Genomic DNA, 57340 nt, shown 5'->3' with positions numbered 1-57340 from the left:
GCGCACGCGGTTCGCGTGGCCTGGAGCCGGTGCAGTGCGAATGCTCTTTCTGGCCCCGCTGCTGTTCGCCGCATCGCAGGTACGGGTGATCTGTCGATTTCCGGTGCGGACGGAATTCGAAACGGGATCGGTCTCGGGGGCTGGTGTTCGGGATCGTCTTGTGCTTCCCTATGATACGCCGATCTGGTTCGTGTATCACCGTATCAATCAGCTGTTCCCGGGCTCAAGGATCAGGACATGAATGAATTCACCAGACGCAAGGTGTTGGCTTCCGGCGGAGCCCTGGGCGCGTTGGGCGCGCTGGGCATGGCATCGCCCGCGATGGCGTGGACGTGGTCGCCGAGCGGTTCGATCGCGGGCACCGGGGCGGGCGCCGACCCGAGCTGGGTCTGGGACCAGGAGGCCGACCCGCTGCTCGCGTCGCTGCTCGATCGGGACGACGTGCCCGAGGTCAACCGCCTGTTGTGGGACTGGACGCGCAACGACCAGGAGCTGCCGCGCGAGCTCCCGCAGGACCTGCGGGCGTTCATGGAACGGGCGCGCCAGCTGCCGCCATGGGCGGACCAGCGGAAGCTGGAGCTCGCGGCGGAGTTCAACAAGTCCAGGGGGATCTACCTCAACCTGCTCAACGGGGTCGGCGGCGGCATGTTGAGCACCGCCATCCCGAAGGAAGCCCGCGCGGTCTACTACTCCAAGGGCGGCGCGGACATGGAGGACCGCGTCGCCAAGACGAGCATCCTGGGATTCGCCGTCGGCGACCCGAACGCCTACCGGCCCGACGGGTCCGTCGTGGTGGAAGCGGTCAAGACCCGGCTGGTGCACGCGGCCGTGCGGCACCTGCTGCAGCAGTCCCCCGGCTGGAAGCAGACCAGCGGCGGCCAGCGGATCCCGATCAGCCAGGAGGACATGCTCGTCACCTGGCACACGCTGCCGACCTTCGCGATGCGCCGGATGCTCGACTGGGGCGTGCCGATCACCCGGGCCGAGTCCGACGCGTACCTGCACGTCTGGCAGGTGACCGCCTATCTGCTCGGCATCCGCGAGGAGTACATCCCCGCCACCTGGAATGCCGCCTACGCCCAATCCGACCAGGTCCTCGGCCGGAACATGGGTCCGACGCCGGAAGGCGTCGAGCTGACCGACGTCCTGCTGGGCCAGCTCGCCGAGCAGACCAGCCCGCCGCTCGGGGTCACCCGGCCGCTGTGCAACGCCCTGGCCAGGTACCTGGTGGGCGATCAGGTCGCCGATTGGGACGCGATCCCGCGGGAGCCGGTCTGGGAACCGCTGATCAACGAGGCGTGGCCGCTGCTGGTGAAGTTCCGGGAGAACCTCGTTCCGCTGCCCGCGGTGCCCGAAGTCGCCTGGACCATCGACGAAGCCGCGCGCCAGTACATCCTCTTCTACCTCACCAAGGGCAAGGAAACGAAGATCGATATCCCCACGATCAACCGTCCCAGGTGAGCGCGTAGGTCCGTTCGAGCGCGCCGCAGCGGGCCCTTCCGGCGATTCGCCGGACCTTTTCGCCCGCACGACGCCGTGCGCACTGGTCATTCCGCTGGTTCTCGCGCGATGAGGACCTTCGATTTCCGCAAATTTCGCAATCCGTGGAACTCAAGGAGGAGTTCAGGAAATGAGCGAACTCAGCAGGCGCAAATTATTGGCTTCCGGTGGTGCCTTGGGCGCGCTCGGCGCACTGGGCATGGCCAGCCCCGCGGCGGCGTGGACGTGGTCGCCGAGCGGTTCGGTCGTGGGCACCGGCACCGGTGCCGACCCGAGGTGGGTCTGGGACGAGGTGGCCGACCCGCTGGTCGGCTCGCTGCTCGACCGCGGTGCAGTGCCCCGGGTCAACGAGCTGCTGGCGCAGTGGACCAAGAACGGCCAGGAGCTGCCGAAGGGGCTTCCCGCCGAGCTGCGCGACTTCATCGAGAACGCCCGGCAGCGCCCGGAGTGGGTCGACGACCGCAAGCTCGACCTCGCGTACCAGTTCAACGAGAAGCGCGGGCTCTACCTCGGCGTCCTGTACGGGATGGCCAGCGGCATGATGAGCACGGTCATCCCGAAGGAGGCGCGGGCGGTCTACCACTCCTACGGCGGGGCCAACATGAAGGACCGCATCACCAAGACCGCCAAGCTCGGATACGACATCGGCACCCCGAACGCCTACGCCGACGACGGCGAGATGATCGTCACCTGCGTCAAGACCCGGCTCACCCACGCCGGCGTGCGCAACCTGCTGCCGAAGTCGCCGCACTGGAGCCAGGTCGCGCCCGAGGACATCCCGATCAGCCAAGCGGACATGATGGTCACCTGGCACAGCCTGGCCACGACGGTCAACCGGAAGATGGTCGAGTGGCAGGTGCCGATCCCGGTCGAGGAGTCCGAAGCGTACCTGCACTCGTGGCAGATGTGCGCGCACATGCTCGGCATCGACGACGAGTACATCCCGGCTTCCTGGGACGAGGCGAACTCGCAGGCCGATCAGGTGCTCACGCCGGTGCTGGCGCCGACGGCCGAAGGTGTCAACCTGGCCGACATCCTGATGGACTTCGGCAAGGAGATCGACGGCACCATCCTGAGCAGGCCGGTCATCGGCGCGCTGACCCGGTTCATGCTCGGCGATCAGGTCGCCGAGTGGCTGATGATCCCGCCGGAGCCGGTCTGGGACCCGTTGCTGAAAACGTTCTGGGGCCCGTTCATCGCCGTCCGCGAAGGCCTGCTCGACGTCTTCCCCGGCACCGACCAGGTCTACTGGGCGTTCGACGAGATCATCCGGCAGGCGGTCCTGCTGTTCCTGTCCAAAGGGGACTACCCGATCAGCATCTCGATCCCCACCGGAAACCGGCCTTCCTGAGTCCACAACGGACGACTCGCGCGATCGCAGGTCGCAGCGGGAGGAGAGCGGAACCGACAGCGGCGAGATCGATGCCGATGGACCGCAACCCGGCATCGATCGTCGTCGCGGTGCGACGCCTGCGAGCTGCCTCGCCGGCGAAGGGAGTCCCCGATGAGCAACGATCTTCCGCCCGAGCCGGAGCCCGGCGGGCACGTCGTCGGCAGGCGGCGGTTCCTCGGATACCTGCTGGCGGCGCCGACGCTGGTCGCGGCCGCCGAACTCGGCGGCGCGGGCACCGCCGACGCGCAGCTGCCGTCACCGGCGCTCGCGGAGATCTTCGACGCGAACGACCTGATGACCGTGGCGGCGGCGCCGACCTCGCACCTGATCACGGTCGAGGTCGGCGAGGACGGCACGGTCTCGTTCGCGCTGCCGCGGGCGGAAGTCGGCCAGGGCATCACCACTTCGACGAGCATGCTGATCGCCGAAGAGCTGCGCGTGCCGGTCGAGCGGGTTCGCGTCACGCTCGCCGATGCGCGCCCTGAGCTGGTGTTCAACCAGCTCACCGGCGGTTCCAACACGACAATCGCGACCTATCGGCCGATCCGGGTCGCCGCCGCGCTGGCCCGCGAGCGGCTGCTGGCGGTCGCGGCGGCCGAATTCGGTGCCGCAGCGCAAGATCTGACGTTGCGCGACGGAATGATCACGGCCGCCTCGGGCGCCGCCGCGGACATCGGCGCCTTCGCGGAAAAGGCCGCGAGCACCCGGGACCGGCAGGTCGCGGTGGAACTCGGCCCGCGCGAGCAGCACACCGTCATCGGCACCCCGCACAACCGCGTCGACGGGCTCGCGGCTGTGACCGGGCGCAAGAAGTTCGCCATGGACCTCGACGTCCCGGGGGCCATGCCCGCGATGGTCTGCCGGCCGCCCACGATCAACGGGTCGGTCGCGGCCGCGTCCAACCTGGCCGAAGTCCGCACCATGCCCGGAGTGACCGATGTCGCGGTCATCTCCACCGGAGTCGCGGTGCGGGCGGAGACCTTCGGGCAGTGCATCGACGCCGTGCGCGCGCTCGAAGTGGCCTGGAAACCCGGTACCGCGGAAGGGAAATCCGACGACAGCGTGCTGGCGGAGCTGCGAGCCGCCGAGGCACCGCTCGGCCCACCACCGCTGTCGTCCACAGTGGAGGCGGAATTCACGTTCCAGTTCCGCAGCAACAGCGCGCTGGAACCGAACTGCGCGGTCGCCGACGTGCGCCGGGACCGGGCCGAGATCTGGTCCTGCCTGAAATCCCCGATCGTGGCCCAGCAGACCATCGCCGCCGACCTCGGCATGCCCGTCGGCGCGGTGCGGGTGCACGTCACCGAGGGCGGCGGTTCCTTCGGGCGCAAGCTGTTCTTCGACGCCGCGCGGGAGGCCGCCGAGATCTCCCGGGCGGTGGGCAAACCGGTCAAGCTGATGTGGCACCGCGCCGACGACTCCCGGCAGGGCCGCACCCACCCGATGGCGATCTCGCGGGTGCGCCTGGCCCACTCCGGGCGCAGCGTGCTCGGGTACGAGCAGCGGCACACCAGCGTTTCGACCGACTGGAGTCACGGGTTGGGCGAGATCATCTCCGCGATGGTGGGCAAGCTCCCGGTCGGAGACATCGGCTTCTCCGAAACGATGTTCCAGCTCAGCGTCTCGATGCCCTACGAGTTCGGGTCGAGCAGCCAGTTGCTGTGCGAGACCGACAAGGGCTTCAACACCGGCAGCATGCGCAACGTCTACTCACCGGACGTCACCTGCGCCCGCGAGCTCGTCGTCGACCGGCTCGCGGCGAAACTGGGCGAAGATCCTTACCGGTTCCGGCACGACTTCGTCCAGGACGACCGTTCCCGCGCGGTGCTGGCCAAGGCCGCCGAACTCGGGGACTGGGGTCGGCCGATGCCCGCGGGCACCGCGCAGGGGATCGCCTTCCACGCCGAGTACCGCGGGGTCACCGCGGCGCTGGTGGAGATCGATTGCCGTCCCGGCACCGTCGACCGGCCGATCCGCGACGGCGTGGCCGGACCGCGCGTCACCCGGGTCGTCTTCGCCGTCGACGCGGGCCTGGTGATCAATCCGCGCGGGCTCGAGGCGCAGATGATGGGCGGCATCATGGACGGCATCGCGCTGGCGCTGACTTCCAGCCTGCACCTGCGCGATGGCCACTTCCTCGAAGCCAGCTGGGACAACTACTTCTACACCCGGCAGTGGAACGTGCCGTTCGACCTGCACGTCGAGATCATGCCGGACACCACCGGAGAACCGGGCGGGGCGGGCGAACTCGGCGTGGCAGCGGCGATGTCCGCGGTCGCCTGCGCCTACGGCCGCGCCACCGGCACGCAGCCCACCCGCTTCCCGATCAACCACGACACGCTTTCGTTCACCCCCAAACCCGCGGTGCCACCCGTTCCCGAGTCGCCGACGGACGGGCTGGAGCACGCACGCTGAGGAGCGTCCTTGCCTGAACACACTTTTCGCCTCAACGGCGAGCAGGTCACCGTCACCACCGCAGATGACGTGCGATTGCTCTGGGTGCTGCGCGATCTGCTCGGCGTGCACGGGCCGAAGTACGGCTGCGGCATCAACGTCTGCAAGGCGTGCACGAGCCACGTCAACGGCAAGGCCGTGAACCCCTGCGCGATCCCCGTCGGCGAGCTCTCGCCCACCGACGAGGTCACCACCATCGAAGGACTTCCGGCCACAGTGGACGCCGAGTTGCACCCGATGCAGGAAGCCTGGCTGGAGCAGGACGTCGTGCAGTGCGGCTACTGCCAGCCCGGCCAGATCATGGCCGCCGTGGCCCTGGTGCGCCGGGTCGCCGCGGAGGGCCGTGAGATCACCGACTCGGACATCGACGGCATCCGCAACATCTGCCGCTGCGGCACCTACTTCCGGATCCGGCAGGCGATCAAAGCGGGTGCCAGCGAGATGTGAACGCATGTCTTGGAACCGAGCTCGGGGTTTTCCAAGCGGCGCAAGCCGCTTCCGGCGGCTACGCAACCCGCACCGCCGCGGGTGCTCATCGGCGATTCTTGGTGCGGCCCGTCGGGGCGGCGGTCGTGGGGTCGTCCGGCCACGGGTGCTTCGGGTAGCGGCCGCGCAACTCGGCGCGGACCTGCGGGTAGCCGTTGGCCCAGAACGATTCGAGGTCGGAGGTGACCGCGGCGGGCCGCCCGGCCGGGGAAAGCAGCTGCAGCACCAGCGCAACGCGCCCGTCGGCGAGTTCCGGCACCCGGCGCCAGCCGAAGACCTCCTGCAACTTCACCGGCAGCGCAGGTGCGTCGCCGGAGTAGTCGATGCGGACCTGCGAACCGGACGGCACTTCGACGGTGTCCGGAGCCAGTTCGTCGAACCGCGCGGCCTGCGACCACGGGACGAGCCTGCGCAGCCCGGCGGCCGCGGAGATGCGTTCGAGGTCCGCGCGCTTGCCCGCACGGGACAGTTCGGGCTCCAGCCAGTGGTCCACTTCGGACAGCAGTGCCGCATCGTCGACCGCGGGCCAAGGGTCGCCGATCGCGATGTGCAGGAAAGCCAGCCGGTCGCGCAACCGCTCGGCGTCCTTGGTCCAGTGCAGCAGTCCGAGACCGGCCGTGCGCAACCCGTCGAGCAGGGCCGACCGCACCTGCGCGGGGTCGGGATCGCGCAGTGGACGGCTCTGCAGCGTGATCGCACCGAGCGTTTCCTCTTGCACCGCGCGAACATCGCCGTCTGCCCACTCGACGGTCCGCCGATCCTTCAGCAGCGGTGCGCCGACCCGCCGGGCCAGTTCTTCATCGGCCGGAGCCGCCAAGCGGACCGTGCCGTGCGCGTGGCCGGGCGTGCGATCGGCGACCGCGACCGCGAGCCATTCGCAGTGCCGCAGTGCCGCGGGCGCTTCGACGGCGGTTCCGGAGGCCATCAGGTACACCGGCGAGTCCGCGGACCTGCGGCGGGCGAGCCGTTCCGGATGCGCGAGCGCGACCACCTCGGCGAGGTCCTGCCCGCCCGGCTCCCCGTGCACCAGCCGGCTGAGCCTGCGGGCTTCCCGCCGCCACCGCTCGGACCCCGGACCACCGCGCCGCAATCGCGCCAGCGCACTGTCCACATCGGTCTCCGTGGTGACCGAGTCGTCATCGAGCAGCGCGACGACCTCACCGGCGGCGACGGCACCGACGCGTTCGCTGCCGTCGAGCAGGGCGCGCGCAAGCCTCGGGTGCAGCCCGAGGCCGGCCATCCGGTTCCCCCGCGCGGTCACCGCGCCGGATTCGTCCAGCACCCCGAGTTCGCGCAGCACTTCGCGCCCGGCCGCGAGCGCTCCTGCGGGCGGCTCGTCCCACCAGCTCAGCGCGGCACCGTCGGGCGTTCCCCAGCACGCCAGTTCCAGCGCGAGCCTGCTCAGCTCCGCGGTGCGGATCTCCGGTTCGCCGAAGGCGGGCAGCGTGCTGTGCTCGTGCTCCGGCCAGCAGCGGTAAGCGACGCCGGGCCCTTGCCGTCCGGCCCGTCCGGCGCGCTGCTCGGCACCCGCGGCCGACACCCGCACGGTGACCAATCCGGACAGTCCGCGGCGCGGGTCGGCCCGGGATTGCCGGGACAGCCCGGAATCCACCACGGCGCGCACACCCGGCACGGTCAAGCTCGACTCCGCGACCGCGGTCGCCAGCACGACACGCCGCCGCTGCCCTTCCCGCAACGCGGCGTCCTGCGCATCGCGCGCGAGCCGCCCGTGCAGCGGCATGACGTCCACATCGGACAAGTTTGCCAACGCAGTGCGCACCCGGCGGATCTCCCCGGCGCCGGGCAGAAAAGCCAGCACGTCGCCGTCCTGCTCGTCCAGCGCCTTGCGCACCGCGCGCGCAACGCACGTCTCGATCCGCTCACCGCGGTTCGGCGGAACGTGCCGGTGCTCGACCGGGTAGATCCGCCCCTGCGCACGCAGCATCGGGGCGCCGCCGAGCAGTTCGGCCACCTGGTTCGCCGCGAGGGTCGCCGAGGTCGCCAGCACCCGCAGGTCCGGCCGCAGCCCCTCCCGCGCGTCCAGCAGCAACGCCAGCAGCAGGTCCGCGTCCAGCTGCCGCTCGTGGCACTCGTCCAGCACCACAACGTCCACTGCGGACAGTTCCGGGTCCGCCTGCAACCGCCGTACCAGCAGTCCGGAGGTCACGACTTCGACCACGGTGTCCGCACCCGCTTTGCGCTCCCCGCGCACCGAATACCCGACGCGGCCGCCCACTTCCTCGTCCAGCAGCGCGGCCATCCGCCCGGCCGCGGCCCTGGCCGCCAGCCGCCGCGGCTCGGCCACCACCACGCGCAGCCCGCGCTCGGCCAGCGCCAACGGGACCAGCGTGGTCTTCCCGGTGCCGGGCGGAGCCACCAGCACGGCCGTGCCGTGCTCGTCCAGCGCACCGGTGAGGTCGCCGAGCACGTCCAGCACCGGCAGCCCGGTGGACGCGGCGGCGGTGTGGAAGTCGGTCATCGCACCACATCCTGCCACCGCGCGTCCCCGGCTCGGCGCTCAGCTCAGCCGCCGCCGGATGTGCTCCAGCGCATCGGACAACGTGGACGGACACCTGCGCCCGGCACCGCGGGCGAGCGCGTGCCGCAGCCGATGCTCGGTGCGGGCCGAGTTCATCCGCTCCAGCATCGGCACGATCGCGACGGCGACCCGCTCGGCCTCGGCGATGTCGCCCGCCGCCAACGCCGCATCCAGCAACGCGGCCCGGTGGATGTACAGCGCCCACCGGTAGCCGTCGTCGCGGGCCGCCTCGACCGCCGCGCCCAGCAGCGGCAACGCCTCGGCGTGCCGGCCCAGCGAGACGCGCAGGCTGCCCGCGTGCCCGACGAGTTCGCGCTCGTCGAACCACCAGGACCACGCCGGATCCCGGCTGCTCAGGCCGTCCGAGAACATCGCCCCGGCACGCTCGAAAGCTCGCAGCGCACCGGGTTCGTTGCCCGCATGGCCCAGCACGCGCGCTTGCCGCAACCGGAACAACGCCCGCACCCGCCTCGGCACGCGCGGGTCCTCGGCGAAGTGGCGGGAGATCCGCAGCGCTTCGCCGTAATGACCGGAACCGGTGCGGACCAGTGCCTCGTTGGACAGCACGAACCACGTCATCGCGGTGTCCCCGGCCGCCCGCGCGAGCAGCAGCGCCTCGGCGTTGATCCGCCGCGCCTGCGTCAGCCGCAGACCGTCGAAGAGCATCCAACCGGCCAGTTCGCCCATTTCCGCGGTCACCGCTTGCAGATCCCGACGCACCGCGCGCACATACCGCCCGGTGCGCAGAACCTGTTGTGCGGCGCGGAAACTCCGCAACACCGACGGCGCGACCGCACCCGAGCCCAACTGCGCGTCCAACCGCGCGAACCGGCCGATCGCGGCGTGCAGCGCCTCGACGGAATCGGCATCCGCCGACGCTGCCGCACCAGGTTCCCGCACGGGTCCGATGATGACCGGCGCGCACCGGCGCGTCCACGCTCCGCAGGGCGTTCGTACCCGGGGTTCGCCCGCCCGGGTGCCGAGTCGCGCGGCCAAGTGATGGAATGCGGGCATGGCTGACAATCCGCTGCAGAACGTGACCTTTCCCAGCAACGGCAACACCGCGCACGGCTACCTGACGTTGCCGGAGTCCGGTAGCGGTCCCGGTGTCGTGGTGATCCAGGAGTGGTGGGGGCTGACCGACCACATCGCCGACGTGTGCAACCGGCTCGCCAACGAGGGCTTCGTCGCCCTCGCGCCGGACCTCTACGGCGGCAGCACCACGCACGACGCCGACGAGGCCGGCCGGCTGATGCAGGAGCTGCCGGTGGATCGCGCGGCCCGCGACCTCGGCGGCGCGGTGGACTACCTGCTCGGGCACGAGGCCGTCACCAGCAAGCAGGTCGGCGCCGTCGGCTTCTGCATGGGCGGTGGGTTCGTGCTGGTGCTCGCCGCGCAGCAGGGCGACAAGGTCGGCGCCGCGGTGCCGTTCTACGGCGTGCTCGGCGAGGAATACCCGGGCTTCGAGAACCTCACCGCTCCCCTGCTGGGCCACTTCGGCGAGCAGGACTCGATGGCGCCGCCGGAGTCCGTCGAGCAGCTGGCGGACCGGATCGAGCGCGAAGCGGGCGAACGCCCGGACTTCCGCATCTACCCGGCCGGGCACGCCTTCTTCAACGACTCGAACGCGCTCGGCACCTACGACGCGACGCAGGCGGCCAAGGCGTGGGGCTCCACGCTGGAATTCCTCCGGGCGAAGCTGGAGCGCTGAGCCCTCGGCGGCGTTCGCCCTCGGCGGCGTCGCTGTGGACGGATCGCTCACCAGCGGCGATCCGTCCACAGCGCGTCAGCTTTCGAAGATCTCGGCCAGGAACTCGCTCGTCGCGGGCTCGTACGGCAGGAGTTGTCCAGCCTCGTCGACCCCGCAGCGGCCGAGGTGCGCCTGCCTGCTCGTCTCGGTGTCGGGCACCACGTCCAGCGCGACGGTGTCGCCGAGGACCGCATCCGGAGACTCGAGGCCGGCTTCCCCGCCGGTTCTGACGATCTTGGAATCCGCCGCTACGTCGGGGTCCTCGAGCGCACTGCGGGCCATCTCGTCGTGGAAGTAGGCCGCGCGAAGCCAGGCGTACTGACGCGCCGCGTCGAGCTGTCGTTGCGTGATCACAGGCAATTCCAGACGAAGAGGAGTTCCGCGTTGTCGACCGCTTCCCTGCACAGCGGCTGCAACTCGGCGAGCCAGTCCCGCACGGATTCCGGCGAGGCGCCCGCGAGCTCCGGCAGCCCAGCCCAGTCCTGCGCGAGCGGCGTGAGCTGGTCGGCGCCGACCGCGGGCAGCAGCGTGACGATCCGGCTGCTCACCGGCGTGACGACCGGCGCGGCGTAGAGATCGGGTTCCTGATCGGGGGTCTGGGCGGCGTGCCCGATGGCTTCGCCGAGGTCGGTTTCGGACAGCAGCGCGTCGAGCGCCGCGAGCGCGACCGGATCCAGGCCACGGGCCCGCAGCGTCCTGAACCCGTATCGCTGCGGGTCCGGGAACCCGGCTTGCCGATATGCGGGAATCGCGTCCGGATCCGCCGCGAAAACGTCTGTGATCATCACAATCCAGCTGGTTCGTGCCTGGTCGCGCCGAACCGTACCGGGCGCGCTCACGACTTCACCCGCGCCCTGCCGGGCCAGGAGCGCCGGGCGGGAACCCCGTAGGCTGAGCCGATGAGCCCCTTCAGGTTGAGCCGATGAGCCCCCTTAGGTTGATCTGATGAGCGCAGACGCCACGCCGCGGCCCGAGCGGCCGCGCCTGGAACCGGCCGCGGTGGTCACCGAAGCCGTCCGGCTGCTCGACGAGCAGGGGTTCGACGCGGTGTCCATGCGCGCGGTCGCCGACCGGCTCGGGGTGCGGATGAACACCGTGCTCTGGCACATCAAGAGCAAGGCGCGGCTGCGCGAGCTGATGGCCGACGCGCTGATCGGCGAGGTCTCGCTGACCGACCTGCCGCAGGACTGGGAACCGCGGGTCCGCGAGCTGTTCCACCGCTACCGGCGCGCCCTGCTGGCCCACCGGGACGGTGCCGCCGTGGTCACCGGTACCTACGCGCCGGACCCGCACACGCTGCGGTTCGCCGACGAGCTCAGCGGCACGCTGCTGGGCGCCGGGCTCGGGCGGCGGGAGACCTCGTGGGCGGTGTGGACGCTGGTGTACTACACGCTCGGGCTGGTGCAGGAGGAGCAGGCGCTGCCGGGCGCGCACCGGAGCGGGCTGCACGAGGCGGTCACCGAACGCGACCTGCCGGGCCTGCACCGGATCTTGGACGAGCTGGACGTGCTGGACTTCGACGAGCGTTTCGACTTCGGCCTCACACTGCTGCTGACCTCGCTGCGGCAGCGCGCGGAGGTTTGAGCCGCCCCGGCCGTCGGCAAGCCTGCGGACGGAGTCCCGGACCGACCGGCAGGCCACCCGGCCGTCGGCAGGCCCGCGGATGAAGTCCCGGATTGGTCGGAACCACGATGTCCGCACGATATGAACAGTCCGCACGGCATGAACAGCCCGAACCGCAGGAGCGAGCCGACCCGCCGATCGGCCACGGCAACGAGGACGAGGGCTACGACGAAGGCTCGGGCGACCGGATCACCCCGGACACGCCCATCGGCGACGAAGACGACCGGTGGCGCCCGGAGCCCGGCGAGCAGCCGCACCCCCGCCACCTGCCCGCCGACATCCCCCCGGACGCCCCGGAGGAATGATCGGGGAACGTGGTACTAACACGTCTTCGCCTCGCTGTTCGCCAGGAGCGGTGCGGCGGTTCGCGACACCGCCGCACCGCGGTCGTCTCAGGCGGTTTCTTCGGTGCGGTCGGCGTCCCAACGGGTGTGGTAGGTGCCGTCGGCGTCGACGCGGCGGTAGGTGTGCGCGCCGAAGTAGTCGCGCTGCGCCTGCGTCAGCGCAGCGGGCAGCCGTGCGGCGCGCAGCGAGTCGTAGTACGCCAGCGCGGCGGAGAAACCGGGTGTCGGGATGCCGAGGTCGGCCGCGGTCCGCACCACGCGCCGCCAAGCGTCCTGGGCGTCGGCCAGCTCGCGGGAGAACTCCGCGTCCGCCAGCAGCGTCGGCAGCGCCGGGTCCGCGCTGTAGGCGTTGCGGATCCGGTCCAGGAACGCCGCGCGGATGATGCAGCCGCCGCGCCAGATCGTGGCCATCGCACCGAGGTCGATGTCCCAGCCGTACTCCCGGCTGCCCACCGAGATCATGTTCCAGCCCTGCGCGTAGGAGACGACCTTGGAGGCGTACAGCGCCTGCTCCACGTCCGCGGCCAGCCGCTCGGCGTCCTCAGTGGACAGCGCGGAGGCCGTTGGCCCGGCCAGTCCTTGCGCCGCCTCGCGCAGGTCCGCGTGCCCGGACAGGCTGCGCGCGAACACCGCCTCGGCGATCCCGGAGACCGGCACGCCCAGCTCCAGCGCGGTCTGCACGGTCCAGCGGCCGGTGCCCTTCTGCTCGGCCTGGTCCAGGATCACGTCGACGAACGGCTCGCCGGTGGTGCCGTCGGTGTGCGTGAGCACCTCGGCGGTGATCTCCACCAGGTAGGACGCCAGGCGGCCCTGGTTCCAGCCGCGGAACACCTCGGCGATCTGCGCCGGTTCCAGCCCGCCCGCGCGGCGCAGCAGGTCGTAGGACTCGCCGATCAGCTGCATGTCGGCGTACTCGATGCCGTTGTGCACCATCTTCACGAAGTGCCCGGCACCACCCGGCCCGACGTGCGTGCAACAGGGCGTGCCGTCCACGTGCGCGCTGATGCGCTCCAGCATCGGCCCGAGCGATTCGTACGCCTCCGCGGAGCCGCCGGGCATGATCGACGGACCGTGCAGCGCGCCTTCCTCGCCGCCGGAGATGCCGGTGCCGACGTAGTGCAGCCCGCGGGCGCGCAGCGCCTCGTCGCGGCGGCGGGTGTCCTCGAAGTGCGCGTTGCCGCCGTCGATGAGCACGTCGCCTTCTTCCAGCAGCGGCGCGAGCTCGTCGATCACGGCGTCGGTGGGGTCGCCCGCCTTGACCATGACGACCACCCGGCGCGGGCGTTCCAGCGCGGCGACGAGCTCCGCGGCGGACTCGGCGGGGGCGAACTCGCCCTCCTCGCCGAACCGGTCCATGAACTCGCGGGTGCGGCTGGGCGTGCGGTTGTGCACCGCCACGGTGTAGCCGTTGCGCGCGAAGTTGCGGGCCAGGTTGCGGCCCATCACCGCCAGGCCGGTGACGCCCACTTGCGCCAGCTTCGACATGAAAACCTCTTTCGGCGTCCGGTTGACTCACCCTGCCCAACCAGGCCGTCCACGGCGGTGTTCCCGAGTTAGGGCATCCAGGCGGGCGGGGTGCTCAAGTCCACAGGACCGCAAGTCCACAGTGCCGCGGCCGCGGCGGCAAACGCGGGATCAGCCGTCCAGCGACTCGATCGTGGCGACCGAAGGCGGCTGCGCACGCAGCTCGGCAGCGGTCCGCTCCGCCGCGTCGAGCACGCGGATCACGTTGCGGTGCGCCAACTTCGCCAGGTCGTCGTCCGACCACCCGCGGTCCAGGAGTTCGGCGAACAGCCGCGGGTAACCCGCCACGTCCGGCATGTCGTCCGGGGTGGTCTGCACCCCGTCGTAATCGCCGCCGATGCCGAGGTGGTCGATCCCCGCGACCTCCCGCATGTGGTCGAGGTGGTCGGCCACGGTGGCGGCGGTGACTTCCGGGCGCGGGTGCGCTGCCTCGTAGTCGGCGCGGAACCGCCGCTGGGCATCCGGGTCACCGGCGGGCCCGCGTGCTGCGAGTTCGGCCTCGTAGCGCTGGAACCACTCCCTGGTCGGCTGCGAGATGAACGACGGCACGAACGTCGCCATCGCGACCCCGCCGTTGGCGGGCAGCTCGGCCAGCACATCGTCCGGGATGTTGCGCGGGTGGTCGCAGACCGCGCGGGACGACGAGTGCGAGAACAGCACCGGCGCGCGGGTCGTGCGCAGCGCGTGGCGCATCGTGTCGGCCGAGACGTGCGAGAGGTCGACCAGCATCCCGAGCCGGTTCATCTCCCGCACCACCTCTTCGCCGAAGCGGGTCAGCCCGTGCGCGGCCGGTTCGTCGGTGGCCGAGTCCGCCCAGGGCACGTTGTCGTTGTGGGTCAGCGTCAGGTAGCGCACGCCCAGCGCGTGCAAGGACCGCAGCGTCGCCAGCGAAGAGGCGATGCAGTGGCCGCCTTCGGCACCCATGAGCGAGGCGATGCGGCCGCGGGCCATCGCGGCGCGCACTTCTTCCGCGGTGCCTGCCAGCTCCAGCTGCTCCGGATGGCGCGCGGCAAGGCGCAGCACGCAGTCGATCTGCTCCAGGGTGGCCGCGACCGCCCGGTCGCCTTGCAGGGCGGTTTGCACGTAGACGGACCAGAACTGGCCGCCGACGCCGCCCGCGCGCAGCCGCGCCAGGTCGGTGTGCAGGTGCTGCGACTGGTCTTGATCGATGTCCAGCCGAGCGAGGTCGTAGGCGTCGTGTTCGCGCAGCGCCCACGGCAGGTCGTTGTGCCCGTCGAGTACCGGGTGCCGATCGAGCAGCACACGGGCGCGCGCTGCTGATCCTCGCTCGTCGGGCATCGCTACCTCACGCTTCCTTCGCCACGATCACGACGTCGTGCTGTCTACCCCGCGGGCCGCCGGGGTTCAACAGGTCGTGCGCAGTGCGGCCGCCACAGCTCGCCGTCCCGTGCGGCTTTTCGGGCGACTCGAACCCCCTCGATGCATTGCGGCAACGGCATGTGATCACGCTCAGCGATCAGCCGAGCGGACCAAGATCACCGCAAAGTTGATCTTTTCCAGCGCAACGACTGTCGCCCACCACGGCGCACCGTCGCCGTACGAGTTCGGCGCGCAGCGGCCGAGCCGCTGGTCGGAATTGCGCCACCCGCCGAACGTGAAAGTTTTTCCTCGGAATCAAGAATGGATATTCGTTCCTGGCGAATTCAAAAAGTTGCACCGTCGGCCGGATTAATCACGCAGTGTGCTTCGCCATCGAGTACCGAGCTGCACCCGACTGTGGGTTTGTAGGCGTCCGGTTTGTGGCATAAAGTCGTGGTCGAGCCAGGACGGAAACTCGCCTGCCGGCACCCCGCCTTCCGAAACCCGCCTTCCGGGACCAGCCTTCCGACACCCCGCAAGGCGAACCTCGCACGGCACCGGCGCCGCGTTCGCCGGTTCCATTCGACCGCCGGGTTCCGGACCTCGTTCCGAGACCGCGGCCGCGAAGACCGGAAGGCGCGCATCGCGTTTCCGGCCGGGCTCGGCCAAATCCGCACACCGATCGCGAAATCTTGCCGCGCGCACCGGAAAACTCCCGAGGAGGAACACACGTGCATTACGGAACCGCACTCCGCGACGAGGTCGCCGGTTCGGAGATAACACCCCTGATCGGCGTTTACGACATGTTCTCGGCGTCCATCTCGGCCCAGCACTATTCCGGGATGTTCATTTCCGGGTTCGGCTTCGCCGCCTCGCACTACGGCCTGCCGGACATCGGTTTCATCGCCTGGCCGGACATCGTGGCGTTCGTGCAGCGGCTGCGGCTGGCGTTCCCCCGCCAGCACCTGCTGGTCGACATCGACGACGGCTACGTCGACCCGGAGGTCGCCTGCCACGTGGTCGAGCAGCTGGAGATGATCGGCGCCTCCGGCGTCATCCTGGAGGACCAGAAGCGGCCGCGGCGCTGCGGGCACGTGGACGGCAAGCAGGTGCTGCCGCTGGAGGACTACCTGGAGAAGCTGGAGCTGGTGCTGGCCACCCGCAAGGACCTGGTGGTCGTGGCGCGCACCGACGCCACCGAGGAGCCGGAGATCCTGCGCCGGGCCGCGGCGCTGGCCGAAACCGACGCGGACGTGCTGCTGGTGGACGGGGTGCGCAGCGTCGACTGGATCCACAAGGTCCGCAAGGTGATCGGCGACAAGCCGCTGCTGTTCAACCAGATCGCCGGCGGCAAATCGCCGCGCATCTCGCTGCCGGAATTGCAGGAACTCGGCGTGAACGTCGCCATCTACAGCACGCCGTGCCTGTTCGCGGCGCAGACCGCGATCCAGGACGCGCTGCACGAACTGCGCGCCAACGACGGCAGGCTGCCGGAGATCTCCGAACGCAGCGTGGGCGTGGCGGACTCGCTGGCGCTGTTGGAGAGCAACATCAGCCGGCACCACGTCAAACCGGTGGAAATGCCGGTCTGATCCCGCGCCGGAGCGGAAAGCGAACCATCGAGTGGGTCCGCTGCCCGGTGGAAATCGAACCGTTCCGCCGCTCGTGCAAACATCCGCATTCGGCGGAAAACGACGTCGTGGAGTTGCCGGAAATGATGTCCCGAATGGCGGCCCGGCTGAAGCCGGACCCCTATGTGCTGGCGCTGCTGCTCACCGCCGCAGTGGCCGCGATCCTGCCCGCCCGCGGCGGATATGCGATCGGGCTGGACCACGCGGTGACGGTGGCGATCGGCCTGCTGTTCTTCCTGTACGGCGCACGGCTGCCCGGCGGGGCCGCCTGGGAGGGAATCCGGCACTGGCGGCTGCACGGCGTCATTCTGCTGAGCACGTTCGTGCTGTTCCCGCTGCTGGGCCTGGCCTGCGCGGTGCTGGTGCCCGCCGTGCTGCCGCAACCGCTCTACCTCGGGTTGCTGTTCCTGTGCGTGCTGCCCTCGACGGTGCAGTCGTCGATCACGTTCACCTCGATCGCGGGCGGCAACGTTGCCGCGGCGATCTGCGCGGCCAGCTTCTCGAACCTGCTGGGCGTGCTGGTGACCCCGTTGCTGGCCGGCTGGCTGGTCTCGCGCACCACCGGCGGGTTCCCGCTGGACGCGCTGCCGGAGATCGTGTTGCTGCTGCTGGTGCCGTTCCTGCTCGGGCAGGCGTTGCGCCGGTGGGTCGGCGAGTGGGTGCGGCGGCACGGCAAGGTGCTCGGCCGGATGGACCGGTGCGTGATCCTGGGCGTGGTCTACACGGCGTTCAGCGAAGGCACCGTCGGCGGCATCTGGCACCAGCTCACGCCGGTGCGGCTGCTGTTGCTCCTGGTGGTCAGCGCGGTGCTGCTGGCGATCGTGCTCGCCGTGACCGGCCTGCTGGGCCGCTGGTTCGGGTTCAGCAGGCCGGACCGCATCGCGCTGGTGTTCTGCGGCTCGAAGAAGAGCCTGGCCAGCGGCCTGCCGATGGCCTCGGTGCTGTTCGCCGGACCCAGCGCGGGGCTGCTGGTGCTGCCGCTGATGCTCTACCACCAGCTGCAGCTGATCGCCTGCGCCTGGCTGGCCCGCAGATTCGCCGCGACGACGCCCGAAGCGGAGCCTGACGTGGCACCGGCAAGTCGTTGAAGAACCCTCGAATCCCTTGCCCCATCGGAAAAATCTCCTGGAAAGGAACTCCCTTGCGCCTCTTGCGCCAACTCGCCGCCTGCGCGGCACTCGCCGGAACCCTGCTGATCGCGCCGATCGGAGTGGCCCACGCCGGGCCGAGCAGCGACGGGCACAGCCACGCGGCGGGCCCGAGCGCGTTGAACCTCAGCAACAACGGCGACAGCCTGCTGGAGATCGACCGGACGCTGAACTTCAACTTCGGCGGCCCCGGCGCCACCGCAGGCAGCGACCACGATAATTGAGGGTCTCGGGGCGGTTTGCGTAGCGGTGCCGGTAGCGGAACCTCAGCGGCTCCGCCGCTGACAAGACGAGGACGAAACCGTGACCGTCGTCGTGACATGCCTCGGAAACGGGTCGCAGAGTGGTGCCGGGCAATGCGGTGCCGGTCCTGCGCACGGGCTCGTGGGCTGCCTGCCGCACCGGCTCGGTCGTACGGTTACCGGATGCGCATGGGCGCATCGAACCGACCGGAAGGGACCGACATGACCAGCGCTGACGTGCTCATCGACGGCTACGACCGGATCCGCGATGCGGTGCTGGAGGCCGTCGAGGGCCTCACCGAGCAGGATCTGGCGTTCCGCGTCGACGCGCAGGCGAACTCGATCGCCTGGCTGGTGTGGCACCTGACCCGGGTGCAGGACGATCACCTCGCGGGCGTGAGCGGGACCGATCAGGTGTGGCTGGCGCGCGGTTTCCGGGACCGCTTCGGATTGCCCTTCGACGAGGCCGACATCGGCTACGGGCACAGCTCCGACCAGGTCGCGGCCGTGCGCGCGCCCGCGAACCTGCTGACCGAGTACCACGACGCGGTGCACCGGCAGACCACCGACTCGGTGCGCAAGCTGACCGACGAGGACCTCGACGAGGTGATCGACCGCGGCTGGACCCCGCCGGTGACCCGCGGCGTCCGGCTGGTCAGCGTGCTGGCGGACGGTCTGCAGCACGCCGGGCAAGCGGCGTTCGTACGCGGCATCGTCGAACGCCGCTGACGCCGGTCGGCGTCGCCGCGGCGGTGCCGACCGGCCACCGCCGCGGCAGCCGCCGGTCTCGTTTCACCGCGGCGTCGGCTCGTTCACGTCAGCCGCTTTCGCCACCTGCGCAACCCGAGCTCGACGGCACGCCTAGATCTCGGCGACTCCGGCCAGGTAGGCCACCTGTGCCGGCTCGGCTTCCTGATCACCGTCCGGGTGCCATTGCGACGGCGTCACCAAACCCGGCGGGACCAGGTCGAACCCTTCCAGCAGCGCGGAGATCTGCGCGGGCGAACGCCAGAAGCTCGGCGGGTTCGCGTTGCGGTAGAGCTCGGCGACCCGGCCGGCGACCTCCGGTGGCACCGACTCCGGGGTGACGTGCGACAGCGCGAGGAAGCTGCCGGGCACCAGCGGTTCGGTGTAGCGGCGGACGACCTCGCGGGCCACGTCGTCGTCTTCGACGAAGTTCAGCACCGAGACCATCAGCACCGCGATCGGGCGGTCGAAGTCCAGCAGCTGCGTCACCCCGTCCGCAGTCAGCACCCGGTCGACGTCGCGCAGGTCCGCCTCGGTCACCGTGGTCCGCTCGACGTTGCGCAGCAGATGCCTGCCGTGCGCGACCGCGACGGGTTCGTGGTCCACGTAGGCGACTCTGGCGCGCGGGTCGAGCCAGCGCGCGACCTCGTGCACGTTGCCGACGGTCGGCACTCCGGAACCGAGGTCGAGGAACTGCTCGACGCCCTGTTGCACGCAGAACCGCACCGCTCTGGCCAGGAACGACCGGTTCGCGCGGATGGAGGTGACCGCGTCCGGCATCGCCGCGATCACCTGCCGGGCCGCATCCCGGTCCGATTCGAAATTCGTCGACCCGCCCAGGTAGTAGTCGTACATGCGGGCCGAGTTCGGCCGTCGCACGTCGATCTCGGACAGATCTTCGGGTTGCACCTCGAGCCACGTCATCGGCTCAACCTCCTCGCACCGCCGCACCACGAAGTTAGCGGGTGAACACGCTCGGCGACCACCACCGGGGCGGTTCAGTTCGCGGCGAAGCGCGCCAAGTCCTGCAGTGCGGCCACGATCGTCTCCGGCACGCTCGTGGGCTTGCGGGTCTCGCGGTCGACGTAGACGTGCACGAACCGGCCGACGGAGGCCGGTTCGGCGGCACCGTCGCCGAAGACCGCCAGCCGGTAGGTGACGCTGGAGCTGCCCAGTCGTTCCAGACCGAGACCGACCTCGATCCCGGCGGGAAAGCTCAATTCGGACAGGTAGCGGCACCCGGTTTCCACGACCAGCCCGATCGCGGGCAGCTCGCGGATGTCCGAGCCGGTGGCGCGCATCAGCCAGCCGTTGACCGCGGTGTCGAACCACGAGTAGTGCACGACGTTGTTGATGTGCCCGTAGACGTCGTTGTCCTCCCACCGCGTCGTGATCGGCCACAGCACGGTGAAGTCCGCACGTTCCGGGAACGGCTCGGCAAAGCTCGACATGCCGATAGATCCTATGTCTCCGGTGCTCCGCACCCGCGCGCACGGCGCACTCCCGCGAGCTGGGTGCGCCCGGGTTGTCGTTGTCCTGTCAGCGGCGGCGCCGCTGAGCGGGTGACCATCTACGACAACGGACCACCGGCGGGGTGCCGCTACCCGGACACCTCCGCAAAACGAGGTCCGATCTCATCGGGGTGGTTCGGCGACGCGTTGGGCGGCTGTCACCGCGGCCCGCCGGATGGTGTCCGGGTCGCGCCCGCCGACCTTGCCCACCGCCAGCGCGGACAGCGCCATCGAGCGGGCGATGCCCAGCAGCACCACGAGCAGGTCGGCGGCGTGCCACGACGGGTCGATGTGCCCGGTCGCTTGGCCGCTGCGGATCTCGTCGATCTTCGGGCGCAGCCCGCTGAACCGGATGTCGTCGCGGGTGAGGTCCACCGGTTGGTCCAGGTCCAGCCACGCCTGCAGCCGGGCGCTCTGCGGGTCGTGCAAGTAGTGGTCGAACAACCGGCCCACGTAGCCGGGGACGTCGTCGCCGCGCAGCGCGGTGCGTTCGGAGGTTTCGGCGACCCATCGGCTGGCGACCTCCGCGAACAGCTCCTCCTTGCTGGGGAAGTAGGCGTAGAGCCGGTCCTTGCTGGCGCGGGCGCCGGCGGCGATGCGGTTGATCCGCGCGCCCGCGACGCCGTGGCGGGCGAATTCCTCCTTGGCCGCGGCGAGGATCCGCTCGCGGGTGGCTTGGCCTGCTGCGCGCACCGGATCAGCCTACCTTGCCGAACCGGCTGGTTCGGGGATGCTGACGCCGGACCAACTGGCTCGGTGAGCGGCTCGGCGCCGGTGGCGCGCCGAGCTGTCGCGGCGCTGGGCAGCGCGGGAGCTTCGGCCGTGGCCGGGCTCGGCGCCCGGGAGACCACGGACCTGGTGATCACTTCTGCTGCAGGGCCGCGGCGATCGACTCCTGCGCCTGCGCCTTGCCCACTCCGAGCCCGGACAGCACGCCGGAACCGTCCTCCAGATCCAGCAGTGCGAGCAGGATGTGCTCGGTGCCGACGAAGTCGTGCCCCATCCGCAGCGATTGCCGGAAGGTGAGCTCCAAGGCCTTCTTCGCGCCGGAGTCGAACGGGATCAGCGGCGGCACGTCCTCGACCGGGTCCGGCAGCACGGCAGCAGCGGCGCTGCGCACGTCCTCGGCGGTGACCTGCTGCGCGGTCAGGGCCGTGACCGCCACGCCCTCGGGCTCGCTCAGCAGCGCCAGCACCAGGTGCGCGGTCCGGATCTCGGGATTACCGGCCGCGCGGGCCTCTTCCTGCGAGGCGACGACGACGTTGCGCGCCCGCGGGGTGAAGCGGCTGAAGCCCTGCGCCGGGTCGAGGTCGGAGACGCCGCCGGGATCCTTCGGCAGGAAGCGCTTCTGCGCGGCCTGCTTGGTCACGCCCATGCTTCCGCCGATGTCCGTCCAGGAGGCGCCGGAGCTGCGGGCCTGATCGACGAAGTGCCCGATCAGGTGGTCGCTGATCTCGCCGAGGTGCTCGGCGGCCAGCACCGCGTCGGAGAGCTGGTCGAGGACGTCGGAGCGGTTCTTCTTGATCGCGTCGATCAGGTCGTCGAGCCGGATCGACTGCGTTGCGGATTCGTTCGGCATGCGTCAACCATAAGTTGACGTCCCAGGTTCGTCAACGCTGCGTTGACGATCGACCGGCGGTGCCGCGCGGAGCGCGAACCGTGCCCGCCGACCACATCGCACCCAACCGTCCACAATGCTCGGACGGCGAATTCGCGGTCACCGAGCCGAAACGGCGAAGCGCACCGCGAACGGATTCAACGCGGCAGGCAGCGCCTCCGGACGCAGCGCGGGCGCGCTCAACCGGAAATCGTGCCGCCGCAACAACTTCCCGAGCACGGTGCTCGCCGTGAACAGCACCAGCTCCCGTCCCGGGCAAGTGCCCGGCCCGCCGCCGAACGGGAACAGCGACCAGTCCTGCTCGGCGCGGCCGTCCAGCCACGCCTGCGGATCGAACCGGTCGGCCTGCGGCAGCACCTCGTCATCGCGGTGGAAGAACGAGCTGAGGATCAGGGTGGCGGTACCGGCGGGCAGCGTGCCCGCGTCCCACTCGGTTTCGGTCGTGCTGTCCCGCAACACCACCGCCGTCGTCGGCCACAGCCGCACCGACTCCAGCACGCTCGCGCGGGTCAGCGGCAGGTCCTGCGGCCGGGCGAGATCCCGATCCGTCAGCTCGGCGCGCACCCGACCGGCCTGGTCCGGGTGCGCGGCCAGCAACGCGAGCGCGCGGTAGGTGGCCATGCCCGCCGGGTCGGAGGCGAACAGCCACTGCGGGACCTGCTCGACCGGAGCGGTCTCGGCGCTGGACGGGGCGGCGGCGACCAGCTCCGCCAAGCTGCCCGGCTCGGCCGCGTCCAGGTACTCCTGCAACCGCCGCGTGAACCGCTCGCGCACGTCGCCGCGTTTCGGCCGCAGGTAGGCCCAGTTCGCGTCGTAGCGCAGCTCGGTGAGCAGCGCGGTCAGCTCCCGATCGTCCCGCGCGGCGTCGCCGAGCACGATCCGCCGGATCGCGCGCCGCCACGCCTGGGCGAAATCGTTCCACACCAGCGAATTCCGCGATTCCGCGGTGCGCAACAGCTCGTCCGCCTCCTCGCCCGCCTTGCCGACGAGCCGGTCGGCCATCCGGTGCACCTGGTTGCCGGTGTCGAGCACGTCCTCGTTGAACCGCCGCCGGTCGGCGCGGTTCGCCCCGTGCGAGACCAGCACGCCGCGCGGCTGGAAGTGGTTCAGCGCACCGCGCTTTTCCACGTTGGCCAGCGCGAACGGCTCGGGTGAGCCATCCAGGACGCGATGCACGTGCTCCGGCGAGAGCACCAGCGCCACCGAGCGGAACGGCACTCGCAGCCGCAGCGGACCCGGACCGTAGCGGCGCCGGAATTCCTGCAGCAGCCGCACGGAACGCCGGTCCGTGCCGAGCCTGCCCGCCAGTTCGACCATGCGCGGGCGGCGGGCGATCACGCCTTGGGCCAGCATCGGGGCGATGGCGATCGCCGCGGCCCGCAGGGTGTCCGGGGTCGAGGCGCGGGGCAGGGACTTCGCGCCGGTGCTCGTCGCGGTCATCGCGCTCCAAAGCGAGGGGTCGCTGCGCCGCGGGTTACCCGTTGAGGCCGGTGTTATTCGCGCACCGGACAACCGCGCATCACTGCTGGGCAAATTCCCGACCACATCAGCAACTTCCGTCGCTGCCTTCGCAAGGTTGCACCGGCAGGTACCGTAGGCACCGGTTGAGTTCACAGCCGCGCACAGACGGAGAACGCTTAGGGCGCATCTCGGCGCTGTGGCTCACAGCGGCGCCGAGCGTCCTCCGCGATCGATCAGGAGGCGGCAATGCGTGTGGCTCAGAGCCCTCCCTTCCCGGAAGAGACGCACATCGGCGACGTGGACTTCACCGTCCCGGCCGCGCGAGACATCAGCCCGGTGCCGACTCAGGAACACGCCGAACAGGCATCGGCGCAAGGTCTCAGCATCGACGTCACGCGGCCCGACCCCGGCACGATCGTGCTGTCGGCGCGCGGCGAGATCGACAGCCACACGGTGCAACGGCTGCACGAGCTGATGTGGCACCGGCTCGCCTCGTGCAGCGAAGTCGTGGTGCTGGACCTTTCGGCGATCACGTACTGCAACACCAGCGGACTGCAACTGCTGGACCAGTGCCGGCTGCGGGCCGAGGAGCGCGACATCTCGTTGCGCGTCGTGCCCGACCGCTACGGGCTGCTGGCGCGGCTGCTGGACATCACCGGCACCCGGGAGCGCTTCGTGCTCTGGGCGAACGCGGTGACCGCGGCGCACGCGGAGTGATCCGCAGGCGCGTCGGCGCCGTCCGGCCGCCGACGCGCCTTTTCGTCCACATCGACACGGCGCGTTGCGTCCTGCTCGGACCCGGGGCGGCCGCTCAGACGGCCCAGTCGATCCCGATGTCCCCGTCGCTGACCAGCAGGAACTCGCAGCCCTCCACCGGATCGGCTTGCTCCGGCCCGTAAACGTGCCCGGCGCGGACACCGCGAACCGCATTGGCGCCGACCCAGCCTTCGTCCCCGAACCGCAGCGCGCCTTTGACCATGTAGTACGTCGTGTTGAACGGGTGGCTGTGCTCCGGGGCGGCGAATCCGGGCGGGAACCAGGCGTAGAAGACGTTGGGGGCCAGGATCTTGACCTGAGCGGCGTTCTCGCCGCCGGGCAGGTGCGGATCCTCATAGGGAACCCAGGGCTCCTCGTCGAGGACTTTCGCCCACACGGCGGGGGCGCTTTCGATGCTCATCGGACGGTTCTCCAGTTCGGTACTTCGCGAAAAGCACGAGCGTGCCGCGGACAGTGTGCACGCGTTCTGACCGGGAGATCCACCCGCCCCCTCGGCAATTTTTCGGCATATTCCAGAATGGCTATACCGATCGGACAATGCCGTCGATGGCGACCGGAAAGGCCTGCGAACTGCGAGGACGATCGGCCTGTTCGGCCCAACGCCGCGAGCGAAATGGCGGCACGACGTCCGGGCGTTCAGCGCAAGGGCGGCGACCGACCGCAGAACCGGGGCGAATCCAGTGCAAGGTCCGGCGCGAAAACGGAACCGAACGATTTCCGGCCGACAAGCGGGGCGCCGCCGCGACGACGCCCCGCTGGGATCAACGGCCGATGCTGCCCCGCAGCCCACTCGCGTACCGCTCCCCCGCGGTCGATCCGGGCGGGAAGATCCCGGAGAGCTCGGCGACCAGTTCCGCAGGCAGCTCCAGCCGCGCCGCCTCGATGTTCCCGTCCAGATTGGACTCCCGTCGGGTGCCCGGGATCGGCACGACGTCCTCGCCCTGCGCCAGCAGCCATGCCAGCGCCAGCGCCGCGGGCGTGGTGCCCAGCTCGTCGGCGCGCTCCCGCAACCGGTCGACCCTGGTGAGGTTCTCGCGCAGCGCCTCTTCCTCGAAACGCGGATAGCGCTGCTGGCGCGCGGAGAGGTTCTCCACGTCATCAGCGCTGCGGATCGACCCGCCGAGCACGCCGCGTCCCAGCGGCGAATACGCCACCACGCCCACGCCGAGCTCCCGCGCGGCCGGCAGCAGCTCGGTCTCCACGTCGCGGGTGAACAGCGAGTACTCCTCCTGCGTCACCGCGATCGGATGCACGGCGTGCGCCCGCCGCAACGTCTCCGCGCTGACCTCGGAGAGCCCGATGTGGCGGGCCTTGCCCTGCGCGACGATGTCGGCCAACGCGCCGACGCTGTCCTCGATCGGCGTGCTCGGGTCGACCCGGTGCAGGTAGTACACGTCGACGTGGTCGGTGCCCAGGCGCTTGAGGCTGGCGTCGATCGCCTCCCGGATCCGGTCCGGGTGGCCGAGCCCTTCGGCACCTCCGCCGCCGGTCTTGGTGGCCAGCACCACCCGCTCCCGCAGACCGCCGGACAGCGCCTGGCCGAGCAGCATTTCGTTGTGCCCGCGGCCGTAGACGTCGGCGGTGTCGATGTGCGTGATGCCCGCGTCCACGAGGTGCCGGATCAGCCGCTTCGACTCGGTGTCGTCGGCCTCGCCGTAGACCCCGGACAGCCCCATCGCGCCGTAGCCCAGCGCGCTGACCGCCGGACCGCGGGAGCCGAGGCGGTGCTGCGGGATCTCGTCCCGCCGAGCCAGAGACATCAGTTGGTCACCTTCCTGTTCGCCGTCGCCCGCACCGCCCGGCGCGGGTCGCTCTCCCAGCACAACACCGCGCGGGCCGTCCGGCTTCCAAGCCCTGGTCCGGCACTTCTCGGATGCCGGGAAATCGGCCTGGAGCCCCCGTGCGGCGAGCCACGCCCGCCGGTCCCGCGAACCGCGCGTTGCGTCCACCGCATCCGGCAGCCCCGACCGGCAGCCCGCAAACTCGCCGGTGCAGCGAGGACTTCGTCCGAGGAGGGCCGATGGCGCAACGACAGCGGATGATCATGGCGGTGACCGGGGCGGGCGGCACCCAGGTGGCGCGGCGCGTGCTGTCCGCGCTGGACCGCGACGAGCGGGTCGAACACGTGGACCTCATGGTCTCGCCGTCGGGCAGAAAGCTGGTGGCGCACGAGTTCGGCGGCACCGACGGCGACGATCCGGCGCGCCTGCTGCTCGGCGGCGACTCCGCCAAGGTCCGCGCGCTGGACCCGGACGATCTCGCGGGCGCACCGACCTCGGGCAGCTACCCGTCCACCAGCATGATCGTGCTCCCGGCCGCGCTGGGCGTGGTCGGCCGGATCGCGCAGGGCCAGGCGAACACGTTGATCGAGCGGGCCGCGGACGTGTGCCTGAAGGAACGGCGCTCGCTGGTGCTGTGCGTGCGGGAAACACCGTTCAACCTGATCCACCTGCGGAACATGACGCAGGTGACCGAGGCCGGTGCCGTCGTGTACCCGATGATCCCGACCTACTACAACGCGCCGCAGAGCGTCGAGCAGCTGCAGGAGGAGTTCACCGCGCGGCTGCTGGGATTCCTCGGCCTCGACCAGACCGACTACTACGCGTGGAGCGGCGACGACACTCCCGCCCACCAGGACCGCGCTCGCTAGCGCGGCGGCTTCGCCCTCAGCCGTTCCAGTTGCGGTAGAGGCGCACGGCGTTGCGCAGCGCCATCGTCACCGTCATCGGGCCGATCCTGGGAGCGAAGACTTCGGCGGCTTCGCCGATGTCGTCGGTGAAGTTCTTCATCGTGGAGAAGTTCACGCAGGTAGCGCCCGGCTTGATCTCGCCGGGCCCGACCAGCGGGAATTCCCGCGACGGCACGCCGGTCACGACCACGTCGGCCTGCGCCAGCGCCGCGGCGCGGTCGATGTCGGTGGCGCGGACCTCGGAGGTGCCCCGGTCCTTCGGCGGCAGGTACGACAGCGCGCCGTCGATGTCGAACGAGGTGACCTCGGCGCCGTCGTTGGCCATCATCGCCGCCAGCGGCTGGCCCACGATCTCGCTGCGGTTGAACACGCAGGCCCGCAGGCCGCTGAGCGGCTCGGGCGAGCCGGGCCGGGTCACCCCGGCCTCCTCCAGCAGCTTCAGCACGGCCAGCGGGGTGCACGGCAGCACCGCCCGCTTGGTGTGGCCGGTGTCGATGTAGCGGCGGTTCTCGTAGAGGCAGCGGCTCCAGAACGAGTGCAGCCCCTCGACGTCCTTGCGCGGGTCGACGAGTTCCCGCAGCCACCGGTCCTGCGCGAGCCCTTGGATCGGGTAGTAGATGAAGATCCCGTGCACCCGCGGGTCGCTGCCCGCCTCGTGCACGGCGCGCTCGATCTGCTCGGGCGGCAGCACGCGCTCCTCGAAGTGGATTCCGACCTGTTCGCAGCCGCGCCGGGTGTATTCGGCGTAGGTCTGGGTCGGACCCTCGCCTTCGACGCGGAAACCGGCCAGGCTCAGCGGTTCCGGGAGCGCGGCGACCTCGGCGCGGATCTGCGCGCGGTAGTTCTTGGCGAGGGCGCTGGGGTCAAGGACTCGAGCGGACACGGTTGTTCTCTAGCACAGCGGCCGCGCTCCTGCGATGCCGCCCCTGCCCGTTCAGCGGCCGTGCGCGGCGCTGTGACCTCGGATTCCGGAACGGGCGCCCGCGTCCAACCGGAACGCGTCGGTACCGGTGTGTCGGACATCAAGCGAGCCGCCCGAGTGCGCGATCAACACCCGATCCAGCGATGCGGGCGCCCGCCGAAGCGGTCGATGATCTTGCGGTAGCTGAAGTCGATCAACGAGAAGGCGCCGATGCGACTCCGACTCGGACCTCCACTGTGGACGATCGCGGCGGCGGCCGCCGCGCTCCCGCTGGGCACCGGCAACGCCGCCGCGGACCCGCTGCTCGAAGTGCGCGACGTCAAGGGCGTCGACCTCGGGCACGTCGAGGAGGGCATCGCCCGCGACGTGGCGCGCGACCTCGCCCGGGACCTGGCGCGGGACCTGGCCCGGGATCTCGCGCGGGACCTGGCCCGCGATCTCGGCCGGGACCTGGCCAAGGACACCGCCCGCGACCTGGCGCGCGATGCGGCCAAGGACCTCGGCCGGGACCACGAGCTCGTCCGGCGAACCGTCGGAAAGGTCGTCGACCACGTCTGAACGCTCGGCAGGCCGCAGCGCTCACGTGTTGGGACGGTCTGGCCGAACCGCACCTGCGGCTGGTGACCTTCCGGCATGTCCGCACAACTCCGGTTCGGCGTCTGGGCGCTGGTCTACGGCAACTGGGCCTCGTTCCACCACCCCGAAGACCCCGTCGACGCCTCGTGGGAACGCAACCGGCGGCAGATCCTGCAAGCCGAGGAACTCGGCTACGACAGCACGCTGCTCGCCCAGCACGTGATCAACCCGTTCGGCGAGCAGTACGACCAGCTCGACACCTGGACCGCCGCCGCGGCACTCGCCGCGCTCACCGAGCGCATCGAGATCATCGCCGCGATCAAGCCGTACCTCTACCACCCGGTGGTGCTGGCCAAGCAGGCCTTGCAGATCGAGGAGATCAGCCGCGGGCGGTTCGGCATCAACCTGGTCAACGCATGGTTCAAACCCGAGCTGGAACGCGCGGGCATCGGATTCGCCGAGCACGACGAGCGCTACGCCTACGGCACCGAATGGCTGCGGGTGGTGCGCGGGCTGCTGGCCGGTGAGCGGGTCAGCTTCCGCGGCGAGCACTTCCACATCGACGACTACCAGCTCAAACCGGCCAGCGGGCACCGCGACCGGCCTGCCGTCTACGTCGGCGGTGAGTCGGACCCGGCGCGGGCGCTGGCCGCGGATCTCGCCGACACCTGGTTCATCAACGGCCAGCCGCAGCAGGACGTGCGCGCGCTGATCGACGACGTCGCCTCCCGCCCGCGCGAGGGCGACCCGCTGCGGTACGCGCTGTCGGCGTTCGTCATCGCCCGCGAAACCGATGCCGAAGCGCAGGAAGTGCTGGCCTACCAATGGGAATTGGCCGAACAGGGCAAGCGGGCGTGGGACGGGCTGGTCGCCAACGCGGACCCGAAGGCGGTCATGTTCCACACCTTCGCCAAGCATCCGCACATCGGCACCAACGGCGGCACCGCGGCCGGTCTGGTCGGCAGCTACGACGCGGTGGCCGAGCGGATCCTGCAGTTCCGCCGGCTCGGCATCGGCACGCTCATGCTGCAGTTCCAGCCGTTCGAGTCCGAACAGCGCCGGTTCGCGCACGAAGTCATCCCGCGCTACCGGCGGCTGGAGGGAGCCGGTTGACCGGCGCGTCCGTCCACTTCGGACTTCGCGGTCCTGGCGTCGGTCCGGCGGCGAACGAACCGTTCGCCCGGTACTCGGCCCACCGCGGCCGGATGCATCCGCAGCGACGCGGCCGCGAAGCCGCATTCCAGCGTCCATCCGGATGAACGACCTTGTGACCGCGCTGCGCTGATCACTAGCGTGATGCCCCTCTCGCAGGTGGTGGATGGGGGTCACACATGACGAGCGCGGAACCCTTTCCGAATCGGCCGATCCGGGAACTTCTGGGCCGCGTTCCCGGATATTCGTTCGCCGGGGACGGCGTGCACACCGCGGTGGGCAACCACACCCGCACCGCGCTCGACCTGCCGATGCCGAGTCCGCTGCTGAGCTGGGCGAGGACCTACAACTCGCGCGGACCCGGCTCCGGCCGGCTCGGACGCGGTTGGACGTCCACAATGGACGCAAGGCTGGATTTCGAGTCGTCCGAAGGAATCGTGCTGCACCACTCGGACGGTCGCGCGCTGACCTTCCCGCACCGTCCGGACGGCACCCACGGGCGCGCGACCGACCTGCCCGCCGAGCTGCGCGAGCAGGCCGAGTCCTGGCAACTGCACTTCTTCAGCGGCGAGGTCTGGGAGTTCGACGCCGCCGGGCGGATGCGTTCTCGCGCCGCCCGCGGGCAACGAGTGGACTGCGAATATGATTCGGCCGGGCTGCTGATCTCCGCGGTGCACTCGGCCGGATTCCGGTTGGAGTTGTCCTACGGCGCGGGCGGCCTGCTGCGCCGGATCGTCGCCGACGACGGCCGCGCGGTGCATTACGAGTACGGGACCGCGGGCGTCGCGGACGCAGCATCGCCGGACATCCCGGTGTTGAGCTCGGCCACCACCCCCGGCACCGGCGCGACGAGGTACGACAGCACTCCGGCCGGGCTGCTCGCGCGGGTCACCGACGCCGACGGCGTGGTGCTGGTGCGCAACGACTTCGCGGACGTGGCCTCGGGAGACCCCGCCGACGGCCGAGTGGTGCAGCAGGTTCTCGCGGGCGAGGTCGAAGTCCGCTTCTCCTACGACGACGCGAACCGCACGACCGCGGTGCACGGCCCGACCGGGGCCCGGACCGAGTTCGGCCACGCCCCGGACGGCCGCCCCGTGCGTGTCACCGACGCGCTCGGAGGCACGACTTCGCTGCGCCGCGACGAGGACGGCCGACTCGTCGAGGGCAGCACCGCGGGCGGCACCGCGTTCGCACAGCACTACGACGAAGCGGGCGACCTGGTCACCGAAACGTTCGGGGACGCCACCACGAGCTGGACCCACGACGAGGCACACCGGATCACGAGCGTCACCGACCCGGCAGGCCTGCGCACCCTGTTCACCTACCACGGCGACGAGCGGATCCCTGCCACGATCAGCGACCCGTCCGGCGGCATCACGCACCAGGTCGTGCAGGACGGGAAAGTCCTCCGCACGCGGCGCCCCGCCGGCGGGATCTGGTGGTACGAGCACGACGACCGCGGCAACCTGGTCACCGCCACCGCACCGGACGGCACCAACACCCGCTACGAGCACGATGCCGCAGGCAGGCGCGTCGCCGAGACGAACGCCCTCGGTGAGCGGATCGAGTACCGGTACGACGACGCCGGACGGCTGGTCGGCACCACCGGCCGGGACGGCATCGTGCGGCAGCGGCGGTATTCCGCGGCGGGCAGACTGCTGAGCACGAGCGATCAGGAAGGCACGCGCAGCAGTCGCGAGTACGACGCGGCGGGCCGGTTGGCCGCGACCACCGGCCCGCTCGGCACGAGCACCAACTACGGCTACGACCGGGCGGGAAACCTCGCAACGGTCACCGGACCCGCCGGTGAGCAGGTCACGCTCGCGCACGACGAGCTGAACCGGATCACCGCCGTGACCGACGCGGTGGGCGCCACCACCCGCTACGAGTACGACGCCGAGGGCAACAACACCAGCGTCAGCTCACCGGCGGGCACGGTGCGCAAGGAGTTCGACCAGCGCGGCAACGCGGTCGTGGAAACCGACCCCGGCGGAGCCGTCACCACCGTCGACTACGACGCGCTGGACCGTCCCGTCGCCGTGACGGACCCGGCCGGAGCGACCTGGCGCACGCAGTACGACGACCCCGCCGGGGTCGTCACCGAGACCGGCCCGGACGGCGCGGTCGCGATGCGGCGCCACGGCCCGGACGGGCGGACTTCGGTGCGCATCGATCCGCTGGGCAGGCGCACCGAATACCACTACGACGACAACGGCCGGATCACCACGATCACCGATCCGGAGGGCGGGCGGACCCGGTTCGAGCACGACGCCGCGGGACGGACGACGGCGGTGCGCACCCCGGCCGGCCTGGTCACCCGCTTCCGGTACGAACACGGGCGGCTCGCCGCCGTGGTGGACCCGCGCGGCTGGATCACCCGGTACCGCTACGACTCGCGGGGCAGGCGCACCGAAGTGATCAACCCGAGCGGGATGCGCACCCGGTTCGGTTACGACGCCGCCGGGCGCCTGGTGAGTCGCACCGACGCACGTGGTGGCACCACCCGCAACCACTACGACGAACTCGGCAACCTCACCGAGCTCGTCGACGCGAAAGGCGTCAGCACCCGGTTCACCCACGACGCCGCGGGCAGGCGGACATCGGTGACCGACCCGCTCGGGCGCACCACTCGGCGCGAGTACGACGCGGCGGGGAACCTGGCCACGCTGATCGAACCTTCGGGGCTGCGGCAGCACTTCGAGTACGACGCACGCGGCAACCTGCTGCGCCGCCACGGCGAAGACGGCGCCGAAGTGCGCTACACCTACGACGCGGCGGGCCGCCGCAAGAGCATGTCCGACAGCACCGGAACGACCGGCTACGACTACGACACGGCCGGACGGTTGCGCACCGTCACGTTCCCGGACGAAGGCCGCCTGGTCGCCGATTACGACGCGGCGGGCCAGCGCACCACCTTGCACTATCCGGATGGTGCGGCGGCGCACTACCGCTACGACGGCAACGGCAGACTCGTCGGCCTGCGCGACTCCGACGCCGGAGAAGCCGTCTACGCCGTGGACCCGGACGGGCGGCTGGTGACCGAGCAGCTGCCCGGCGGCTGGTCGCGGCGCTACCGCTACGAAGGCGGGCTGCTGGCGGAGTTCGCCGAGAACCGGGCGAACGTCCCGGCGATCCGCACCGAACTTTCGCACGACGCCGACGGGCGGATCACCGGCCAGGTCGATCACGTCGGCGCGGACGCGACCGGTGCGGAAGAGGTGCTGCGGCACGCCTTCGGTTACGACCCGGGCGGCCAGCTGGTCTCGATCAGCTCGCGCACGGCGGACGGTTCCGCGGACACCCGCATCGCCTACGACATCGCTGGGAACAGGACCGCGGTGGTCCGCGAGGGTGCGCGGACCGGTTACCTCTACGACGCGGCGGATCAGCTCGTCGCCGTCGAGCAGGAAGGCAGGCGGATCGCCTACCGCTACGATCCGGCAGGCCGGTTGCTCGAACAGCACGACGGCGACCGCCGACAGGTCATCGACTACGACGGCCTCGGCCTCCCGCGGGTATCGACGCGCACCACCGCGTGGTCGTCGGAGCGAGCCGAGCTGCGCTACAACGGCGACGGCCTGCTCACCGAGCTGGAGTCGCGCATCGGCGACGACGCGGCGCCGACCTCGGTCGACTACCGCTGGAGCGTGGGAGACCGGCTGCCGCAGATCCTTGATCAACGGGTCCGGACGGATGCCCGGCAGGACGACTCCTCACCGGTCGGCGGACGGCTGGCCGGCGCCCGATTCACCTATGGCCAAGGCCGGGCTTTCGCCACCACCGCGCAGAATTCGGTCGTGTTCGCCCGGGACGCCTTCGGCTCCACCGTCCGCACCGAGCAGACCCGGCCGTGGGCGCAGGCCGAGCGCTACGGGGCGTTCGGGGCGCTCGAGGCCGAACCGGACCGCGCGCCGCTGTCCGCCCCGGAGATTCCCAGGTTCGGCTACCGCGGCGAACTGTCGCTGGCCTCCGACGTCTACCTGCGCGCCCGCTTCCTCGACGGCGCGGTGGGCCGGTTCCACGCCCCGGACCCGGTCGCGCTGATCGGGGCGAGCAGCCAGGCCAACAACCGCTACCAGTACGCGGAAAACGATCCGTTGAACCGCACCGACCCGACCGGGGCGTGGGCGGTCGCCGACGCGCGCGGCGGGCTGCTGGCGCAACTTGCCGCCACGGGCATCGGAGGATGCGGCAACTGCTCGGGCGATCCGGGCAACGGTTTGGAACGGCACTGGAAGTGCTTCCAAGACCAGGCTTGTTTCCGCGTCCGCGGCTACCGGTTGACCGAGGACGCGCTCGACGCGGATCCGGACACGCTCAAGGACCTCTACTACAGCCGCAGGCCCGAGCGCGCAGCCCAGGCTTTGACGATCAACAAGCTCAACGCGGAACGGGCCGGCGGGTGGGATTCGTTCTGGGGCGGCGTGTTGGACTACACGCCGGTCAGCGAGCGGGTCGACTGGGAAGTCGGCCCGCGCGGGACGAACCGGTTCCGCGTCGACATCACCACCGAGGAACGCGACATCTTCGAGGTCAAACGCTGGGCGGGGCCGGCCACCGCGGTGGAGGTGACCGGGCAGCTGAACGGCTACGTGCTCAGCGCGGGCTACTGGGGCGTCGATTTCGAGCCCAGCGACGAGCTGACCGAGTGGGCCTCCGGCTTCGACGTGACCACCGGGTTCTTCTCGTACTTCGAGACGCCGTGGACCAATGACACCGTTTTCGTGTGGGGCCTGGGCAATCCGGACGGGCACATCTACTTCGCCGAGAACGACCGGGCGAGCGACGACGTGCAGTCGAAGGCCTACAGCGAAGGCGGGCCGCTGACCGAGCTGCCCGAACCCGTCATCCCGATCCCGATCCGTCCTGTTCCGGTGCCGGTCGTGCCGTGACGGCTACGGTGTCCGTTGCCCGTTCGGCCGGTTGCCCGTTCGGCCATCGCACTGAGGGGACGGCATGACGATCGACATCCGGCGCGGTACCGCGCAGCTGTTGCGGGGCGACCCAACGGTCACGCTGCTCGTGCGCACGTCCACCGGCCCGGAGGTCACGCGGGCGCTGCGGGCGGCGTGCGCGGATCTGCGCGAGCTGGGAACTTCGGGCGGCGACGAGCCGGAGGGCCCGAAGTACGTCTCCGAGCCGATGCGCTCCCCCATCGGCTCGCTGATCATGGTGGACTTCGGCGAGGACCTGCCGCTGAGCGAACGGGAACGGACGCCGGACCTGCTCGCGCACCGGCTGGACGAGCACGGCGTGACCGACGCCGAGATCGGTCCCGCCCCGGCCATCGGAGACCGCTACACCGCGCTGGACGCGTTTTCCCCGATCGCGCGCGGCTGGCTGCGCGGCCGTGCGGGCCCGGATTCCCCGCGAGTGGCCGACCGGCCCGGTGCCGAGGTCGTCGACCTGGCGTTGCGCTGGTTGCCGAGCGACCAGGACGAACATCAGCTGCTGGGCGTGTTCGGCTCCGCCGAGGTCGAACTGGCGAGGCAGGACCTGGCCGCTGCGGTCGAGGCGAAATTGCGGACCGACGGCGGGATGACGCTGCTGTCGACCGACTTCAGCACCGGTGGTTTCGCGGTCGGGATGGGCGATTTCTTCCGGCACGGCGCGACGATCGGGGCGGCGGGGCCCGCCGTCGACGTGCCCGAAGCGTTGCGGGCGCAGCGCGAGCTGATCCGCGCGGGCAGCGGTGCATTGGCGTGGGGCTGCGCGGGGATCGCCGAGCGGGATCGGCTGTTCCCGTACGCGCATCCGCACCAGGCGTCCGCGAAGGTCCGGCCGACCCGGCCGTTGTGGTACCAGCTGCTGTCCGAGGAACTGCTCGCTGCGCTCGGAGGCCCGCCGGAAGGCAGCAGGATGCTGCCGGACGGCCGGGTGGAGCTCACCATCGGCGAACCCGAGCAGTGGCTGCCCGGGCATCCGGATGGCGCGGCGATGCTGCGGCGGGCGCGCGAGCTGCTCAGCCCGGGGTGATCGGTTCTTCGGAGGTCGCGCTGGCGCACCCGGCATCATCTCTGCTCGCCGCGTACAGCACCGCGACCGGAGGCTGCTGCGGCGCGCGGCGGGCCGAGTTGATCCCGCTCAGCTCAGGTGCTCGGCGAAGAAGTTCCGCACCCGCTGCCAGGCGTCCTCGGACGACTCGTGGTGGTAACCGAAGCCCAGCACCCGGGTCAGCGGCCCGAACGGGCCGACCGGCAGCTGGTTGGCGAAGCTGTGCCCGGCTTCCGGGTACTCCTTGACGTCGTGCGGCACGCCCAGCTCGGTCAGCTGCGAATCCAGCTTGTCCGCGGCACCGCGCAGCGTCGGGTCCTTGCCGCCGAAGCTGGCCACCACAGGGCAAGACCCGGCCAGCACCTCGGCGTCCGAAGGCACCTGCCCGTAGTACGGCGCCGCGGCCTGGAACCCGCGCGGCGCGGCCAGCAGCGCGAAGCCACCACCCATGCAGAACCCGGCGACGCCGACCGCGCCGGTGCAGTCGGACCGGCTCGCGAGCAGCTCGCGAGCCGCTTCGATGTCCTCGAACGCTCGGCCGCTGCCCTTGCTGAGCTGGCCGAAGACCGAGCGCACGCAGCGCGCGAAACCGCCTCGGCTGTAGAGGTCCGGCGCGATCGCGAGGTATCCGGCGGAGGCGAACCGGTCGGTGATGTTCTTGGTGTCCTGGTTCAGCCCGAAAGCGTCGTGCACGACCACCACGCCGGGCCACGGCGCTGCACCGGAGATCGACGGATACGGCACGGACAGGTGGCCTTCGAGCCTGCCGTCCGCGGTGGGGATCTGCTCAGTCATGGCACCGAACCTCGATGGTCGTCCAGCTGTGGTGTGCGTGGCGGGGCCGCGGGACCTTCCCGGCCGCTTCCGGCGCACCGGTCCGGGTACGGCCACGCGCGAGCGTCGTGCCCGGCCCGCGCCGCTGGGCATCACCGCGTGCGCCCAGGCGATGCCTTGCGGCGCAACGGCTCCGCCGAGCAGACCCTACTAGGCGTAGGGCGAAGTTTCGGGCCTGCCGCACGCCGACCTCGTATCGACGCGCCCTTGCGCCGTAGTGACCGAAACATGCATATTGGTCATTACCGTTCGGGAGGAGGACCCGTTGCCCAGACCGCTGATCCCGCACCGCGCCTCGGTCATCCTCGACCGCGCCGAGGAGCTGTTCTGCGCGAACGGCTACGACCGCACGAGCATCGCGGAGATCTCGGCGCGATCCGGCATCGCCAAGGGCGCGGTGTACCGGGAATTCCCGAGCAAGGGCGCGGTGCTGGACGCACTGCTGGTGCGCAACTCGCAGCGGATGCTCGCCGAAGTGCGCGCCGGGGTCGAAGGCAGCAGCGGACCGGTGGGGCTGGCCGCGGCATACCGGTTCGGCATCCGCGCGCTGCTCCGGGACCCGCTAGCGCGCGCATTCCTGCAAGCCGACACGGACGTGCTCGGCAGCTACATCCGCGACCGCACGGACGACCGCTACGCAGCGCGCGTCGCGTGGGTCACGCGCTACCTCGACGAGTTGCAGCGCGCCGGGGCCGTTCGCGGCGACGTCGACCCGGAGGACGTCTCGATCGCCCTCAGCGCGCTCACCGTCGGCGTGTTCTCCATCGGCCCGCTGGTGGGCGGGCTCAGCGACGATCGGCTGGAACCCGTCCTGGACGTGATCACCGACATGGTCGAAAGCGGGTTGGATCGGACCGCGGCCGCGCGCGACGACGGGGCGACCCGCCGGGCGCAGCTGCACCTGCTCGATCGCGTGCAGGAGCAACTTGGGAGTCCGGCGGAATGATCCGCGGTGAACGGGGGACCTGATGCACCGGAGCACCTTCATCGACCTTCCCGAGGGCAGCCTGCGCGTGCTCAGCGCCGGGCAGAGCGGTAGTCCGGTCCTGCTGCTCAGCGGCGCCGGGCTGGACAACGCGCTGCTGAGCTGGCGGCACCTCATTCCCGCGCTCGCGACCCAGCACCGGGTCTTCGCCCTGGACTGGCCCAAGCAGGGCGCGAGCAGGCCGTGGCGCGGACCCGCCGACCACGACGTGATGCTGCGCTGCATCGGCGCCGTGCTCGACCACTTCGGACTCGACGACGCGAGTCTGGTCGGACTGTCCCAGGGCGGGGCGCTGACGCTGGCCTACGCCATCGAGCACCCGGAGCGGGTGCGGCGGCTGGTCGCGCTGGCACCGGGCGGTGTCCTGTCGTTCCCGCCCGGTCTGCACCAGCTGCTGTGGTTGACCGCCAAGCTGGCCCCGCTCACGTCCCGCCTGTCCGGCCTGCTGTTCCGGCACCGGGCGATGGTCGCCTGGTTCGCCAGGCGGGCGCTGTTCGCCGGGCCGGTCGCCGACTTCGACGACGTGGTCACCGAGATCCACCGGGAAGTGCTGGCCAACGGCGCCGGCGCCTCGGATTGGCAGAACGCCTCGATCGGCCTGCGCGCGATGAACGTGGACCTGCGCGACCGCCTGCCCGAGATCCGCTGCCCGGCGCTGTTCATCCAGGGCGACCGCGACGTCGGGGTGAAACCGGAGCACACCGCCGCAGCAGCCCGGCGGGTCCCGGGCGCGCGCCTGGAGGTGCTGCCCGGCAACGGGCACTGGTCGGCACGCCAGTCACCGGCCCGCGTCAACTCGCTGATCGCGGAGTTCCTGACGCCGTCCGCTGCGCAGCCGCCGCGCTGAGCCGCGCGAGGCGTCCACATCGGAAGGAAACGGGCCGGCCGGTGGTCCCGGCCGGCCCGCTCGGTCATGCCATGCCGCGGCGGAAGGTGTAGGCCGGGCGGAACTGGGTGGCGCGGACCGTCCGGCCGCGCTCGACGGCCAGGTAAGTCACCACCAGTCCGGCCAGCCCCCACACGACCAGCACCGCGATCGAGCCGCCGCCGACGGTGCCGCCGCCGGTGAGTGCCCGCAGCGCGTCCTGCGCCGGACCGACCGGCAGCGCCGCGGAGATCTGCCCGAGCACGCCGGGCACCGCCGAGATGAAGCCGTTCGCCAGCACGACCAGCCCCACCAGCAATCCGACGAACCGCCCGATGTTGCCGAACGCGGCCGCGAGTCCCTGGTTGACCGCGGTGAACGCGACCGCGGTCAGCGCCAGCAACCCGGCGCAACCGAACCACTGCCCCGCCGAGAGATCCCCTGCGATGCCGACGACCACGCTCACCAGCAGCCCCTGCACCACCGCGAGCGCGGCGGGCGATCGGGCCTGGTCCAGAGCCAGCCGGAACGACGAGCGGGTCGATTCCAGCGTCCGCTCCGGCTTCGGGCGCAGCACCAGGAACGTGATCACCGCGCCTGCCCACAGCGCCAGCACCGCGTACAGCGCCAGGCCGGACGAGCCGAAGCCGATGGAGGTGCCTTCCGCGGTCGTGACCGGGTTCGCCACCGCCTTCGCCAGCTTGTCGCGGTCCCCGTCCGGGTACTTCGGCAGCTTCTCGACCGCCTCGCCCAGGCCGTCGGACAGCTGCCCGGTGCCGTCGCCGAGCTGCCGTGCGCCGTCGGCGAGGCCGCGGGTGCCGCCCGCGAGCTGGTCGGCGCCGTCGGCGAGCTGACCGGCACCGCCGCTGGTCTGCGACAGCCCACCGGCGAGCTGCCCCATTCCGCCGTTGAGCTGCTCGGCGCCTCCGGCGAGCTGGCCGAGACCGCCGGTGAGCGCGGGCAGCCCGCCGGAAAGCTGCTCCAGCCCACCGGAAACACCGGTGCTGGCCTGCTGCAACTGTCCGCCGCCCTCGGACAGCGCCTTCGCCGTCGCGGCCTGCACCGCCAGCTTGTTGCACATCGGCACCACACCGGGCGGGCACTCCTTGGACATCTCGCCCAGTTCCTTGGCCATGCCCTGCAGCCCGGTGTTGAGCTGCTGCACGCCCTGGGATTCCTTCGCGGAGACATCGGCCAGCGTGCCGACCTGGTCGGGCAGCTGCGCGGTCTGCTGCTGGATCTGCTGCAACCCGCCGGTCAACGCGTTCATGCCCTGCGCGAGCTGACCAGCGCCGTTGTCCAGCGCGCCGAGCCCGCCCGCGAGCTGCCGCGTGCCGTCCGCCAGCTGACCTGCACCACCGGAGAGCTGATCGGTGCCGCCCGCGAGCTGGTCGGCGCCGTCGGCCAGCTGCGTCGCGCCCTTCGAGGCTTCGCCGAGCTGGTCGTTGAGGGTGTTGAACCCGACGTAGATGTTGTCCAGGTAGGTGGTGGTCAACTGCTGGCCGAGCAGGTTCGCGGCGGTGTCGGTCACCGTCTTGCTGATCGCCTCGTCGGCCAGCCGGCTGCGGTCGCCGGTGTCGACGTCGACGGTGGCGCGCTTGGCCTGCGCCGGATCGCCGGAGAACGAGGTGGCGGCCTGGGAGAAGTTCTTCGGGATCGTCACGACCGCCGAATAGGTGCCGTCCTCCAGTCCTTCTCGCGCGGTGTCCGGAGTGGCGAACTCCCAGGTGTAGTTGCTCTTGATCTCACCGCCGACCAGCTTCGCGGACAGCTGCCTGCCCAGCGGGGTGAGCTGGCCGTTGATCTCGACCGGCTCGTCGGTGTTCACCACCGCGGCCTTGACGTCCTTGAGCCGGTCCTGCGGTTTGCCCAGCGACCAGGTCAGCAGGCCCGCGATGGCCAGCGGCACCAGCAGCAGGCCGAGCAGCGGCAGCCAGCGGACCCGGAACCGGGACCGCTCCTTCAGCGACGGACTCACAGTGAATTCCTCTGCTTTCTAGCGGTCGCGGCTTACCGGGTCGCGCCGGAGAGCACGTTGGGCATGGCTTCGGCGTCGTCTCGCAGTTCGGTCATCGAGCCGATCCCGGGCAGAATGTCGCGCACGTCCGCCAGGCCGGTCGTTCCTGCCAGCACCGTGGGACGGGAACCGGTCAGCAACTCCCGGATCTCCAGGCGCGCCGCGGGGTCGGAGACCCGGTCGGTGCGGTCCAGCACCAGCACGGCGGGATCCTCGGCGAGCGCGCTGCGCACCGACTCCGCGCCGCCTTCGCCGACGTCGACGTAGGCGACCCGCGAGCGCACCGACGATGCGCGGGCGGGCAGCACGTAGCCGAGGACCTTCAACCTGCCGCCGTCGGCCTTCAACCGGCCGGACAGCGTCAGCAGCAACGCGCTGATCGCGGACTCGTGCGTGCCGCGCACGACGTGGATTCCCTGGCGCGGCAACAGGAAACCGACGTCCTGGTAGATCGGGTCGCCGCCGGACGGGTCGGCCATCCGCAGCCCTTCGCAGGCGATCGCCTCGTCGGAGCCGGGGCTGGGCCAGTCGGCCAGCTCGATCTCCTCGCGCAGGTTCTCGCCTTCCACGTCGAACGAGGGCAGCACCCGGTCCAGCTTGCGCGGCATCCACCACGCCCGGTCGCCCAGCAGCGCCAGCACCGCGGGCACCAGCGTCATGCGCACGATGAACGCGTCGACGAACACACCGACGGCGAGCCCGAGCGCGATCGGCTTCAGGTTCGCATCGCCCTCCGGCACGAACGCGATGAACACCGCGAACATGATCACCGCGGCGGCGGTGACGACCTTCGCCGAGGACACGAATCCTCTGTGGACTGATCCGCGCGCGTCCCTGGTGTGCACGAATTCCTCGCGCATTCGCGTGACCAGGAAGACCTCGTAGTCCATCGCCAGCCCGAACAGCACGCCCATTAGCACGATCGGCATGAAGCTGATCACCGGTCCGGCACGGGTGACGCCGAAGAATTCGGCCAGCCAGCCGTGCTGGAACACCAGCGCGACGATGCCCAGCGAGGACCCGATGCTGAGCAAGTATCCCAGCGTCGCCTTGATCGGCACCGCGATGGAGCGGAACACCATCGTCAGCAGGATCAGCGACAGCCCGACCACGACCACGGCAAACGGCAGCAGCGCCTCACCGAGCTTGGCCGAGACGTCGATGCCGACCGCGGTGAACCCGGTGACCGAGAGGTTCACCCCGTAGGTCTCCTGGAAGTGCGGCCGCAGCGAGCGGAGCTCGTCGACGAGCTGCTTGGTCTGCTCGGAATCCGGCGCGCCTTCGGGGACCACCTGCACGATGCCGGTGTCGGCGGTCGGGTTCGGGGTGGCCATCGGCACGTCGGCCACGCCGGGCAGCCGCTCGATCTCGCCCTTGAGGTCGTTCATCAGCCCGAGCGGGTCGTTGCTGGTGACGATGTTGCCGGTGACGATCAGCGGGCCGTTGAAGCCCTTCGGGAAGTGTTCGGCGATTCGCTCGTAGGTGACCCGGGCCGGGTCTTCCTTCGGCAGCGCCCCGGAGTCGGGCAGTGCCAGCCGCAGCCCGGCCGCTGGCAACGTGGCCATCCCGAGCGCCCCGATCACGAGCACCACGGTGACGATCGGGAAGCGGGTCACCGCGCGCACCCAGCCGCTGAAGAACCGCTCGCCGAACGGGCGCTTGGCGCGCTTTTTCGGTTCCCGCGCCTTGATCCGGTTGCGCGCGAAGCCCAGCAGCGCGGGCATCAGCGTCACCGACACCAGCACCGCGATGCCGACGCCGACCGCGGCCGCGATGCCCATCGTGGTCAGGAACGGGATGCCCGCCACGCCGAGCCCGACCAGCGCGATCATCACGGTGAGCCCGGCGAAGATGACCGCCGAACCCGCGGTGGCCGTGGAGCGCGCCGCGGCTTCCTGCGGCGATACGCCCTCGGCCAGTTCTTGCTGGTGTCTGGACACGATGAACAGCGCGTAGTCGATACCCACGGCCAGGCCGAGCATCAGCGACAGCAGCGGGGTGGTCGCGTTGATCGTCCAAATCGCCGTGGCCAGGAAGATCAGCGCGGTGGAGATCCCCACCCCTAGCAGTGCGTTGATCAGCGGCATCCCTGCCGCCAGGAACGAGCCGAGGGTGATCACGAGCACCACGATCGCGATCACCAGGCCGAGTGCTTCGACGATGCTCAGGCCCGGGATCTCGGTGGAGAACAACGGACCGCCGTGCGAGGCCTGCGCACCTTCCGGCAGCCGGTCCTGCAGGTCGGCGGCGATCTGGGCGATGCGGTCCTTGGTGGGCTGCCCGATCGATTGGGTCTGGCCTTCGAGCTGGGCCATGATGATGCCGGCTTGGCCGTCGTCGCTGATCGAACCGCCCAGGTCCTCCTGGTACGGCGAGATCACCGAGGCGACGCCGTCCATGTTCTCGAGTTCGCGGACGGTCTTGTCGATCTCGGCGCGCACGGCCGGATCGCGCACGCCTTGCGGCGCGACCGTGAGGACCTGCGCCGAGGCGCCGCTGGTCTGCGGGAAAGTCACCGACAGCCGCTCGAGGGCGTTCTGCGCCTCGGTGCCCGGGATGCTGACGTTGTTGTCCAGGCCCTGGTTCATCAGGCCCGCACCGCCTCCCGCGATGGCCAGCACCAGCAGCCAGATCAGCAGGACGGTCTTGCGGGCGGCGAATGCTCGGCGACCGACTGAGTAGAGGAACGACGACACGCCAGACTCCCTGTCACCGGACGTACCGGACGGGTCTATGCCACTAACGGACGAAGGACACGGATACGGCGCTGTATCCGATACAGCAGCGTATCCGATACCATCGACCGTCCCCACCCGGGTGCAAGTCCAAGGTCGAAACTGCTGGTATAGATCCCGGTCCTGGGTCATCCTGGTCCGGCGTCGAGGAGGAAGTCCGCGTGAACACGAGCAAGGCCGCCGGGGCGCCGGAAGGCGGCGCACGGGAGACCGCGCGCCGGGCCAAGACGCGGGAACGGCTCATCGACGCCGCCTACCGGCAGTTCTGCGAGCACGGCATCAACGGCACCTCCATCGAGGCCATCTGCGACGACGCCGGGTTCACCCGCGGCGCGTTCTACTCCAACTTCGCCAGCAAGGAGGAGCTGTTCTTCGCGCTGGCCGACCGGGAGAACCGGATGCGGCTGGAGACGCTGCGCGAACGGTTCGACGACGCGGTCGCCGCGCTCGGCGGAACCGGCGGCAAGCCCGATCCGGCGCGGATCGAAGGGGTGATCGCCGACATCCTGGCGGTGCAGCCGGAGAACCGGCAGTGGTCGCTGCTCAACAGCGAATTCCGGCTGCTGGCGATGCGCGATCCGCAGGTCGCGCCGCGCTTCCTGGAGAGTTCGCAGGCGTTCCAGCACGAGCTGGCGTCGATAGTCGACGCCGCGCTCGGCTCGGTGGGGCTGCGCTTCCTGATCGACCCGCTGCACCTGACCCGGCTGCTGCTGGACCAGTTCGAGTCCGCGATGCAGGAGGCGATCCTCTCCGGTGCGCAGGATGCCGAGAAGGCCGCGCGGGACACCATCATGCAGACGCTGCCGCCGTTGATCCACAGCCTCACCGAGGTGCGTCCGGCGGATTGACCCGGATCCGGTCCGCTCGGATTCCGGTGACCGGAGATCATTCGTAGCCGGGGCCGCCCACGGCCGGTCCGGTGCGCGATGAGATTCCGCACGGCATGATCAAGGAAGCTTTGCCAGGCTCGGGGTGTTCCCGGCAGTGCGGCCGATCCCGGCCGTTCCGGGAAGACCCCGCCGTTCCGGGAAGACCCGGCCGCCCCGGGAGGACCCGGCACCCGACGCAGTCGACGACAAGGAGAACTGCCATGGCCGATCGCAACGCCACGACCACTTGGAACGGCGACCTGGGCTCTGGGTCGGGCCTGGTGACGCTGGATTCCTCGAACGCGGGCCAGTTCCCGGTCTCGTTCGCGACGCGCGCGGAGGACCCGGCCGGGCAGACCAGCCCGGAGGAGCTGATCGCGGCCGCGCACTCCTCCTGCTTCAGCATGCAGCTTTCCGGCGTGCTCGGGGAATCCGGGCTCACCCCGGAGCGGATCGACGCCAGCGCGGAGGTCACCCTCGGCAAGTCCGGCGGCGGGTTCGCCATCACCGGCATCGCGCTGACCGTGCGCGCCAACGTTCCCGGCGCCGACGAGGACACCTTCCAGCAGGCCGCGCAGAAGGCCAAGGAGATCTGCCCGGTCTCGGCCGCGCTGACCGGCACCACGATCACCTTGGACGCAGCGCTGGGCTGAGCCCGCGCGCGAAAAGTCCCTTGTGGATCGTCCACAAGGGACTTTTCGCGTTTCACCCGGTGATCGGGGAAAGTCAGCCCGGTGACGCCGGTTCGGGCCGCGCGTGCTCGCGGCGCAGTTCGTGATCCCCGTGCTCGACGACCCGGTGCAGCACCGAACGCACCCGCTCCGAGTAGCGGCCGACGTTCTCGGCGGCCACCTGGGTATCCGGATGGCTGACCAGCAGGCAGGTCCACTCCCGCGCCCGGTTGACCCAGAGCATCACGTCGGTCTCTTCGCGCGGGCCGCCGAGGACCTGCGCGTCCGCACGCTGCCAATCCTCGTGGCCGCGAATCCGCCGCCCATCCATGAACGACGTCATCGGCAGCACCGTCTGTTCGATGCCGTCCAGCGAGAGCCGCGAGCCGAGGTGCTGCATCAGCTTGATCATCGGCACGTCCGCGATGCCGCGCGCCCGGGCGAACGCCTGCTCGGCCTGGAGCAGCACTTCGCCGAAGGTGCGCGAACCGGTCAGCTCGAAGTGGATCGGGACCAGGTTGATGAACCACCCGTGCGCGGCCGCCCAGCGCGGCTCGTCGCGGGTGTGCACCGGAGTCAGCGTCCGGTACGTCTCCTCCCCGGCCAGCTCGGCCGAAGCGATGGCCAGCGCCACGAACAGGCCTGCCGCGAAACCACCGCCGTGCTCCCGGCAACGGCGCCCGAACACGTTGGCCTGCCGGGGGTCGAACAACTCGTACTCGATCAGCCGGGAGGTCGCTGCCTCGCCGTCGGCCAGCCCGAGCGGCAGCGGGAATCCCGCGGGCTTTTTCCCGCCGCTGAGCCAGAAATCGCTCCACAGCTCGACGGCGGCGGTCAGCGACCGCTCCGGGATCTCGGCGGCTCGTTCCCGCGCGGCGAATTCCGCGTGGTCGCCGACCTCCGGCAGTCCGGGGTCCACTCCGGTGATCTCCTGCTCGTAGAGCCGCCGCAGCTCGTCGAACACCAGGACCATCGAATATCCGTCGGTGTGCCCGTGATCCACTGCGAAGTACACAGTGGACGATTCTGCGCGCAGCACCGCGCCGAGCACGAACGGCGGCCAGTGCAGCGCTTTCGCCGCGTCGTCGAACCGGTTCAGCAGGTGCTCGCGGATTTCGGGGCCGGTGTGCTCGCCCAGTTCGACGGGCGCGAATTCCACGTCGTCACCAGCGATCGCGTACCGGCGCAGCTCGCCGTCGGCATCCGGCTCGAACCACGTCAGCATCGTGCCGTGCCTGCGCACCCATTGCCGCCAGGCGGCCGCCATCGCGTCCGGGTCGATCCTGCCCGGCAGCTCGAAAGACGTGCCCAGCCAGGAAGAATGCGCCACCCCCGCGGCATCGTTGGCCACCTCCCGGCGCAAGTGGCTCTCCTGGATGGGCGAAGCCGGTGCGGGATGTTCCGCGCGCTGCTGCACGGCCACCTCGGTGCGAGTGGTCGGCCGCCATTCTACGAGCAGGCCGGGTTCCGGCTCCTGCTGCGAGAGTTCGTTCATCCGCACGGAGCTGACTCCTTTCAGCTGGTTCGGGACACGGCGTCCGGCGCGGACTCGCGTTCCGGTGCGGACTCCGTCCACATTGGAGGGATGGTGGTGGCGAGACCGGCGACGGCCACCGCGCGCAGCAGCCGCCGGATCTGGTGCACGTAGTCGTCGAGCACCGCCGCTGCCGCCGCGGTGCCGGGAAAGCGGCACGTCACGTCGATGCCGTTGTGGTTGCGGTTGACCCAGAGGTAGACCTCGTCCGCCGAAGTGGCGGGCGCGTGCAGCGCTTGCGCGTTCCAGTCGTCCCAGTTGCACGCGCCTGGACTGGCGCGCATGTCCATGTAGGACAGCACGAAGCGCGGCACGAGCTCGGTCCCGAGCAGTTCGGAGACCTTCGGCAGCGGAACCGCCGACAACGGCTTCGCCGTGCGCAACGCGTTGCCCGCGGTGGGCAGCATTTCGAGCACGTCGGCTCCGCCGGTGATGCTCTCGGGAGTGCGCAGCTGGATCGGTGCGACACCGACGAACCAGCCGACCGACTGCGCCCACCGCTGCGCGGAACGAGTGTGCAGCAGCAGCAACGTGCGGAACGTGGTCTGCTGCGACATCAGGTTCGCGACCGTGCCGAGGGTCGCCAGCACGCCGGAATACACGCTGCCGCCGTTGCGGCGGCACGAGGTCTCCAGCGCGTCGGCGCCCTCTTCGTCCAACAGCCGTCGGCAGAATCCGCGTTGCGGCCCCGAAAAACCGGACACCACGGGGTCCACCCGCAGGTCCGCGCCCGCCAGCGGCAGCGGGAAGCTCGGCAGCTCGCCTCCGCAGGAGGCGACGAAATCCGCCCACTCGCCCACGATCTCGTCGGAGCGCTCGAATACATCGGTGAAAACCCGCTCTTCGGCGCAGAAATCGACGTAGCTGCCGACCTCGGCCAGCTCCGCGCCGCGCCCTTCGCGCTCGGCCGCGTAGAGCTCCTGAACCTCGTGCGCCGCCAGCAGGATCGAGTACCCGTCCACGTTCCCGTGATCGAACGCCATGCACAGCGTCACCGAGTCGGCGCGCGAGATCGTTGCGAACACGTAGGACGGCCAGCCGGTGGGGTCGGTGTGCGCGTTGAACATCGCGCGCAGCTCGGCGGTGATCTCCTCGCCGGCCTCGAAGTCGCCGATTTCCTCGCGGGACAGCGAAAGCCGCCCCGGCTCCCAGGTGCGACGCCGCAGCTCGCCCGCTCGATAGGTGAGTTCGCTGCGCAGCGACTCGTGCCGGTCCAGCCAGCGCAGCACGGCAGCACGAAGTGCGGTTCCGTCCAGCTCGCCGGGAAGATCGAACCCGACGGCCAGCCAACTCGGCTGGGCGGTCTCCGCGGCGGCGTGGTTGCGGAGGTGGTCCTCCTGCAGGTGCGACGGCGGGCGGTCGTCGTCCTGCGGCCGGGCCGCCGCGGCGGGCACGACGGTCCACCGCGTCACCGCGCCCGGTCTAACCTGGTAATCCGCGATCTCCGTGAACTTCATGCCACCCACTCGCAATTCGACGGCACCGATGCCCACCGCGTCGGCTCAATGCGTCGTCACGCCGATCCGCGTATGGGGACCGCGATAATGCCGCAAGCCGAATCCATTGCAATCCCCGGGGCTCTTATCGGCTCGTGCACTGGGAAAATGACGATTCAATCCACAAAGTGGAATTTTGCAGCGGCGCCCGCAGATACCACGATCGAGGGACAAAAAGTGGTGTCAATGCAATTGTTCAGCGATCAAGGGAATTTTTGCCCCGACTTGCCGATCCGGCCGCAAGAACAGCCGGGAAACCGCTCAAATCGGGCGCCACCACAATGCGCGCAGGCACGAAAAGAGCGGACCGCTCGCCCGTTCTTGCCGGGCCGGCGGTCCGCTCCCTTGGTTTCCGCCCCGCGACGGGGGCTCAGTCCACTGTGGTCAGTGGCGCTCAGATCTGCGGCGGGCGGTGTTCGTACGGTGTGGACAGCACGACGGTCGTGCGGGTGGAGACCTTCGCGCACTCCCGGATCTGGCGCAGCAGATCCTCCAGCCCCAGCGGGGATTCCACCCGCACCTGCAGGATGTAGGACTCGTCGCCCGCCACCGAGTAGCAGGACTCGATCTGCGGCAGGTGCTCCAGCCGCTGCGGGTAATCGTCCGGCGCCGCGGGATCTATCGGGGTCAGCGAGATGAACGCGGTCATCGGCAGCCCGATCTGCTCACCGTCCACTTTGGCCACATAGCCCTGCAGCGCGCCGCGCTGCTCCAGCCGCCGGACCCGCTGGTGCACGGCGGACACGCTCAGGCCCACCCGTTCGGCGAGATCGGTGAAGCTGCACCGGCCGTCGTGCACGAGTTCGCGCAGGATCGCCCGGTCGGTCGCTTCCAGCTCGCCAGTGTTGCGGTCGTTCACGCGGGTAGCACCACCAGCTCGTGCGGTTGTTCGTTGACGCTGTCCACCCCGTCCTCGGTGACGATCACGATGTCCTCGATCCGGGCGCCCCAGCGGCCTTCCTGGTAGATGCCGGGCTCGATGCTGAAAGCCATGCCCGGCTCCAGTTCGAGGCGGTTCCCGGCGACCACGTACGGCTCCTCGTGCACGTCGAGGCCGATGCCGTGCCCGGTGCGGTGGATGAACTCCCGCCCGAACCCGGCGGCTGCGATCGGTTCCCGCGCGGCCGCGTCGATCGACTCCGCGGTGGCGCCGGGACGCACCGCTTGCACCGCGGCCTGCTGGGCCGCCTGCAACACCGCGTAGGTGTCGCGCACGTCCGGCTGCGACGGTTCCCCGACCGCGTAGGTGCGGGTGCAGTCCGAGTTGTAGCCCGCCGGGATCGGCCCGCCGATGTCGACGACCACCACGTCGCCGCGCTCGATCACGCGGTCCGACAGGGCGTGGTGCGGGCTCGCGCCGTTCGCGGCGGAACCGACGATGACGAAGTCGGCCTCGGTGTGGCCCTCCTCGACGATGGCGGCGGCGATGTCCGCGCCCACCTGCGCCTCGGTGCGCCCCGCGGTGAGGAACTCGGCCATCCGCGCGTGCACGCGGTCGATCGCCGCGCCCGCGGTGCGCAGCGCCGCCACCTCGGACGGGTCCTTGCGCATCCGCAGCTCGCGCAGCACCGGACCGGCCAGCGCCTGCTCGCCGCCGACCGCGGACCGCAACGGCAAGGCGTGCAGCGCGGGCATCACATCGGCGACCCCGACCCGCGAGGGCTGGCGCTCGCGCCGCAGCAGGTCCGCGACCAGCGCGTGCGGGTCCTCGCCGTCGACCCAGGTCACCACCTCGACGCCGAGGTCGTCAGCGGGCACGTCGTGGTAACCGGGCGCCTCCAGCTTCGGCAGCACCAGCACCGGCGCGGCTTCGGAACCCGCCGCGGGCAGCACCAGGGTGCTCAGCCGCTCGAACGATTCCCCGCGGACTCCCAGCAGGTATTGCAGATCCGAACCGGGCGTGATCAGCAGGGCGTCCAGGTTCGCGTCCGCGGCGGTGGCCGCGGCGCGGTCCAGCCTGGCGGAGAGCACCGCGGGATCCTGCTTGAGCGAGACAGTGGCCATGGCCGCCAAGCCTAACCACGCCGACCCCGGACGCCAGGGCGGTGGTTCGTCTCGTTCCGCCGGGAACCGGCCGGTGACGAGGAGTCGCTCCGGTGCGTGGGCGACCGGCACCGCTTCGCGGAACCTGCTGCGGGAAGCCCCGGGTGCTTGATCTTCGTCGGGTCGGCGGCGGAGGTTCCGCTACCCGGGCACCCCCGCGAACAAGGCCGAACCCGGGTTCGAGGAAACCGGGGCGGGAGAGGGAGAGCACCCCCGCCCCGGCCCTCTGCACCCGGCCGGCGTCGCGGTCCGGGGCCGCGTTCGTCCGACCGGGCAAGGCCCGGCCACCGGTCGGGGTGCGGTGGCGGGCCGGCTCAACTGCCGGGGTTGATCAGGCTGCCGGGTTTGATCAGGCTTACGGGGTCGGTCAGCCGCAAGCCGCGGGTTCGGGCGGCCACACGAGTTCGTCGTCGTCCGGCGGTGCGATTTCGTCGTCCGCGGTAAGGCAGGACGTGCACACGGACCGCTGCTCCCCCTCCAGCAGCGGTCCGCGCTGCGGCGAACCGGTCAGCACCCGGTCCACCTGGCCGCACAGCGGGTAGCCGCACTTCGCGACGAGGACCGGGCCCCACTCATCGCGCGAGACCAGATGCCACCGGGACCCCCGCACCGGTGCCATCCACGCCCATTCGATCCCCTCAGCGGACACGCCGTCCGCGCCCGCGGCGGCATCTTGGATGTCCATGCGTCCGACTCTATGAGCGTGCACGGGCCGGGAGTGACAATCATCTGACAACGCTCGGGCGTGGCGCGGTGCGGCGCCCTCGGTGCGGCTCGGGCACACGCTGCCGCACACGCACCGCGTCGGCGCGGCACCAGGATGGTGGTGCCCGAATGGCGAGCCGGGAATATTCATCGTTGCCTCTCCGATCTGAATTCAGTCATGTGACGTGATGTTCTCCGCAAGGGCGGTGCTCGAACGCCGGAACCATGCCGGTATGGTTTCTTCGACGTTCGCCGGAACTGTTTGCTCGATCAGCATGACTGTCAGCGCCGCGGCAACACCAATGCTGCGATCGCGTGATCATCGGACCGCGTATCGGTGCCGCTATCGGCGCTGCCCGGAGAAACGGAATCAACATGAACAGAACCGCAGGTACACCCCGGGCGAGGGCGCTGTCCGCCGCATTGCGGGAAACCCGCCGCGCGAGCGGAGTCGGGTTGCGCGCACTCTCCCGTCAACTGGAACTTTCGCACACCCAATTGTCACATTGGGAGAACGGCAGCCGGGTGCCGAGCATCGAGACCGTCGCCATGATCCTCGCCGCGCTGCGGGTGCCGTCCGGCGACCGGGAACGCATCCTCGACCTCGCCCGCAACACCGCCGAACCGAACTGGCTCACCGTCGGGCTCGCGGGCATCCCGCAGCAACTCGCCGGAGCCATCGAGAGCGAGCGGGCGGCATCGGCGATCTCTCAGTGGTCGCCGTTGATGATCCCAGGCTTGCTGCAGACGCCTGACTTCATCAAAGCGACCATGCAGGAGCTGCGACTGCCCCAGCCCGAAGAGGACGTCCGGAATATGGCCCGAATCGGACGCAGCGAAGTGCTCACCCGCGAGAACGCGCTGAAGTTCGAGGCGATCGTCAGCGAAGCCGTACTGCAGCAACCAATGGCCGATCCGTCCATCATGGCCGAGCAATTCAGCCACCTGATCAGCATGAGTGCACGGCCGAACATCCATATCAAGATCGTTCCACTTCGGACCGGTTGGCATCCCGGCCTGCTCGGACCCTTCACCCTCTACGACTTCCCGGAAGCACCATCTGTCGTGAGCTTCGAGCACTACAGCTCAGGTGCGTTCGTCCCGACCGACCACGACGTCCGGCAGCACCGTGAAGCATTGGCCAGAATCCGCAACCTTGCTTTCGACAAATCGGACTCACTAGAATGCATCAGGCAAGCTCACCGAACCTGGGAGAGCCAAAAATGAAGAACACACGCTGGCAGAAGTCCAGTTACTCGCATCCCTCCGGTGAATGCGTCGAACTGTCCATTCCGCGCGGCCGGATGCGCGACTCCAAGGACCCGGACGGCCCAACGCTACCCGTCGATGTCCCGACGCTGCTCACCGCCATCCGGCAGGGCCGCTTCGACCGCCGGTGAACGCACGCCGAGCCGGTGAGCGGCATACAACGTCGCCGCTCACCGGCTCGCGGCGGTCGCTTGCTGGTTACCGGAGAGCAGGAGAGGCGAACATGAGCCAACTGCGCTGGCAAAAATCCACCCGGTCCCACCCGAACGGCAACTGCGTCGAACTGTCCATTCCGCGCGGCCGAGTGCGCGACTCCAAGGACCCAGAAGGGCCGACGCTGCCCGTTGACGTCCCGACGCTGCTCACCGCCATCCGGCAGGGGCGCTTCGACGCGCCGTGAGCGCTGCGGGCTCCGGGGCGGCCGTCGGGGCGGCGTGACAGGGTGAGGTCGTGACGGGATCTTTCATGCTGATCGACGCCGCCGGGCTGTGGTTCCGGTCGTACTACGCGCTGCCGGAGTCGCTGACCGCGCCGGACGGGACGCCGGTGAACTCGGTGCGCGGGTTCTGCGACATGCTCGCCAAGCTCATCACCGAGCGGCGGCCGACGCGGCTCGTCGCCTGCCTGGACAACGACTGGCGGCCGCAGTTCCGCGTGGACGCGCTGCCGACCTACAAGACGCACCGGGTTGCCGAGGAAGATCCCGACGCCGAGGACGTGCCGGACACGCTCAGCCCGCAGATCCCGGTGATCCTCGACGTGCTCGACGCGCTCGGCATCGCCACCGCCGAAGCCGAGGGCTACGAGGCCGATGACGTGATCGGAGTGCTCGCCGAGCGGGAACGCACCGACCCCGTCGAAGTCGTCACCGGCGACCGCGACCTGTTCCAGCTGGTGCGGCCGGAGCCCGCGCCGGTGCGGGTGATCTACGTCGGGGGCGGGCTGGCGAAGGCGCAGAACTACGGCCCGGCCGAACTCGCCGAGCGCTACGCGCTCGATCCTTCCCGGGCCGGGGACGCCTACGCGGAAATGGCGGTGCTGCGCGGCGATCCGTCCGACGGCCTGCCCGGTGTCGCGGGCATCGGCGAGAAGACCGCCGCCAAGCTGATCACCGAATTCGGTTCGCTCGCCGCGCTGCTTTCCGCCGCCGAAGCCGGGGACAAGCGGCTGACCCCGCGAGTGCGCGGCAAACTCGCCGATTCCGCCGAATACCTGGCCGCAGCCCCATCCGTGGTCCGCGTGGTCCGCGACGCCCCGGTCGTCCTCGACCGCCCGGACCCGCTCCCGAAATCCGCGGCCGACCCGGACCGCCTGACCGAACTCGACCGCGCCTGGAACCTCGGCGGGCCGCTGGAACGCCTCACCGCCGCTTTCTGATCCGCCGGGGCTGCACGAGCATTCGCCGGAGCGGTCCCGGCCGGAACGGATCAGCACGAGGGATTTCCCCGCTGCTCGGCGAGCGCTGCTCGCAACGTCGCGGCGAACACCCGAATTCCGGCGATTATCGCGTCGTCTTCGCCGCCACCCGAAAAAGGAGTGGCGAGCAGTCGGCGCGCACCGAAGAGGAGATCGCATGTCCACGCCCGGGTTCGATCCGGAAACCGTCGATGAAATCGGATGCCCGGTCTGGATCAGCGAACTCGCCCACGACGATCCGAACCACCTCGTGCACGTGGTCCGCGACCTCGAACCGGCGCGCGCGCTGGAACTGCTGGGGGCCGATCGGCAGTCGATCTCCTCTTGCGAACTGCCCGCCGAACGCCCCGACGAGCACACGTCGCTGCCCGGAGCCGCCATCGCGCCGCTGAACCCGACGGCGGTGCTGCTGGCCGGGCGAGTCGGCGATTGGACCTTCGTCTACGACGACCTCGGCCACACCCTCGGCTTCTTGAGGACCGCGGACCCGGACCTGGAAACCGCGCAAGTGCTCTCCGGCGAAGGCGCAGCAGCGGCGACCGGCTACGTCACGATCACCGGACAGGCCGGTTTCGTCTACGCGGTCGGCGGCGAGCTGCTCACCAACGCGAGCGCGGTGTTCGAGTTGAGCGATCTCCCCGAGGACGCCCCGGCCGAAATCCGCGCCGCCTTCGAATCGGCGGGATCCTGCGATCCCGAGCTCGACGACTACCTCGGCATCCGCGCGGTCTGCGCGCTGGCGGGGCTGCCCTGCGGGCTGGAAGCCATCCGGGAGCTCCCGCTGCTGGTCGCACCGCTGGACTGAGGTGAACCGACCGCGTGGCGCGGATCAGAACTGGGTGCCGCACCAAGGCGGGCGCGCCGTGGCGAACAGCGCGTCCGCGGGGGCCAGGGCCGCGGGGTCGTGCACCTGGATGCGGTTCGCGGCGGCGAGGGTGGAAGGGGCTACCTCGCCCAGGTAGATCGAGCCGAGAGCGTCCGCGTCGAGCGTGATCTGTGCAGGTTCGTCGCAGGGCACGGCGTCGTCGGAGGTGATCCGGTAGTTGCCGGCGTTCTCCGGCAGCACCGCGTCCCGCACCTCGATGATCACCGGTTCGGCCGCGCCGTAAGTGCGCTCGGCCAGCGCGTGCGGCACGTCCACCAGCCGCACCCACAGATCGTCGTCGACCCGGGTTACCTGGCAGGCGCGCGAATCCGCCAGCCACCAGGACAACGCCTCGTCCATCGGGCGGTCCGGGGCGATCACGTCGGTCACCAGGTCCAGGCCGAGCAGGAAGCGCCACAGCGAAGCCTCCGCGGCGGTGTCGGCCGCGTGCAGGTCGACGACCTTCGCGGTGATCGAACCGTTGCCGAAGACGTGGTCGGTCTTCTCCGTCTCGTAGAGCACGAAACCGTCGTCGCCGTCCGGGCCGGAATGCACCGCGACGAACATGCCGCCGCCGTTGTCGACGGTGTCGGCCAGCCGCGTCGTCCACCAGCCCTCGCTGCGCGCCATCATCCCGTGCCGCGCATTGCCGATCCGCGCGTACGTCTCCGGCAGCAGCTTCTCCGCCGTCGCACCGTCGAGCAGGCGCACGTTGCCGTCACCGGGCGCATCGGGGCGCAGGACCGCGTCTGCACGGCGCAGCGCCACGCGCTGGCTGCGGCTGGCCATGCCGTAGCCGAAGCGCGGGTAGATCGCGGTCTCCGAAGCGTGCAGCATCGCCAGCGGCTCCCCGCGCCGCTTGGTGTCCGCCAGCTGCGCGTCCATCAAGCCGCGCAGCAAGCCCCGGCGGGTCCGGTCCGCGCGCACGCCGACACCGGTGACCGCGGCCGACGGGAGCACCGCACCGCCCGGCACCACCAGCGTGGAAGGCAACGACATCGCGGTGCCGCTGAGTTCGCCGTCGACGAACCCGCCGAACACCCGCCCCGGCTCGTAGCGGGTGGAGGAACGCTGCCAGCGCTCCTCCGACGGGCGCTGGCCGTGCTGCAACGATGCGACGAACAGATCGAGCGCCGGGCGGAATTCGGAATCGGCCAGCGGCCGGACGTTGACCTCGCTCACCCCATGCATCTTGCCCGCGAGAAAGCGATCCGTCGAACGGATTTCCGGCTCAGCGCGGATAGCCGACCTCGTACACCCCGGAGGAATCGCGCACCGTCACCGGCACCGACTTGCGCTCGCCGCCGAGATCGACCTGGCACTCGAAGCTGCTGCCCGGGTCGGCGACCTGCCCCGCCGGGCAGCGCACCGATTGCACGGCGCCGAGGCGGTAAGACGTGCGCAACGTCTGCTGCACGCCCTGCTGCACGCTCGTCGCGTCCAGCTCGGGACGCACCAGCAGCCCGGGCGAAACGAACCCGACGAACGCGACGGCCGCGGCCACCACCAGCAGCACCAGCGCGCCGATCAACCACGGCAACTTGCCGGAACGGCGCCGCGGTCCCGCGGGACCGGGTTCACCGCGGTAGCCGGTCGGCAGACGTTGCGCAGCTGTGCCCCGTTGCGGGGCACCGGGCGGGCCGTAGGGGCCGGTCATGAATACCTCCGGACGAAATGCTCAGGCGGGCGAGAACGGTGCGACCCCCGCAACACCGCGCCCGCGAATCCAATCACAGCGCCCGGACGCCGATGATCACACCGCCCCGGCGGCCACCACACCGCGGCGGATCGCGGTGACCGCCTTCGCCGCGGCCGAACCGACCGGGTCGGACTTGCCCGCGACCTTGGCGACCTGGTCCAGCAGGTCGATCACCTGGCGGCACCAGCGCACGAAATCACCGGCGGAAAGCTCGTGCCCGGTCGACGCGGCGGCGGTGAGCACCCGCTCCAGCGACTCGCCGCGGGCCCAGCGGAACACCGGCCACGCGAAGCCCGGGTCCGGTTCGCGGGTGCGGTCGAGCTTGTGCCTGCGCTCGTCGTCCTCCAGCTCGGCCCACAACCGCCACGTCGCGGCCAGCGCGTCGGACACGTCGCCGGATGGCACCGCGGGCGCCATCGGGCCTTCCCGCCGCGACTCGTAGACCAGCGAGGAGACCACCGCTGCCAGCTCCGGCGGCCCCAGCGAATCCCAGACGCCGACCCGCAGGCACTCCGCGGCCAGCAGATCCGACTCGCTGTAGAGGCGGGAGAGCCGACGGCCGTGCTCGGTCACCGGCTTGTCCGGGTCGTCGACCGTCACGTAGTCGCGCTCGGACAGCAGCGCGATGATCCGGTCGAACGAGCGGGCCAGCGAATGCGTCGTGGTCGCGACCTTGCGTCGCAGGTTGTCGGTCTCGGAGCGGAGCCGCTCGTGCCGCTCGGCCCAGCGGGCGTGCTTCTCGCGGTCGTCGCAGCCGTGGCACGGGTGGGCCTTCAGCGCGCGGCGCAGGCTCGCCAGCTCCGCGTCGTCGCCCGAGTCGTCGCGCCGCTTGCCGCGCCCGCTGCGCGGGGCGATGCCGGTCTCGCGCAGACCGGAAGCCAGGTCGCGGCGGGACTTCGGGGACCGGGTGTCGACGTGCTTGGGCAGCTTCATCCGGCCCAGCGCCTCCACCGGCGAGCTGAAGTCGGCCACCGACAACCGGCCCGACCAGCGGTCCTCGGTGAGCACCAGCGGGCGCGGCTCGCCCATCGGCTCCAGCCCGGGATCGATCACCACGGCCAGCCCGGCGCGGCGGCCGGACGGCACCTGGATCACGTCGCCCTTGCGCAGCTTCTCCAACGACTTCGCCGCCTCCGCGCGCCGCGACGCGCGGTTCTGCTTGGCCAGCGCCTTCTCCCGGTCGCTGATGCGGCGGCGCAGCGCGAAGTACTCGGCGAAGTCGCCGAGGTGGCACTCCATCGACTCGGCGTAGCCCTCCAGCGCTTCGGCGTTGCGCTCCACCCGGCGGGACATGCCGACCACCGAGCGGTCCGCCTGGAACTGCGCGAACGACTGCTCCAGCAGGTCCCGCGAGGCGTCCCGGCCGACGCGCTGCACCAGGTTCACCGCCATGTTGTAGCCGGGGCGGAACGACGAGCGCAGCGGGTACGTGCGGGTGGAAGCCAGCCCCGCGACCTGCTTCGGGTCCACGCCCGGCTGCCAGATCACGACCGCGTGGCCCTCCACGTCGATGCCGCGACGGCCCGCCCGGCCGGTGAGCTGGGTGTACTCGCCGGGGGTGAGGTCGACGTGCGACTCGCCGTTGAACTTGACCAGCCGCTCCAGCACCACCGTGCGGGCGGGCATGTTGATGCCCAGCGCGAGGGTCTCGGTGGCGAACACGGCCTTGACCAGGCCGCGCACGAACAGCTCCTCGACGGTCTCCTTGAACGCGGGCAGCAGGCCGGCGTGGTGGGCGGCGACGCCGCGCTCCAGCGCGTCCCGCCACTCCCAGTAACCCAGCACCTCCAGGTCGGACTCCGGCAGCGAGGCGGTGTGCTCCTCGACCACCTCGCGGATCTCGTCCACCTCGTGCTCGGTGGTCAGCCGCAGGCCCGAGCGCACGCACTGGCTCACCGCGGCGTCGCAACCGGCGCGGCTGAAGATGAACACGATC

Annotated in this window: 51 protein-coding genes (1 of these 51 running past the window's edge); 26 read left to right on the top strand and 25 right to left on the bottom strand. The window is 70.5% G+C overall.

Going from position 1 to position 57340, the window contains the following annotated elements; all coding sequences use genetic code 11:
• Positions 1-237: 237 nt before the first annotated feature.
• The 4 genes from V1457_RS18410 (at position 238) to V1457_RS18395 (ending at position 5794) form a co-directional block, all read left to right on the top strand.
• Positions 238-1461, top strand: coding sequence for an oxygenase MpaB family protein (locus V1457_RS18410; RefSeq protein WP_338595761.1), 1224 nt, complete (start codon positions 238-240; stop codon positions 1459-1461).
• Positions 1462-1630: 169 nt separating this feature from the next.
• Positions 1631-2851, top strand: coding sequence for an oxygenase MpaB family protein (locus V1457_RS18405; protein ID WP_200069618.1), 1221 nt, complete (start codon positions 1631-1633; stop codon positions 2849-2851).
• A 153-nt stretch (positions 2852-3004) separates the two neighbouring features.
• On the top strand, positions 3005-5308 hold the full coding sequence (locus V1457_RS18400) for a molybdopterin cofactor-binding domain-containing protein (protein WP_338595759.1): 2304 nt from the start codon (positions 3005-3007) through the stop codon (positions 5306-5308).
• A gap of 9 nt (positions 5309-5317) precedes the next feature.
• Positions 5318-5794, top strand: coding sequence for a (2Fe-2S)-binding protein (locus tag V1457_RS18395; protein WP_338595758.1), 477 nt, complete (start codon positions 5318-5320; stop codon positions 5792-5794).
• Between the two features lie 85 nt (positions 5795-5879).
• Here the strand turns inward: V1457_RS18395 and hrpB are convergent, their stop codons facing one another.
• Positions 5880-8312: an ATP-dependent helicase HrpB gene (gene hrpB, locus V1457_RS18390; protein WP_338595757.1), complete on the bottom strand. Its 2433-nt coding sequence runs from the start codon at positions 8310-8312 to the stop codon at positions 5880-5882.
• A 39-nt stretch (positions 8313-8351) separates the two neighbouring features.
• Positions 8352-9272 (bottom strand): hypothetical protein, encoded by a 921-nt coding sequence (locus tag V1457_RS18385; RefSeq protein WP_338595756.1) that lies wholly within the window; start codon positions 9270-9272, stop codon positions 8352-8354.
• 112 nt (positions 9273-9384) lie between these two features.
• Here V1457_RS18385 and V1457_RS18380 point away from each other — a divergent pair, with 112 nt between their 5' ends.
• Complete coding sequence (locus V1457_RS18380) at positions 9385-10083, top strand: dienelactone hydrolase family protein (RefSeq protein ID WP_200069623.1); 699 nt, start codon at positions 9385-9387, stop codon at positions 10081-10083.
• A gap of 75 nt (positions 10084-10158) precedes the next feature.
• Here the strand turns inward: V1457_RS18380 and V1457_RS18375 are convergent, their stop codons facing one another.
• On the bottom strand, positions 10159-10476 hold the full coding sequence (locus V1457_RS18375; RefSeq protein WP_338595755.1) for a hypothetical protein: 318 nt from the start codon (positions 10474-10476) through the stop codon (positions 10159-10161).
• Positions 10473-10907 (bottom strand): hypothetical protein, encoded by a 435-nt coding sequence (locus V1457_RS18370; RefSeq protein ID WP_338595754.1) that lies wholly within the window; start codon positions 10905-10907, stop codon positions 10473-10475. The genes V1457_RS18375 and V1457_RS18370 overlap by 4 nt, the downstream gene beginning before the upstream one ends.
• A 160-nt stretch (positions 10908-11067) precedes the next feature.
• Between V1457_RS18370 and V1457_RS18365 the strand changes: the two genes are divergently transcribed.
• Both V1457_RS18365 and V1457_RS18360 read left to right on the top strand, forming a co-directional pair.
• Positions 11068-11706 (top strand): TetR/AcrR family transcriptional regulator C-terminal domain-containing protein, encoded by a 639-nt coding sequence (locus tag V1457_RS18365; RefSeq protein ID WP_338595752.1) that lies wholly within the window; start codon positions 11068-11070, stop codon positions 11704-11706.
• Positions 11707-11813: 107 nt separating this feature from the next.
• A complete protein-coding gene (locus V1457_RS18360; RefSeq protein ID WP_338595751.1) occupies positions 11814-12050 on the top strand; it encodes a hypothetical protein in 237 nt (78 codons plus the stop codon).
• Between the two features lie 87 nt (positions 12051-12137).
• On the opposite strand, the gene gndA is transcribed toward V1457_RS18360, so the two are convergent.
• Together gndA and V1457_RS18350 are read right to left on the bottom strand one after the other, a co-directional pair.
• Positions 12138-13574, bottom strand: coding sequence for an NADP-dependent phosphogluconate dehydrogenase (gndA, locus tag V1457_RS18355; protein ID WP_338595750.1), 1437 nt, complete (start codon positions 13572-13574; stop codon positions 12138-12140).
• A gap of 150 nt (positions 13575-13724) precedes the next feature.
• Complete coding sequence (locus V1457_RS18350; protein ID WP_338595749.1) at positions 13725-14912, bottom strand: dipeptidase; 1188 nt, start codon at positions 14910-14912, stop codon at positions 13725-13727.
• Positions 14913-15664: 752 nt separating this feature from the next.
• Here V1457_RS18350 and V1457_RS18345 point away from each other — a divergent pair.
• The 4 genes from V1457_RS18345 to V1457_RS18330 all read left to right on the top strand — a co-directional run bounded on the left by V1457_RS18345 (position 15665) and on the right by V1457_RS18330 (position 18683).
• Entirely contained in the window at positions 15665-16525 is an 861-nt protein-coding gene (locus V1457_RS18345) for an oxaloacetate decarboxylase (RefSeq protein WP_295149960.1), read from the top strand.
• 125 nt (positions 16526-16650) lie between these two features.
• The gene (locus V1457_RS18340; protein WP_338605034.1) at positions 16651-17652 is read left to right on the top strand and encodes a bile acid:sodium symporter family protein; all 1002 of its coding nucleotides are present in this window, start codon (positions 16651-16653) and stop codon (positions 17650-17652) included.
• 53 nt (positions 17653-17705) lie between these two features.
• Entirely contained in the window at positions 17706-17936 is a 231-nt protein-coding gene (locus V1457_RS18335; RefSeq protein ID WP_200069632.1) for a hypothetical protein, read from the top strand.
• A 240-nt stretch (positions 17937-18176) separates the two neighbouring features.
• Positions 18177-18683 carry a mycothiol transferase gene (locus tag V1457_RS18330; RefSeq protein WP_200069633.1) on the top strand — a complete coding sequence of 169 codons (507 nt, stop codon included), beginning with the start codon at positions 18177-18179 and terminating at the stop codon, positions 18681-18683.
• A 132-nt stretch (positions 18684-18815) separates the two neighbouring features.
• On the opposite strand, the gene V1457_RS18325 is transcribed toward V1457_RS18330, so the two are convergent.
• The 5 genes from V1457_RS18325 to V1457_RS18305 all read right to left on the bottom strand — a co-directional run bounded on the left by V1457_RS18325 (position 18816) and on the right by V1457_RS18305 (position 23270).
• On the bottom strand, positions 18816-19625 hold the full coding sequence (locus V1457_RS18325) for an SAM-dependent methyltransferase (RefSeq protein WP_338595748.1): 810 nt from the start codon (positions 19623-19625) through the stop codon (positions 18816-18818).
• A gap of 74 nt (positions 19626-19699) precedes the next feature.
• Entirely contained in the window at positions 19700-20152 is a 453-nt protein-coding gene (locus V1457_RS18320) for a thioesterase family protein (protein WP_200069635.1), read from the bottom strand.
• A 183-nt stretch (positions 20153-20335) separates the two neighbouring features.
• A complete protein-coding gene (locus V1457_RS18315; RefSeq protein WP_200069636.1) occupies positions 20336-20905 on the bottom strand; it encodes a TetR family transcriptional regulator in 570 nt (189 codons plus the stop codon).
• A 169-nt stretch (positions 20906-21074) separates the two neighbouring features.
• A complete protein-coding gene (locus tag V1457_RS18310; RefSeq protein ID WP_200069637.1) occupies positions 21075-21791 on the bottom strand; it encodes a Clp protease N-terminal domain-containing protein in 717 nt (238 codons plus the stop codon).
• A 138-nt stretch (positions 21792-21929) separates the two neighbouring features.
• Positions 21930-23270, bottom strand: a complete 1341-nt coding sequence (locus V1457_RS18305; protein ID WP_338595745.1) for a cytochrome P450 — start codon at positions 23268-23270, stop codon at positions 21930-21932.
• Positions 23271-23537: 267 nt separating this feature from the next.
• On the opposite strand from V1457_RS18305, the gene V1457_RS18300 reads away from it, so the two are divergent.
• A complete protein-coding gene (locus tag V1457_RS18300) occupies positions 23538-24008 on the top strand; it encodes an STAS domain-containing protein (protein WP_338595744.1) in 471 nt (156 codons plus the stop codon).
• A 94-nt stretch (positions 24009-24102) separates the two neighbouring features.
• On the opposite strand, the gene V1457_RS18295 is transcribed toward V1457_RS18300, so the two are convergent.
• Both V1457_RS18295 and V1457_RS18290 read right to left on the bottom strand, forming a co-directional pair.
• Positions 24103-24468 (bottom strand): hypothetical protein, encoded by a 366-nt coding sequence (locus V1457_RS18295; RefSeq protein ID WP_200069640.1) that lies wholly within the window; start codon positions 24466-24468, stop codon positions 24103-24105.
• 361 nt (positions 24469-24829) lie between these two features.
• Positions 24830-25828 carry an aldo/keto reductase gene (locus V1457_RS18290; RefSeq protein WP_338595741.1) on the bottom strand — a complete coding sequence of 333 codons (999 nt, stop codon included), beginning with the start codon at positions 25826-25828 and terminating at the stop codon, positions 24830-24832.
• Between the two features lie 260 nt (positions 25829-26088).
• Between V1457_RS18290 and V1457_RS18285 the strand changes: the two genes are divergently transcribed.
• Complete coding sequence (locus V1457_RS18285) at positions 26089-26718, top strand: UbiX family flavin prenyltransferase (protein ID WP_338595739.1); 630 nt, start codon at positions 26089-26091, stop codon at positions 26716-26718.
• A 16-nt stretch (positions 26719-26734) separates the two neighbouring features.
• Here the strand turns inward: V1457_RS18285 and V1457_RS18280 are convergent, their stop codons facing one another.
• Complete coding sequence (locus V1457_RS18280) at positions 26735-27640, bottom strand: bifunctional methylenetetrahydrofolate dehydrogenase/methenyltetrahydrofolate cyclohydrolase (RefSeq protein WP_200069643.1); 906 nt, start codon at positions 27638-27640, stop codon at positions 26735-26737.
• Between the two features lie 249 nt (positions 27641-27889).
• Between V1457_RS18280 and V1457_RS18275 the strand changes: the two genes are divergently transcribed.
• The 4 genes from V1457_RS18275 (at position 27890) to V1457_RS18260 (ending at position 35383) form a co-directional block, all read left to right on the top strand.
• Positions 27890-28237 carry a hypothetical protein gene (locus V1457_RS18275; protein WP_200069644.1) on the top strand — a complete coding sequence of 116 codons (348 nt, stop codon included), beginning with the start codon at positions 27890-27892 and terminating at the stop codon, positions 28235-28237.
• 75 nt (positions 28238-28312) lie between these two features.
• Positions 28313-29368: an LLM class flavin-dependent oxidoreductase gene (locus V1457_RS18270; protein WP_200069645.1), complete on the top strand. Its 1056-nt coding sequence runs from the start codon at positions 28313-28315 to the stop codon at positions 29366-29368.
• 218 nt (positions 29369-29586) lie between these two features.
• Positions 29587-34299: a DUF6531 domain-containing protein gene (locus V1457_RS18265; RefSeq protein WP_338595736.1), complete on the top strand. Its 4713-nt coding sequence runs from the start codon at positions 29587-29589 to the stop codon at positions 34297-34299.
• Positions 34300-34363: 64 nt separating this feature from the next.
• A complete protein-coding gene (locus V1457_RS18260; RefSeq protein ID WP_200069647.1) occupies positions 34364-35383 on the top strand; it encodes a hypothetical protein in 1020 nt (339 codons plus the stop codon).
• 108 nt (positions 35384-35491) lie between these two features.
• Here the strand turns inward: V1457_RS18260 and V1457_RS18255 are convergent, their stop codons facing one another.
• Positions 35492-36196, bottom strand: coding sequence for a dienelactone hydrolase family protein (locus tag V1457_RS18255; RefSeq protein ID WP_200069648.1), 705 nt, complete (start codon positions 36194-36196; stop codon positions 35492-35494).
• Between the two features lie 304 nt (positions 36197-36500).
• On the opposite strand from V1457_RS18255, the gene V1457_RS18250 reads away from it, so the two are divergent.
• A complete protein-coding gene (locus V1457_RS18250; RefSeq protein ID WP_200069649.1) occupies positions 36501-37181 on the top strand; it encodes a TetR/AcrR family transcriptional regulator in 681 nt (226 codons plus the stop codon).
• A gap of 22 nt (positions 37182-37203) precedes the next feature.
• A complete protein-coding gene (locus V1457_RS18245) occupies positions 37204-38067 on the top strand; it encodes an alpha/beta fold hydrolase (RefSeq protein ID WP_200069650.1) in 864 nt (287 codons plus the stop codon).
• 64 nt (positions 38068-38131) lie between these two features.
• On the opposite strand, the gene V1457_RS18240 is transcribed toward V1457_RS18245, so the two are convergent.
• Positions 38132-40063: a YhgE/Pip domain-containing protein gene (locus tag V1457_RS18240; protein WP_338595734.1), complete on the bottom strand. Its 1932-nt coding sequence runs from the start codon at positions 40061-40063 to the stop codon at positions 38132-38134.
• Positions 40064-40095: 32 nt separating this feature from the next.
• Entirely contained in the window at positions 40096-42798 is a 2703-nt protein-coding gene (locus V1457_RS18235; protein WP_338595733.1) for an MMPL family transporter, read from the bottom strand.
• A 200-nt stretch (positions 42799-42998) separates the two neighbouring features.
• On the opposite strand from V1457_RS18235, the gene V1457_RS18230 reads away from it, so the two are divergent.
• Both V1457_RS18230 and V1457_RS18225 read left to right on the top strand, forming a co-directional pair.
• Entirely contained in the window at positions 42999-43685 is a 687-nt protein-coding gene (locus V1457_RS18230) for a TetR/AcrR family transcriptional regulator (RefSeq protein WP_200069653.1), read from the top strand.
• A gap of 242 nt (positions 43686-43927) precedes the next feature.
• Entirely contained in the window at positions 43928-44359 is a 432-nt protein-coding gene (locus tag V1457_RS18225; protein WP_200069654.1) for an OsmC family protein, read from the top strand.
• A 73-nt stretch (positions 44360-44432) separates the two neighbouring features.
• On the opposite strand, the gene V1457_RS18220 is transcribed toward V1457_RS18225, so the two are convergent.
• The 5 genes from V1457_RS18220 to V1457_RS18200 form a co-directional block, all read right to left on the bottom strand.
• Positions 44433-45872, bottom strand: a complete 1440-nt coding sequence (locus tag V1457_RS18220; protein ID WP_338605032.1) for a condensation domain-containing protein — start codon at positions 45870-45872, stop codon at positions 44433-44435.
• 20 nt (positions 45873-45892) lie between these two features.
• Complete coding sequence (locus V1457_RS18215; RefSeq protein ID WP_338595732.1) at positions 45893-47368, bottom strand: condensation domain-containing protein; 1476 nt, start codon at positions 47366-47368, stop codon at positions 45893-45895.
• Between the two features lie 433 nt (positions 47369-47801).
• The gene (locus V1457_RS18210) at positions 47802-48266 is read right to left on the bottom strand and encodes an Lrp/AsnC family transcriptional regulator (protein WP_307849973.1); all 465 of its coding nucleotides are present in this window, start codon (positions 48264-48266) and stop codon (positions 47802-47804) included.
• Complete coding sequence (locus tag V1457_RS18205) at positions 48263-49411, bottom strand: Xaa-Pro peptidase family protein (protein ID WP_338595731.1); 1149 nt, start codon at positions 49409-49411, stop codon at positions 48263-48265. The genes V1457_RS18210 and V1457_RS18205 overlap by 4 nt, the downstream gene beginning before the upstream one ends.
• A gap of 406 nt (positions 49412-49817) precedes the next feature.
• Positions 49818-50135, bottom strand: coding sequence for a hypothetical protein (locus V1457_RS18200; RefSeq protein ID WP_338595729.1), 318 nt, complete (start codon positions 50133-50135; stop codon positions 49818-49820).
• Positions 50136-50470: 335 nt separating this feature from the next.
• On the opposite strand from V1457_RS18200, the gene V1457_RS18195 reads away from it, so the two are divergent.
• The 5 genes from V1457_RS18195 to V1457_RS18175 all read left to right on the top strand — a co-directional run bounded on the left by V1457_RS18195 (position 50471) and on the right by V1457_RS18175 (position 53645).
• Positions 50471-51382, top strand: a complete 912-nt coding sequence (locus V1457_RS18195) for a helix-turn-helix transcriptional regulator (protein ID WP_338595728.1) — start codon at positions 50471-50473, stop codon at positions 51380-51382.
• On the top strand, positions 51379-51555 hold the full coding sequence (locus V1457_RS18190) for a DUF397 domain-containing protein (RefSeq protein ID WP_338595727.1): 177 nt from the start codon (positions 51379-51381) through the stop codon (positions 51553-51555). Before V1457_RS18195 ends, V1457_RS18190 begins: the two co-directional genes overlap by 4 nt.
• 92 nt (positions 51556-51647) lie before the next feature.
• A complete protein-coding gene (locus tag V1457_RS18185; protein WP_338595726.1) occupies positions 51648-51824 on the top strand; it encodes a DUF397 domain-containing protein in 177 nt (58 codons plus the stop codon).
• Positions 51825-51889: 65 nt separating this feature from the next.
• Positions 51890-52801 (top strand): 5'-3' exonuclease, encoded by a 912-nt coding sequence (locus V1457_RS18180; RefSeq protein WP_200069905.1) that lies wholly within the window; start codon positions 51890-51892, stop codon positions 52799-52801.
• A 196-nt stretch (positions 52802-52997) separates the two neighbouring features.
• On the top strand, positions 52998-53645 hold the full coding sequence (locus V1457_RS18175; RefSeq protein WP_200069661.1) for a hypothetical protein: 648 nt from the start codon (positions 52998-53000) through the stop codon (positions 53643-53645).
• A gap of 24 nt (positions 53646-53669) precedes the next feature.
• On the opposite strand, the gene V1457_RS18170 is transcribed toward V1457_RS18175, so the two are convergent.
• The 3 genes from V1457_RS18170 to V1457_RS18160 form a co-directional block, all read right to left on the bottom strand.
• Positions 53670-54896 (bottom strand): GNAT family N-acetyltransferase, encoded by a 1227-nt coding sequence (locus tag V1457_RS18170; protein ID WP_338595724.1) that lies wholly within the window; start codon positions 54894-54896, stop codon positions 53670-53672.
• 40 nt (positions 54897-54936) lie between these two features.
• Positions 54937-55362, bottom strand: coding sequence for a DUF4333 domain-containing protein (locus V1457_RS18165; protein WP_338595723.1), 426 nt, complete (start codon positions 55360-55362; stop codon positions 54937-54939).
• Between the two features lie 96 nt (positions 55363-55458).
• Positions 55459-57340 carry the 3' portion of a DEAD/DEAH box helicase gene (locus V1457_RS18160; protein WP_338605029.1) on the bottom strand. It continues 866 nt past the right edge of the window, so 1882 of the gene's 2748 nt are visible here — the last part of the coding sequence; the start codon falls outside the window, past its right edge; it ends in the stop codon at positions 55459-55461.

Origin of the sequence: Saccharopolyspora sp. SCSIO 74807, assembly GCF_037023755.1 — a bacterium.
GTDB classification, from domain to species: domain Bacteria; phylum Actinomycetota; class Actinomycetes; order Mycobacteriales; family Pseudonocardiaceae; genus Saccharopolyspora_C; species Saccharopolyspora_C galaxeae.
Note: the sequence above shows the minus strand (reverse complement) of the source record. Positions and strands in the feature narration are given on the sequence as shown.

Excerpts from the sequence above, each read along its gene's own strand:
- V1457_RS18300 (WP_338595744.1), top strand. The coding sequence starts at position 23,538 with ATGCGTGTGGCTCAGAGCCCTCCCTTCCCGGAAGAGACGCACATCGGC.
- V1457_RS18220 (WP_338605032.1), bottom strand. The coding sequence starts at position 45,872 with ATGAACGAACTCTCGCAGCAGGAGCCGGAACCCGGCCTGCTCGTAGAA.
- V1457_RS18180 (WP_200069905.1), top strand. The coding sequence starts at position 51,890 with ATGCTGATCGACGCCGCCGGGCTGTGGTTCCGGTCGTACTACGCGCTG.
- V1457_RS18310 (WP_200069637.1), bottom strand. The coding sequence starts at position 21,791 with ATGCCGAACGAATCCGCAACGCAGTCGATCCGGCTCGACGACCTGATC.
- V1457_RS18245 (WP_200069650.1), top strand. The coding sequence starts at position 37,204 with ATGCACCGGAGCACCTTCATCGACCTTCCCGAGGGCAGCCTGCGCGTG.
- V1457_RS18225 (WP_200069654.1), top strand. The coding sequence starts at position 43,928 with ATGGCCGATCGCAACGCCACGACCACTTGGAACGGCGACCTGGGCTCT.
- V1457_RS18260 (WP_200069647.1), top strand. The coding sequence starts at position 34,364 with ATGACGATCGACATCCGGCGCGGTACCGCGCAGCTGTTGCGGGGCGAC.
- V1457_RS18285 (WP_338595739.1), top strand. The coding sequence starts at position 26,089 with ATGGCGCAACGACAGCGGATGATCATGGCGGTGACCGGGGCGGGCGGC.
- V1457_RS18330 (WP_200069633.1), top strand. The coding sequence starts at position 18,177 with ATGACCAGCGCTGACGTGCTCATCGACGGCTACGACCGGATCCGCGAT.
- V1457_RS18350 (WP_338595749.1), bottom strand. The coding sequence starts at position 14,912 with ATGCCCGACGAGCGAGGATCAGCAGCGCGCGCCCGTGTGCTGCTCGAT.
- V1457_RS18265 (WP_338595736.1), top strand. The coding sequence starts at position 29,587 with ATGACGAGCGCGGAACCCTTTCCGAATCGGCCGATCCGGGAACTTCTG.
- V1457_RS18170 (WP_338595724.1), bottom strand. The coding sequence starts at position 54,896 with ATGCATGGGGTGAGCGAGGTCAACGTCCGGCCGCTGGCCGATTCCGAA.
- V1457_RS18165 (WP_338595723.1), bottom strand. The coding sequence starts at position 55,362 with ATGACCGGCCCCTACGGCCCGCCCGGTGCCCCGCAACGGGGCACAGCT.
- V1457_RS18410 (WP_338595761.1), top strand. The coding sequence starts at position 238 with ATGAATGAATTCACCAGACGCAAGGTGTTGGCTTCCGGCGGAGCCCTG.
- V1457_RS18215 (WP_338595732.1), bottom strand. The coding sequence starts at position 47,368 with ATGAAGTTCACGGAGATCGCGGATTACCAGGTTAGACCGGGCGCGGTG.
- V1457_RS18200 (WP_338595729.1), bottom strand. The coding sequence starts at position 50,135 with ATGGACATCCAAGATGCCGCCGCGGGCGCGGACGGCGTGTCCGCTGAG.
- V1457_RS18365 (WP_338595752.1), top strand. The coding sequence starts at position 11,068 with ATGAGCGCAGACGCCACGCCGCGGCCCGAGCGGCCGCGCCTGGAACCG.
- V1457_RS18320 (WP_200069635.1), bottom strand. The coding sequence starts at position 20,152 with ATGTCGAGCTTTGCCGAGCCGTTCCCGGAACGTGCGGACTTCACCGTG.
- V1457_RS18205 (WP_338595731.1), bottom strand. The coding sequence starts at position 49,411 with ATGGCCACTGTCTCGCTCAAGCAGGATCCCGCGGTGCTCTCCGCCAGG.
- V1457_RS18340 (WP_338605034.1), top strand. The coding sequence starts at position 16,651 with ATGTCCCGAATGGCGGCCCGGCTGAAGCCGGACCCCTATGTGCTGGCG.
- V1457_RS18325 (WP_338595748.1), bottom strand. The coding sequence starts at position 19,625 with ATGACGTGGCTCGAGGTGCAACCCGAAGATCTGTCCGAGATCGACGTG.
- V1457_RS18295 (WP_200069640.1), bottom strand. The coding sequence starts at position 24,468 with ATGAGCATCGAAAGCGCCCCCGCCGTGTGGGCGAAAGTCCTCGACGAG.
- V1457_RS18405 (WP_200069618.1), top strand. The coding sequence starts at position 1,631 with ATGAGCGAACTCAGCAGGCGCAAATTATTGGCTTCCGGTGGTGCCTTG.
- V1457_RS18175 (WP_200069661.1), top strand. The coding sequence starts at position 52,998 with ATGTCCACGCCCGGGTTCGATCCGGAAACCGTCGATGAAATCGGATGC.
- V1457_RS18190 (WP_338595727.1), top strand. The coding sequence starts at position 51,379 with ATGAAGAACACACGCTGGCAGAAGTCCAGTTACTCGCATCCCTCCGGT.
- gndA (WP_338595750.1), bottom strand. The coding sequence starts at position 13,574 with ATGTCGAAGCTGGCGCAAGTGGGCGTCACCGGCCTGGCGGTGATGGGC.
- V1457_RS18275 (WP_200069644.1), top strand. The coding sequence starts at position 27,890 with ATGCGACTCCGACTCGGACCTCCACTGTGGACGATCGCGGCGGCGGCC.
- V1457_RS18305 (WP_338595745.1), bottom strand. The coding sequence starts at position 23,270 with ATGACCGCGACGAGCACCGGCGCGAAGTCCCTGCCCCGCGCCTCGACC.
- V1457_RS18270 (WP_200069645.1), top strand. The coding sequence starts at position 28,313 with ATGTCCGCACAACTCCGGTTCGGCGTCTGGGCGCTGGTCTACGGCAAC.
- V1457_RS18370 (WP_338595754.1), bottom strand. The coding sequence starts at position 10,907 with ATGATCACAGACGTTTTCGCGGCGGATCCGGACGCGATTCCCGCATAT.
- V1457_RS18185 (WP_338595726.1), top strand. The coding sequence starts at position 51,648 with ATGAGCCAACTGCGCTGGCAAAAATCCACCCGGTCCCACCCGAACGGC.
- hrpB (WP_338595757.1), bottom strand. The coding sequence starts at position 8,312 with ATGACCGACTTCCACACCGCCGCCGCGTCCACCGGGCTGCCGGTGCTG.
- V1457_RS18380 (WP_200069623.1), top strand. The coding sequence starts at position 9,385 with ATGGCTGACAATCCGCTGCAGAACGTGACCTTTCCCAGCAACGGCAAC.
- V1457_RS18255 (WP_200069648.1), bottom strand. The coding sequence starts at position 36,196 with ATGACTGAGCAGATCCCCACCGCGGACGGCAGGCTCGAAGGCCACCTG.
- V1457_RS18400 (WP_338595759.1), top strand. The coding sequence starts at position 3,005 with ATGAGCAACGATCTTCCGCCCGAGCCGGAGCCCGGCGGGCACGTCGTC.
- V1457_RS18290 (WP_338595741.1), bottom strand. The coding sequence starts at position 25,828 with ATGTCTCTGGCTCGGCGGGACGAGATCCCGCAGCACCGCCTCGGCTCC.
- V1457_RS18360 (WP_338595751.1), top strand. The coding sequence starts at position 11,814 with ATGTCCGCACGATATGAACAGTCCGCACGGCATGAACAGCCCGAACCG.